Below are 48574 nucleotides of genomic sequence, written 5' to 3' on the forward strand. Positions count from 1 at the left end.
CACAGGTGAACCGGCCCGCCGAGCCGCTCTCCCCCGAGCAGTCCGGCCGGCCCGGGCCGCCGCCGTCGTTCCAGCAGGGGCCGCCGCCTCCGCCGTCCTTCCAGCAGCAGTCACCGTCACCGTTCGAACGGCAGGGACAGCAGTCCCCGTCGCCGTTCGACGGGCAGCAGAGTGGCCGGGGTGCCGGCTCGCAGACTCCCTCCGGCCCTGCGTCCCCCTTCGAGCCGCACCGCCAGGGACCGCCGTCCCCGCCGTCCTTCCAGCAGCAGTCGGCGCCACCCGCTCCCGCGCAGCCGCAGGCTCCGCAGCCCGGTGGGGACGACGACTGGATGCTGCCGCCGCCCTCGCGGCAGCAGGCGCCGCAGGGCTTCCAGCAGAGCCCGCAGGGCCCTCAGTCACCTCGGCCGCCGCAGGTTCCGCAGCAGCAGTTCCCCGGTCAGGGCCCCGCACAGGGGAGCCCTGAGCAGCGACCGGGCACCTGGACGGCGGTCATCGCCCCGGACCGTGACTACTTCCTGGCGATGATGCAGCGCAGCGGCCCCGAGGCGACCGGGCTCAACCTGCCCGCGTACTCCCCCGAACAGCATCTTCCGCTCACCGGCAGCCAGATCACCATCGGCCGCCGTCGGCACAGCACCGGGGAGTCACCCGACATCGACCTGGCCGTACCGCCGGAGGACCCGGGCGTCTCGCACCAGCACGCCGTGCTGGTGCAGCAGCCGGACGGCACCTGGGCCGTCGTCGACCAGAACTCCACCAACGGCACCACGCTGAACGGCGCCGAGGACCCGATCCAGCCCTATGTCCCCGTCCCCCTCCAGGACGGCGACCAGGTGCACGTCGGGGCGTGGACGACCATCACGGTCCGCCGCGACTGATCCGGCGGCCCGGGCGCGTGACGCCCGCCGGCGAAGGACCGGGGTCCTAGGACCCCGGTCACCGGCCGACGGGCGCGCGCGTCTGCGACGATGGACGGGTGACAGAGATTCCGCGCGACACGCTTCAGGAGCAGACCTTCTACGAGCAGGTCGGCGGCGAGGACACCTTCCGGCGCCTGGTGCACCGCTTCTACCAGGGCGTCGCGGTCGACCCGCTGCTGCGCCCGATGTACCCGGAGGCCGATCTCGGTCCCGCCGAGGAGCGCTTCACGCTGTTCCTCATGCAGTACTGGGGCGGCCCGCGCACCTACAGCGACGAGCGGGGCCATCCCCGGCTGCGCATGCGGCACGCCCCCTTCCGCGTGGACAGGGCGGCGCACGACGCCTGGCTCTCCCACATGCGCGTGGCGCTCGACGAACTCGGCCTCGCGCCCGAGCATGAGCGTCAGTTGTGGGACTACCTCACCTATGCCGCCGCCTCGATGATCAATACGGCGGACTGACCGGCAGGCCGGCGGCCCGCACAGCGGACCGGTCTACAGCATTCCGGCGAGTCATGTGCGGAATCCGGTGCTCAGTAGCCGCATAACGGTCACGATCCCATCAAGTTGCGACCACAAGCGGTTTCCAGGAACCGTGCACTCTGAAAGCATCCGAGGGACGCCGGGGGGCGTGAGAGGCGTACGGCTGCTGAAGGTGCGGGGGAACAGGTGACGGGGTTCGTCTTTCTGCGGGTGCGCGCGCACCGGCTCCTGCTCGCCGCAGCCTTCTTGGCGGTCCTGCTCACCACCTGTGTACTGGCCTCACTCACCGCGTTCTCCGGTTCCATAGGCGACGCCGCCCTGCGGCACACGCTCTCGCACCGCTCCGCGGAGCGGGCCTCCCTCTTCGTCTCCGCCGATGTGGACCCTGAGCGGCGCGACGAAGCCGACGCGTTGGTGCGCCGGGCGGCCGACGACACGTTCGACGGACTGCCGGTGACCGTGCGGAAGCTGGAGAGTTCTGGCACGTACGCGCTGCCCCGGGGTCTTCGGACGGCTGCCGAGCAGCGGGGTGAGCCCGACCTGACGCATCTCGCCTCACTGGACCGCAGCCGTGTGCGCCTCACAGCGGGACGCATGCCCGATGCCGGGGCCGGTGCGGCGGACGCCCCTGTGCAGGTGGCGCTGCCGCGTGCCGCCGGCGAGGCCCTGAAGCTGAAGCCGGGCTCCACGCTCACTCTCACCGACCGGGTGGGTGAGACGCCGCTGAGGGTCGAGATCACCGGGCTCTACGAGGCGTCCGACCTGGCCGACCCGTACTGGCGGCTGGACACGCTGGGCGGGCGGGGTGTCCGCGAGGTCGTCTTCACCACCTACGGCCCGCTGCTGGCGGACCCGGCCGTGGTCGGCTCCGGCCGCGTCAGTGCCGGTCCGGTGTCGTGGCTGGCCGCCGCCGATTTCGCCGCGGTGACCACCGGCCGGACAGCGGCCCTGCGCAGGGCCGCGGCCGACGGGCCCAAGTCCCTCGCCGCCTCCAGGGTGTTCGGGGACGGGCCGGTGGTGCGGACCTCGCTGCCGACCGTCATCGACCAGATCGAGCGGGCACTGCTGGTGTCCCGCTCCACGATCATGATCGTGGCCGTCCAGCTCGTCCTGCTCGCCGGCTACGCGCTGCTGCTCGTGGCCAGGCTGCTGAGCGTTGAGCGCGCCGGCGAGACGGAACTCCTGCGGGCCAGGGGCGGTTCGCGGGGCCGTATCGCTTTCCTCGCCGCCATCGAGGCACTCCTTCTGGCGGTGCCCGCCGCCGCCGTCGCACCGCTGCTCGCCGGACCGCTGACCCGTCTGCTGGCGCAGCGCAGCGAGCTCGGCCGGATCGGGCTGCGGCTCGGCGGCGGGGTGGACACCACGGTCTGGCTGGTGGCCGGGGCCGTGGCGCTGATGTGCGCGCTCGCGGTGGTCGCACCCGCGCTGGCGGCCGGCGGGGGCGGCCGCCGGAGCGGCCGCGGCTCCGCGCTGCCCACTCCCGTGCGGGCCGGCGCCGACATCGGGCTGCTGCTGATCGCCGGGGTTGCGTACTGGCAGCTGGACCGGCAGACCGGGGCCTCCGGCAGTGGTGCGCTCAGCGGCGACCGTGGCGGCGAGCTCGGTATCGACCCGCTGCTCGTCGCCGCTCCCGCCCTGGCCCTGCTCGCCGGCACCGTGCTGACGCTGCGGCTGCTGCCGCCCGCCGCCAGGATCGCGGAGCGTCGTGCCGCGAGTGGCCGGGGGCTGTCCGCCGCCCTGGCCGGCTGGCAGTTCAGCCGTCGTCCGCTCCGTGGCGCGGGACCGGTGCTGCTGCTGGTCCTCTCGGTCGCGATGGGCATGCTGGCCGTCGGACAGAGCGCGTCGTGGGGCCGGTCGCAGGACGACCAGGCGGACTTCAGGTCGGGTGCGTCGGTGCGCATGGTGGGCGGGCTCTCCGGCGATCCGGCGCACGCGGCTCCCTATTCGGAGGTGCCGGGGGTGCGGCGGGCGGCACCGGCCTTCCGTACGACGGCCGATCTGTCCGGTGGCCGGACGGCCGAGATACTCGCCCTGGACACCGCGCACGCGGACGAGGGGTTGCTGATGCGCGAGGACCTCTCGGGGACCTCGCCGCAGAAGCTGTTCGACGCGGTGGCACCGCCGAGGGCCGCGCGGACCGGGGTCGTCCTGCCCCCGGGCAGCACGCGGGCGCTGTTCGACCTGCGGATCGGCGACACCTCGGCGTCCGGCGGGAAGTCCCCGTCCGCTTCGGCGCCACTGGTGAGCGTGCTCCTGGAGGACCGTTACGGGATCGGCTACCGCGTGGGTGCGGGGACCGTCCCCGTCGACGGGCGTAGGCACGCGGTGTCCTTCCCCGTGTCCGCGTCGGGCGGGCTGGCGGTGACGGGCTTCGAGGTGGACAGCCAGGTGCCCGAAGAGCCTGAAGAGCGCCTGGTCTCCGTGACAGAACTGCGCACGCTCACCGCCGAGGGCGGCGAGCGGCCGGTGCCGGCCTCGGACGGGGTGCGCTGGCGCGCTGCCGCGACCGAGTCCGTGGCCGGTGAGACCAGCCCCGGCGAGAAGGCCGAGGCGGTCAACGGCTCGGGCTCCGCCCCGGCCTTCCGTTACAGCACCGAGACCGAGACGGGCGAGCCCGTCGGCACGCTGCGCATCACCGCGGAGCGTCCGGCGGCCCCCGCGTTGAAGGCGGTGGCCACGGAGGCGTACCTGAAGTACGCGGGGGCCGAGCTGGGCCAGGACGTCGACCTCACGCTGGCGGGCAACACGGTCCGCGTGACCCTGGTGAAGTCGGTGCGGCAGCTGCCGACCACCGGCCCCGGCGCGGCCGCCGGTATCGCCGAGGGCGCCGTGACCGACCCGTCGGCCAAGCCGGGTGGGGCTCTGCTGCTGGACCTCAGGGCCGTGTCCGAGGTGCTCGCCCATCGGTCGGGGGCCACGCTCGCCCCCACCGAGTGGTGGCTGAGCACCGCACCCGGCGGCGGACCTGCCGTGGCGGCGGAGCTGCGCGCGCTGCCGGGCACCGACCCGGCGCAGGTGCGCGTGCGGGACGAGGTGGCGCGGGACCTCGCGGACGATCCCCTGGGGGCGGGCCCGCAGTCCGCGCTGCTGGCGGCCGCAGTCGTGGCCGCCGCCCTGGCGGCGGTCGGATTCGCCGTGGGTCTCGTGGGTTCGCAGCGCGAGCGGTCCGCCGAGTTCGCCGTACTGCGGGCGCTGGGCGCACCCCGGCGCCGTCTGGCCCGGATGATGGCCGCCGAGCAGGGGGTCCTCATCGCCCTGGCCCTGCTGATCGGGCTCGCCCTCGGAGCCGTGCTGACCAGGGCCGTCGTACCTCTCGTCGTACTCACCGGGCAGGCGGCCAGGCCGGTGCCCGATGTGCTGGTGCTGCTGCCCGCCGGTCAGGTCGCCGTCCTGCTGGCCTCGGTCGCCGCACTGCCGCTGCTCTTCGTCGCGGCGATCACACGGCGCCGCACCGATCCTGCGGTGTCGCTGCGCCACCAGGGGGACAACTGACATGAACGCCGCCAAGAGTCCGGCCGCCTGCGCGCCCTGGGTGCGTACGCGGCTGCGTAACGCCCCGGGTATATCCGCCGCTCTGGCGGTCCTGGTCCTGCTGACGGCCTTCCTCGCCGCCGCGTTCCCGCGCGCTGTGGACGCGTACGAGACGAAGGCGCTGCGCCACGACATCACGACCGCCCGTCCCGGGCAGAGCGTGCTGGAGGTGACGACACCACCCCCGGCGCTCGGCCAGGCGCCGTCGGTGCGGGAGCGCGCGATGCGCGAGGACGCGCTGTCCGAGGCAGACAAGGCGCTGACGAAGACGCTGCCCGCACCCCTGCGGGCCGACGTGCCGCGCTCCTCGTACGGGGTGCACACGACGACCCCCGTCGTGGCGGACGAACCCTGGCTGCCGCGCCCGAACGCGATGCCGCCCCAGCTCAACTACGCGGCCCCCTCGGCGCTCGCCGAGCACAGCACCCTGCGGTCAGGGCGCTGGCCGGCGGTACGCGGCCAGGTGACCCAGGACACCCTCGAGGTCGAGGCCGCCGTCACGGAGGAGACCGCGGCGGAGCTGAGGATGAAGCCGGGCTCCACGATCTCGGTGCCCACCACGAGCGGGGAGCCGCTCACCGTACGGATCACCGGGATCGTCACGCCGCTGCGGCCGGAGAGCGGCTACTGGGCGGTCGAACCGCTGTTCCGCTCCCCCTCCCTGGTCAGTGACCCCGGATCCCCGACGCCGGTCTTCTACTGGAGGGCCGCGCTGCTGCTGCCGTCCGACGCCGCGCCCGCGCTGCTGGCGACCATGAGCGATCCCGAGCTCTACTGGCGCCTCGCCCCGGGCGCCTCGGACCTCACCGCTGCCGACGCGTCCCGACTGGCGACCTCGGTCGCCGTGGTGGAGAACGGCCCCGGGCTCCTGAAGCTGCGCGACATCGCGGGGCCGAACACCACGCTCACCACCGACCTGGACGCCATCGTCGACGCCCACCTGGCGATGCGGGCCGCGATCGACTCCGTCGTCACGGTCGCCGCGATGGGGATCGGCGCGGTGGCCGCCGTAGTCCTCCTGATGACCGGTGGGCTGATCGGTGCCCGCCGCCACCACGAACTCGCCCTGCTGCGCTCGCGCGGCGGCTCGCTGCGGGGCATCGGCGGGCGGCTGCTCGCCGAGACCGCGGTGGCCGTGCTGCCGGCGGCGGCGCTGGGGCTGCTCCTGGCCGTGCTGCTCGTCCCGGAGGCACGGTTCCTGCCCGCAGCGGCGGGAGCCGGCGCCGTGGCCGCGCTGGTCTGTGCGGTGCTGCCGCTCCGTACGACGCTGCACCACCGCATGCCGCTGCTGCACGGGGCGCGGGACGACATGGTGAACGCCCGGCCCTCGCGCCGGCGTACGGTCGCCGAACTCACCCTGCTCGTGCTGGCGGTGGGCGCGGTCGCCGCGCTGCGCCGGCGGGGCACCTCGACGGCGGCGGGGACCGACCTCCTCATCAGTGCCGCCCCGGTCCTGGTGGGCCTGATCGCGGCGCTCGTGCTGGTACGCCTGTACCCCCTGCCGCTGCGGCTCGCGTCGCGCCCCGTGGCCCGGCTGCGCGGGGCGGTCGGCTTCCTCTCGCTGGCCCGCGCGGGCCGTGCCTCGTCGAGCGGCACCCTGCCCCTGCTGGCACTGCTCGTCGCGCTGACCACGGCGGCGTTCGGCGGCTCGGTCCTCGCCGGCGTCGCCGACGCACGCGACGAAGCCGCACTGCGGGCCGTCGGCGCGGACGCCCGGATCAGCGCTGAGGGCGCGCTGAGCCCGGTCCCGGACGACGTCGCACGCCGGGTGCGGGCGATGGGCGGCGCCGAGGACGTCGCGGCCGTGCGCATCGAGTACGGGACTCCGCTGGCGGCCTCCGGGGACGTCATGTCGGACACGAAGCGGGCGACCCTGATCGGGGTCGAGCCCGGGTCCTACGCACGGCTGGCCCGAGGCACCGGGCTGCCCGCCTTCCCCACGGACGCACTGGCGGGCGGTGGCGACAAGGACGAGGCGCTGCCCGCGGTGGCCTCGCCCGCACTCGCCAAGCGGCTCGGGGACCGGCCGCACACCGTCCGGTCGCAGGCCGGGGACATCACCGTGCGGGTGGCCGCCGTCCTCCCGCGGACGTCCGCGGTGAGCGACTCCGAGTTCCTGATCGTCGACTCGGCGGCGCTCGCCGTGCACGGTCCCACCACGCTGCTGGTGACCGGGTCCTCTCTCGATCAGGCAGAGCTACGGGCGGCGGCGCGCGAGGCGGGCCCGGGGTACGTGGTGCGGATACGGGCGGTCGAGCGCAGGGCGTTCGTGGACACCCCGTTGCAGGCGGGCGCCGAACAGATCTACCGGGCGGCTGTCGCGGCGGGCGCCGGATACGCGCTGCTCGCCGTGCTTCTCTCCCTGCTGCAGACCGCGCCGGAGCGGACCACGCTCCTCGCCCGGCTGCGCACCATGGGGCTCACCACCCGACAGGGCCGACGGCTCCTCGCGTTCGAGGCGATGCCGCAGGCGCTGCTGGCCGCGTTCGGCGGGCTCCTCGTCGGCTGGGCGACCGTAGCCCTGCTGGCACCGGGCATCGACCTGGCAGCGCTGGCCCTGGCCGGCGGGGACCCCGGGACGACGGCCACCGTCTTGATGCGGGCGGACCTCCGCTCACTGGCACTCCCGGCGCTGGGCGTGGTCGTCCTCGCCGGCGTCGTGGCGGGCGTGCAGGCGTGGTGGGCTAGCCGCCGCGGATCGATCAAGGAACTCAGGGCAGGAGACACCCGGTGACATCGTCGACAGAGACCACCCTGGCGGAACTGGAACAGCGGGCGACAGCACGCCGCGACCGGCCGTCCTACGGACACGACGCCCTGATCGCCTGCGACCGGCTGGTGCGCGTCTTCTCCGCGGACGGCGTGGAGGTGCAGGCACTCCAGGGACTCGATCTGCTGGTCACCAAGGGCGAGTTGATGGCGCTGGTCGGGGCCTCGGGGAGCGGCAAGTCGACCCTGATGAACATCCTGGCCGGACTGGACGTCCCCACCGCCGGCTCGGCGAAGGTGGCGGGCTGCGACCTGCTCGCGATGGGACCGAAGGAACGGCTGCGCTACCGGCGCGACGTCGTCGGCTTCGTCTGGCAGCAGACCTCCCGCAACCTGCTGTCGTATCTGACGGCCGCCCAGAACATCACGCTCCCGATGCAGCTGCGCGGCGGCGGCGGGAACCGCGAACGGGCCGCGCGCGCCGAGTCGTTGCTGGAGATGCTGGAGATCGCGGACTGCCGGGACCGCCGCCCCGCCCAGATGTCCGGCGGACAGCAGCAGCGGGTGGCGATCGCGGTGGCGCTGGCCAACAACCCCTCGGTGCTGCTCGCCGACGAACCGACGGGCGAGCTGGACTCGGCGACGGGCGAGCAGGTGTTCGCGGCGTTTCGCCGGGCCAACGAGGAACTCGGTACGACGATCGTGATCGTCACCCACGACCAGGCGGTGGCGAGCGAGGTACGCCGCACGGTCGCGATCCGGGACGGCCGCACATCGTCCGAGGTCCTCAGGCGCACCGAGGTGGACGCCGCGACGGGGCAGGAGTCCCAGGTGGCACGGGAGTACGCGATGCTCGACCGGGCGGGCCGGCTGCAGCTCCCGGCGGACTACACCGAGGCGCTGGGGATGGAGCACCGGGTGATGCTCGAACTGGAGCAGGACCACATCGGGGTGTGGCCGGACGCGCCGAAGGAGTAGGCCCGGGGGCGGGAGGGGGGCTCAGACCGTCCCGACGGTCACGGCGAGGGTGCCGAGGCCGCCGCCCGTGCCCCGCAGGGCGATCGAACCGTACGGTGTGCGCAGCCGCATCCAGGAACCGGTGGTGAGCAGCGCGACGGGGAAGCCGGCCGCCGGGCGCAGGAAACCGAGCGACTGGGCCGCGTGCACGGCACGCAGCGGGAGCTCGGTCTCCCCGACCGTCCGGGACCAGATGTCGCGGCCGATCAGGTCACGCTCCGTCCTGGTGCGCCGGTCCTCCGGAAGCGCCGCGTCGCGTGACCGGAACTCCGCCACCGCGTCGGCGAGCACGGTGCACAGGTCGACCGGCCCGGGAAGCCCGGTGCGCTCCCGCCAGCCGCCGCGCGGCGGCAGCACCCCGGTCCACGGAGGCCCGGTCACGGATACCGGCAGCGCGCCGACCCCGGCCGCCTCGTCCGTCCCGTCCGTGTCCAGGGCCTCGAGGAGCTCCCCGGCCGACACGGTGACGTCGAAGTCGTGCGTCGCGGACAGCCGGACCGTGCGGATCGCGAGGACCTCGAACGACGGCGGCCGGCCGAAGACCGCGAGGGCGCCGCCGCCCGCCTGGAGGCGGACGGCGGCGGCCCGGTCGTAGTGCAGCAGCCTGCCGAGGAAGGCGGCGAGGTCCGCCGCCTCCCTCGCGTCGGCGAACCGCAGCGACCGTACAGGCACAGTCATACGACGGCGGGCTCCTGGTCGAGGTACTCCTGCAGGAAGAGTTTCTCCTCGGCCGTGATCCGCCGGGGCCGCTCCTCCGCCAGGTTGTAGGGCACGACGACCGTCGACGCCCGTACGTAGACCTGCTCGGGGTCCTTCACCTCGTAGGCGATGGTGAGCGACGCTGCCGTTATCTTCGTGACCCAGGACTCGATGGTCACCGGCGCGTGCCGGTGGACCAGCGGGCGCACGTAGTCGATCTCGTGCCGGGCCACGACGGAGCCGCCCGAGAAGGACGGCGAACCGTCCCCCGGCGCCAGCCGGAACATGAAGTCGATGCGCGCCTCCTCCAGGTAGCGGAGGAAGACCACGTTGTTCACGTGGCCGAAGGCATCCATGTCCGACCAGCGCAGCGGGCAGCTGTAGATGTGACGGGCCAAGTCGATCAGCCTCGCGTGAGCTTCTTGTACGTGGCACGGTGCGGACGGGCCGCGTCCGCGCCCAGGCGCTCGACCTTGTTCTTCTCGTACGACTCGAAGTTGCCCTCGAACCAGTACCACTTGGAGTCGCCCTCGTACGCCAGGATGTGCGTGGCGACGCGGTCCAGGAACCAGCGGTCGTGGGAGATGACCACAGCGGCTCCGGGGAACTCCAGGAGCGCGTCCTCGAGCGAGGACAGGGTCTCCACGTCGAGGTCGTTGGTGGGCTCGTCGAGGAGCAGCAGGTTGCCGCCCTCCTTGAGCGTCAGCGCCAGGTTCAGGCGGTTGCGCTCACCACCGGAGAGGACACCGGCCGGCTTCTGCTGGTCCGGGCCCTTGAAGCCGAACGCGGAGACGTACGCCCGCGAGGGCATCTCGACGTTGCCGACGTTGATGTAGTCCAGCTCGTCCGACACGACGGCCCAGAGGGTCTTCTTCGGGTCGATGTTGGCGCGGGACTGGTCGACGTAGGAGATCTTGACCGTGTCGCCGACCTTGATGGCGCCGGAGTCCGGCGTCTCCAGGCCCTGGATCATCTTGAACAGCGTGGTCTTGCCCGCGCCGTTCGGACCGATGATGCCGACGATGCCGTTGCGCGGCAGCGTGAACGACAGGTCGTCGATGAGGACCTTGTCACCGAAGGCCTTCGAGAGGTTCTCGACCTCGACGACGATGGAACCGAGCCGCGGACCCGGCGGGATCTGGATCTCCTCGAAGTCCAGCTTCCGCATCTTGTCCGCCTCGGCCGCCATCTCCTCGTAACGGGCGAGACGTGCCTTGGACTTGGTCTGGCGGCCCTTGGCGTTCGAGCGGACCCACTCGAGCTCTTCCTTGAGCCGCTTCTGACGCTTCTCGTCCTTGCGGCCCTCCACCTTGAGGCGGGTGGCCTTCTTCTCCAGGTACGTGGAGTAGTTGCCCTCGTATGCCAGCGCGCGGCCGCGGTCGAGCTCGAGGATCCACTCGGCGACGTTGTTCAGGAAGTACCGGTCGTGCGTCACGGCGACGACGGCGCCCGCGTACTTCGAGAGGTGCTGCTCCAGCCAGTTCACCGACTCGGCGTCGAGGTGGTTGGTGGGCTCGTCGAGGAGGAGCAGGTCCGGCGCCTCGATGAGGAGCTTGCAGAGCGCCACACGGCGCTTCTCACCACCGGAGAGGTTGTTGACGGGCCAGTCGCCGGGCGGGCAGCCCAGGGCGTCCATGGCCTGCTCCAGCTGGGCGTCCAGATCCCACGCGTTGGCGTGGTCCAGGTCCTCCTGGAGCTTGCCCATCTCGTCCATGAGCGCGTCGGAGTAGTCGGTCGCCATGAGCTCAGCGACCTCGTTGAAGCGCTTGAGCTTGCCCATGATCTCGGCGGCGCCGTCCTGGACGTTCTCCAGGACGGTCTTGGACTCGTCGAGCTTCGGCTCCTGCATGAGGATGCCGACGCTGAAACCGGGCGAGAGGTAGGCCTCGCCGTTGGACGGCTGCTCCAGGCCCGCCATGATCTTCAGCACCGTGGACTTACCGGCGCCGTTGGGCCCTACGACACCGATCTTCGCGCCGGGCAGGAAGTTCAGGGTGACGTCGTCGAGAATCACCTTGTCGCCGTGCGCCTTGCGCGTCTTGCGCATGGTGTAGATGAACTCAGCCAAGAGAAACCGTCCGGCAGCAATAGAGGTGTGGGCAGATACAACCATCTTGCCTGACGTCCGCACCCGGACGGAAACCCGTCCGGTCCCCGGTACCCGTCCGGCGCCCGCGGCCGGAGCGCCGGGAAGCCGGAGAGCCCGGTACGGATGTCCGTACCGGGCTCTCCACCGGCGCTTTCGCGCCGTACCGCTACACGTCACTCACCGCTGCTCTGCGTCTTCTTCCTGCGGAGGAAGAAGACGGCGCCGCCGCCGAGGACGACGAGGGCGATCGCGACACCCGCGATGACGGGGGTGGCGCTGGATCCGCCGGTCTCGGCGAGGCCGCCCTCGGCGCCGGTGGAGCTGGTGCCGGTCTGGGCGGGCACCGGCTCGGAGCCACTCTGCGTCTCGGTGTCGTCACCCGGTGCGGGGGTGCCGGCCGTCTTGCAGTCCAGGACGCCCTTGAAGTTCTTGCTGAAGCCGTTGGGGCCGGTGACCGTGAAGTCGTACGCCTGGTCCTCGGCGACCGGGACCGTCACCGTGCGGGTCTCACCGGCGGGGATGGTGTGCTCGGCACCGGCCAGGGTGAAGGTGAACGGCTCGTCGCCACTGTTGGCCGCGGTGATGTCCACGCCGCCCTTGGCGCAGTTCTTCTCAGCGGTCACGGCCGGGACGGCGCCCTTCTCGGCCCAGGTGGCGGTCGCCGTCGCGGAGACGGTGGACTCGCTGGAGCCGGCGAGGATCATCGTCTGGCTCTTGATCAGCCCTGCGAAGACCCGGCCCACGGGCACGGAGGTCGAGGCCTGGACGGAGAACGAGGCGGAGCCGTCGGTGGCGTCCTCGGGGACGGAGAAGTACAGGTCGGTACCGTCTGCAGCCTCAGTGACGGGCTTGCCTGCCTTGTCGGTGACCTGGACCCCGCTGGCGGCGGCGTCGGCGGGCGGTGCCACCGAGACCTGCCCGGCGTCGGTGTGGACGGTGATCGGACCCAGCTTCTCACCGGCCTTGCCGGAGACCGCGGCCGGAGACAGCCCCACGGATGCCTTGGGCTCCGCGACGTTCTGTGCGTTCTCCTCCAGCCAGTCGGCGAGCTTCTCGGCGTTCGCGTCCTTGGCCGTCACGTCGGCCTTGTCCGAGAAGCGCCAGATGGCGACCTGGGTGCCGGCGGCGGCGGTCTTCTCGTCGAGCGGGCCGGTACCGGCCTTCTCGGCGAGCGCCGCGAAGTCGTTGACCTGCGGGTAGGAGTGCTGCAGGATCCAGCGCACCTTGCCGGCGTCCTCGTTGGCGCCGAGCGAGGACTGGTCCCAGGGGGTCTCCGAGTACTTCGCGCCGTCCTTGGTGGGCGTGTGGAAGTCGATGCAGTACGTCTGGATGGTGCCGCCGCCGTCGACCTTCATCTCGAACAGGCCGGCGGGCAACTCCTGGGGCTTCTTGCCCTCACCGGTGTCGAGCTCGGCGAAGCCGTAGGTCTTCAGACCGTCCAGCACGGCGACCGCACCGCCCGGATGCTGGCCCGTCTCGTCCGCCGGCGCGGCCGTGGCGGCCGTCGCCGCGGCGATCATTCCCGCAGCGACCAGCCCGGTGGCCAGCATCGCAGCAGCCGTCCTGACGAGACCGCGACCCTGGCCCTTGCTCCGACCCCCTGGGGAGCCCTCCATCTCCGCCGTCGACGACGGGGTGGAAGCTGAAGACACAGAAAACACAGAATTCCCCTCCGGGCGAGACCTTCACGCATGAGCCGCGTGTGGGAGGTGCCTCGCCAGCAAACTCAAGTGCCGCATGAGTACTGGGGAATCGTAAGGATCGAACGAAGAGCAGTCCCCCATCATGCGGTCAGATAAGCATTCCGACTCGTAATCGTTACAGCTTCCAACGGCGCGCCCCCGTTGTTCAGGACATCGATGCCAGTTCTGTGGCCTGTTTCTGACGATGCGTAGGCGCCACGAGAGTGGGATCGGCTCTGACCACTCGCCGGAACGCGGCCGTTCCCCTGGTCAGGTCGTGCCCCACCGCCACCGCCTCGATGTCCACGGAGGTCTTCCACACCCCGTCGCGTTCCTCCTCCCGCACCTTCAGACGCCCGTGCACGACGAGCGGTTCGCCCACGGAGACCGAACCGGACAGATTCGCCGCGAGCGCCCGCCGGGCCCACACCGTGTAGAAGCTGGTGCGGCCGTCCGCCCAGCTCTGCCGCTCGCGATCCCATCGCCGGGGCGTCACCGCCAGACGGAACCGTGCCGTCGCCCCTGCCTCCGTCTCCCGGAAGTCCACGGCGGTCGCACTGTTTCCCACCAGCGTCACCAAGGTCTCGTTCATTTCCGTCCCCCGTTTCCATGGCGCCTTCCGCCGCGTCTTCCACCGCGCAACGGGCCGCGCCCCTCAGCACTTTCCGTCCGGATGTCCGGCGCACCGTCCGGCCCGCACCTGTGCGGTGCGAAGACGTCCGGTCCGGTGCGTCTGTCCGGTCCGTGCGCACCATCCTGGGCGGAAACGGGAAATCCCGCAGAGGCTGTGGATTACCGGCCGGTTGTGGAGAACTCCGTCACCGTCACGTACCGTTCCCGCACCTCGCGATAGCGCGCCAGCTCCGCTGCCACCGGGTCGAGGACCCTGGCCCGGCCGCAGCCCGCGGCGGCCTCGCGCAGTCGCCGCTCCGCCTCCTGCCCGTAGCGCCGCGCGGGGCCCCGCGCGGCTGCCGCGCACGACCACTCGACGAGCGGCCCGCCCATCACTCCGGCCAGCATGAACAGGGCCGGGGCGATCAGCCCGGGTTCGAGGAAGCCCACGATCTGACCCAGCAGCCACAGCCCGCCGAAGATCTGGAGCAGGGTCATGGATGCCTGGGCCAGCACCGCCGCGGGCCACCACGCGGGGCGCGGCGGCCTCGCAGCCCGAGCCCCGGGCGCGCCCGTGAGGGGCACCGCGGCCCCGGCCGCCGGAGCAGGGCCGCGCCCGGCCGGGTCCGCCGTCTTGCGTGCCAGGCTCGGACCGCCGACGCCCGTGGAGGCCGAAGCGGTGTCCGCGCTCCTGCCCCGGCTCCGGCTCCGGCCGGCCGCTCCCGCTTGCGCGTTCCGCGACAGTTCGTCCAGCGCCTCGGGCAGGCCCCTGGCGCCGTTCACCGCCGCCTCGCGCACGGCCTGTGCCCAGGGCGTCGGCAGACCGTCCACCGCGTCGTCCGCCAGCGTCCGCACGGCCTGCTCCACGCGCTGCCGGGCGGTGAGCTCCTCCTCGGGCGGTGCGAGGGCCTGTGCCATCAGGTCCAGGCCCCCGAGCTGCCGGGTGGACTCGTACCAGCGCCACAGGCGCAGCCACGGCGTTCCGCACGCCCGTCCCGCGTTCCTGCGCCACTCGCGCTCCGCCGCCTGTCCCGCCGCCGCCGCGCCCACGGCTTCGGCCAGCCGGTCGGTGAACTGCTCGCGGGCCCGTTCGCCGAGTCCGGGGCGTCCCTCCGCGACGTACACCTGACGGAGCCGGGCCGCGGCCGCGTCCACGTCCGCGGAGAGCCTGCGGGCCGCCGCCGTGCGCTCCTGGACGAACCTGCCGAGGAGTTCGCGCAGGTCGCTCACCCCGGCTCCGGTGAGGGCGGACAGGGACATGACGGTGGCACCCGGCTCGCCGTGCTCCCCCACCGCCATCCCGTCCTCGTCCAGCAGCCTGCGCAGGTCGTCGAGGACGAGGTCCGCGGCGTCACCCGGAAGCCGGTCGATCTGGTTGAGGACGACGAAGGAGATCTCGGCGTGCCCGGCGAGCGGCCGCAGGTAGCGCTCGTGCAGGGCCGCGTCGGCGTACTTCTCCGGGTCGACGACCCAGATCACCGCGTCGACCAGGGCCAGCACCCGGTCGACCTGGGCCCGGTGGCCGGTCGCCGCCGAGTCGTGGTCGGGCAGATCCACCAGGACGAGTCCTTGAAGCGCCTCGTCGGCGGGCGTAGTGCCCTGGACGGGCCTGCGCCGCAGCCGGCCGGGGATGGCCAGCCGGTCGAGCAGCCCGGCGGCGCCGTCGGTCCAGCTGCACGCGATCGGCGCGGACGTGGTCGGCCTGCGCAGCCCTGTGTCGGAGATCTGGACCCCGGCGAGTGCGTTGAAGAGCGTGGACTTGCCGCTGCCGGTGGCTCCGGCCACGGCGACGACGGTGTGCCGGGCGGAGAGCCGCTGACGGGCCGAGGCCTCGTCGAGCACACGCCCCGCCTCGGCGAGCGTGTCCACGTCCAGCCGGGCACGGGAGAGCCCGACCAGTTCGCGCAGGGCGTCGAGCCGGGGCCGCAGGGGGCTGCCCGGCAGCCCGTACGCCTCTACCTGGGGCCCCGCCTCGTCCTGAGTCGCACGCCCTCCCCCGGCCCATTCCTTCGACGCCTCCGCGGCCCGGCGCGCGATGAGCCCGTCGTCCCAGCGTCGTTCGTCGCTCCCGTCTGACTCCTCGGGGGTCCCGGGTGTCCCTGGCGTCCCGGGCTTCTGGAGGATGCCGGGCGCCTCGGGGTTCTGGGGCGTCTCGGCGTTCCCGCTCCCCGGTCCCTGTCCGTGGTCCTGGTCGGTGACGGCAGTCATCGCTGCTTCCTCTCCTTCTGCAGTACGGACAGCGCGGCGATGAGTTCGGCCTGTGGCTCCGGAGCCACTTCGAGCGCGTCGAGCGGCGCGAGGCGCCGGTCGCGTTCGCCGTGCAGGACCTGCTCCAGGCAGGTGGTGAGCAGCGCCCCTCCCTTGTCGCGAAGGCGCAGCGCACCCTGGGCACCGATGCGTTCGGCGAGCTGCTCGCCGGCGCCCCTGGCCCGGCGCCCCCCGAGCAGGGCCGCCGCCAGCAGCGCCGCCACCGTCTCGGCGTCCGGCGCCGCGTTGCGTTCGAGCAGCCGGGCCTCCTCCTCGGCCAGCTCCTCCAGGACCCTCCGCCAGCGCCGCACCGCCATGCCGACCCTGCCCTGGATGTCCTCGGCCGGACCCCAGCCGCCGGCCTCCCGGCCCGCGTCCTCGAACCGGAAGATCGCGGCGGCGGGTTCGCGCTGCCAGGTCGTGCGGATCTGTTCGTCCGCCGCGGCCACCGCGCACTGCAGCAGGGCCGTGAGGCTCTCCACGAGTGCGTCCAGCAGCTCGCCCGCCGTGCTGTAGAGCGGGTAGCCGCGCCACCGGGTGCGGGCACCGCCCGCGAGCACGGCGCCGTCCGTCAGCCGCCGCCTGACGCGCGACAGCTCCTTCCCGTACGCCTCCTCGACGACGCCGGTCAGCCGGACGGCCGCCGCGTACTGCGCGGCAACCGCCGCGGCCAGCTCGGGCATCCGTACGTTCAGCGAGTCGATGACCCCGGACGCCGTACGCCCCACTGCCTGCTGACGGGCCGCCGGGTCCTGCGCCCGGTGGGTGAGCCAGGCCCTCAGCGGCGCCACGGCGGTGGTGGGCAACAGCCCGCTGCCGCCGCCCGCCGACTCGGGCAGCTCCGGGATCGTGAACCGGGGCACGTCGCCCAGGCCGGCCCGGGTGAGCAGGGCGGCGTACTGACGGGACACCTCGCCGATCACCTGGTGCGGCACCCGGTCCAGGACCGTGACCAGCGACGCGTCGTACTCCTTCGCCGTACGCAGGAGGTGCCAGGGCACGGCGTCGGCGTACCGGGACGCGGTGGTCACCATGATCCACACATCGGCGGCGCAGATGAGTTCGGCGGCGAGGACCCTGTTCCGCACGACGAGCGAGTCGATGTCGGGGGCGTCCAGGAGGGCGAGCCCGCGCGGCAGCGTCGCCGCCGTCTCCACGCGCAGCACGGACTCGTCGTGCTCACCCTCGGCACCGAGGTGGTCGAGGCCGTCGGGGTCCTGTGCCTGCCCCGGAGGCAGCCACACCCGGGTCAGCTGCGGCAGTACGCGCACCCCGGCGAACCAGTGGTGATCGTCCGGGTGGCAGACGAGCACGGGAGTCCTCGTGGTCGGGCGCAGCACCCCGGCCTCACTGACCCGGCATCCCACCAGCGAGTTGACGAGAGTGGACTTGCCCGCGCCGGTGGACCCGCCGATCACCGCAAGCAGCGGCGCCTCGGGATCCTTGAGGCGTGGTACGAGGTAGTCGTCGAGCTGGGCGAGCAGTTCGGTCCGCGTCTGCCGGGAGCGCGGGGCTCCGGGCAGCGGGAGTGGAAGACGCACGGCAGCGACACGGTCGCGCAGGGCGGAAAGTGCGTCGATGAGCTGGGGCCGTACATCCATGGTTACCACATGTGAAGAATGCCCAATTTTGACGGCTTTTTGAAGCGTATAGACCCCCCTGCGCGGCGAATCCATTCCGGGGGACAGAGCGGACGAGTGGGGCACAGGCATAACGAGTGCACAACACCCGGGGCGTGAGGCGCGAAAAGCGATGCACGAATCGCACCTACCTGCGATTATCGGTTCGCTTCACTGAACCTCCACATGGTGCCACGCAGGTGAAGCAACCGGGACGAGGCGATCTGAGCCCTATCCTTGTCCCGGCACCGTCGCGGATGGCTTGAACCCACGCCCTCCGGGACACAGGCCCACACCCGGCCCCCGTAGCTCAGTGGATAGAGCAGGCGCCTTCTAAGCGCTTGGCCGCAGGTTCGAGTCCTGCCGGGGGCACACAGTCCGCACCACCTTCAGGCCCTCCTCCCGGAGGGCCTTTTCGCTGGTCGAAGGCGCACCGGAGGGTGCCTCGCAGCGCACGAAGGCGCGGACCCGGCCGGGCCGCGACGGTGCGCGGGAAGGGCGGGCCACCCCCGGAGGAATGACCCGCCCCTGTCTCATGTGCGCTCGCGCTACTGCTTCCTGAGGGTGAAGTTACTGATCACCGTGCCGCCCTTGACGAGCTTGACCGTCACCGCGGTCGGCGCATAGCCGTCCTTGGCAGCGATGACGGAGAGCGGGTTGTTGCGGGTGTCCAGCCACAGCGCGTAGGTGCCGTCGGCGGCCGTCCGCAGCGTGTACGCGGACGTCCAGCTGTCGATCTCGACGGTCGCCCCCGCGATCGGGGCCGTGGTCCCGTTCGATGCCTTGCCGAGCACCGTGCCCGTGATCTTGCCCCACGTCCTCGGCGGGTTCACCGTCAGCGACACGGGGAGCTTCCGGCCGCCGTACGGCGTGTCGGTGCTGAACGCCAGCGACGCGCGGTACGTACCCGGCTGGGTGATCTCGGGTACCGAGGCGTCGAGCGAGACGGTGAACGTCGCGCTGGCACCCGGCTGGACGGTCAGTTCCTTGGTGCTCTCGCTCAGCCACGAGACGTCACCGGTCCCGTCCTGGTCGTACCCCGCGAGGTACTCGGCCTGGGTGGAGGGCGTGTTCGGCGCGTCACCGCCACCCAGCTTGTAGAAGCCGAGGGCGCCGGCGCCGCGGTAGGTGGCGACGTTGGCGTTCGGCAGGGCAGTCCACGCGCCGGAGCTCGCGTCGAAGGCGAAGCTCTGGTTGATCAGCGCGTTGTCGCTGACACCGCCGGTGGAGACGAGCTGCCCGTTGGCCGCGGCGTACGACGCACCCCACGCCGCGATCGGCATGTCCGCGACCTGGCTCCAGCTGTCGGAGTCCGGGTCGTAGGAGTAGGCGTGCTTGAGCACGCTCTGGCCCGAGGTGCCACCGGCGCAGTACAGCTTGCCGCCGATGCCGCCGCAGGACTCCCACGCCACGGTCTCGGGGTAGTCCGCGATCTGCGACCAGCTGTCGTTGCCCGGGTCGTACACACTGCCGTTCTTGCTGCCACAGACGTCGGTGCAGCCTCCGATCACGTACAGCTTGCCGTCGAGGACCGCCGTGCCGGCGCCCGCGAACGCGTGCGTGGTGGCAGCTCCGGTCGTCCAGCTGTCTGCCTCGGGGTCGTACACCTCCAGCTTCGTGTCAGGGGTTCCCGTCTGGAGCCAGCCGCCCACGACGTAGAGCTTGCCGTCGATGAATCCGGCCGAGGGGCCCTCTCGTCCGTCGGTCGCGGACGCCTTCTTCGACCACGCTCCGGTTTCCGTGTTCAAGCCGTACAGATCGCTCGAGACACCGGAGCCGCTGTACCCGAATCCGGTGTAGACGATGCCGTCGTGCACGGCGCCGATGTTGCTCATGGTCGCCTGCGGCAGGTTGGGAGCCGTCTGCCAGGTGCCGTCCGCCGGGGCGGCGGCGGGGCTCGCCGCGGGACCGGCCTTCTTGGAGGCGGCCCCCGTCCGTGCCTTGCTCGGTCCGGTCGGGTACGTGCCCTTGATCTTCTGGAGCGGCGCACCCTGCTTCTGGTCCTGAGGCTGGTACTTGCCCGCCTGCTCGGACATCTTCAGTGTGGCGGCCGCGCCACCGGTGTTCTTGACGGTGACCTTCCGGGTGGCCTGCGCGCCCCATGCGACGGTCTTGGTCACGGTCTCCGGGGTCACGCTCAACCGGCCGGCCGCGAGGACGAAGCCGGTGGACACCGCACCGTCGGCTGCCGTCTTCACGGTCTTCGACTGCTTCTTATAGCGGCTCTTCGACGCGGTCATGCCGTGGTTGCCCAGGTCGGGCGTGAAGACCGAGTAGAAGCCCTCCGACACGTCCGGGTCGTCCGGCGTGGCGACGGTCGTGGTGGTCACCGCCGGCGTGTCGTCGCTGGCCACGGTGGCGCCCACCACACCCTGTCCGGTGTTGGCGTCCGTCACGTCACCGACGAGCAGACCTCCGGGGGTCGCCTTCAGCGTGCGCTCTCCGATGAAAACGTTGTCGATCTTCCACCACCAGCCGAAGAATCCGACGAAGTGGAATCGCAGGGTGACGTTCTCGACACCCGCGTACTCGTCCAGCGGGACGGTGATCTTCGAGGCGCCGTTGGTCGAGGAGCCGGCGGACCACACGGTCTTCCAGGTCTCCCCGCCGTCGTCGGACGCGTCGACGGTGGCCTCCTGGTCGCCATACGCCAGGTAGTCGGTGGCGAAGGACGCCACCGGGTGGCTGTCGGCAGAGAAGCTGTAGCGGGGGCTGATCAGCTGGGTGTCCGTGGTCGAGCCGGGACCCGCGTTGTCGCTGTCGGCGATGGCGAAGGCGCCGTCGCCGCCGGTCGTGTTGCCACGCGCGCCCGGGTCGTCGAACTGCCAGCCGGAATCGGTCGAGTTGACGACCTTCCAGCCCTCCGGCGGCATGGTGGAGTCGAACTGCTCCGTCTTGCCCGTGTCCTTGACCTCGTAGCCGGGTGCCGTGTCACCGAACGCGTTCGCCTTCACCGCGATGTTCGTGGTGACCGGCGCCTCGTCGACCGTGATCTTCTCGCTCACGGCGGCGTAGCCCCGGGTGGCCGAGGCGATGTTCAGGGTGTAGCCGTGGTTCTCGGGCAGCGACAGGTTGTAGGAACCTGTGACCGGGTCCGTCCAGACCGGGGCACCGGGGACGCCCTCGACGGTGATCCGCGCGTACAGCGGCCAGCCGTGGCCGCTGCCGTCCGTCACCTTGCCCGAGACCGTCTGGCTCGGGATCCCGGTGAGGGCGAAGTCCTTCGTCAGCGCCGCGCCGTCGGTGACCTCCACCGACGAGGCCGCCGCCGACTTGTAGCCGTACGCGTCGACAGCGATGTCGTACGTACCCGCCGGAACGGTCAGCTTGTAGGAACCGTCCGAGCCCGACTTCGCGATGTTGTCGCCGACCGTGACCGTCGCGCCGGAGAGCGCCTTGCCGGTGGCTGCGTCCGTGACCGTGCCGGACACGGCACCGTGCGGACCGCTGCGGAACGCGTCCACGCCGTTCGGCGTGCCGAGCCCGGTCGGGCCGTCGTAGCCGGTGGCGCCTTCACACAGGTAGCTCGGGGTGCAGGACCCGTTGCTGCCGCTCGTCACGTCGTTGAGCCCCGCACCGTTACCCGCGTACGGGTACGCGTTGGGGTACGTGCCGGCGACGGGCGTGCCCGCGACCGCGTACGTCGCGGCGATCAGGGGCGACGCGGCGCTGGTACCGCCGTAGACCGCCCAGCCTCCACCGCCGTACGTCTGGTAGACCGATACACCGGTCGCCGGGTCGGAGACCGCGGAGACGTCGGACAGGGCGCGGTTGGCGCACCCCGTGTCCTTCTGGAACGCCGGCTTCGGCTCGTAGAGTGAGCAGCCCGAACCGGCGCCGTCCCAGGCGCTCTCGGTCCAGCCGCGCTCCGTGTCCGCGTCCCGGTGCAGCGCTGTGCCACCGGCCGCCGTGACGTACTGCGACGCGGCCGGGTAACTGACCCCGTAGCCGAAGTCGCCTGTCGAGGCCACGACCGCCACGCCCGGGTGGTTGTAGTACGCGTCGTACTCGGTCGTCTCGGCCGGGTCCTCGCCGCCGCCACCGCGGTAGTCGGTGCCGTAGGAGTTGGACACGAACTTGGCACCGAGCGCGACGGCCTGGTTGACTGCCGCGCCCAGGCTCTCGAAGCTCGCGTCGTCCGCCTCCACGAGCAGGATGTGGGCGTTCGGGGCCGCGGCCGACACCATGTCGAGGTCGAGGGAGATCTCTCCCGCCCAACCCGGGTCGGGCGCCGGGTAGTTCGTACCGCCGCGCTGATCCACCTTGGTGAAGCAGCCGTTCGCCGTGGTGCACTCCGGCAGGCCGAACTGCTCGCGGTACACCGCGAGGTCGCTCTCCGCGGTCGGACTGTCGTACGCGTCGACGACGGCGATGGTCTGCCCCGCACCGCCGTTGGCCGGCAGGTTGTACGCGCTGCGCAGGTCCGTCGCACCGAATCCGGCGGGAGCGTCCGAGGCCGGCCGCAGGCCCTTGGTCTCCTTGACGTCCGTACGCCGCAGCGAATAGCAGGTGGCGTCACCGGGCTTCGCTATGCCACAGCTCGCTTCGTACGCCACGCGTGCGTCGGCCGCGGACGCAGCGCCCGAGGCGCCTGCGGCCGGGACCTGCAGGCCCAGGACGGTCATGGCGGCCGCACTCAGAACCGCGAGCCCCCCGCCGATTCTTCGTCGCGCCTGCCGGCGCCCCCTCGGTACCTCTGATCTGCCGGACCCGTGTGATCTGTTCGATCTTGCTGCTTTACGCAAGGCGAAACTCCATGCTGCGAGCAGGGGTCAGCCCGTGACGATCCCGGGTGACGGCGAATGAACGCATTCGCCGGGAGACATTTAGTGAGGTGCACGTGACCGCGGTCAATACACGATGCGTTACCTCTTGATGACGCGAGGTCACCAAACGCACGAAGATTGTGGAAAAGCTGTGAGAACGGCGTGAGCGGGCCGGAGGAGCTCTATCAGGCACTAAGTCGTCACTTGTCCGCCACGTAATTCAGGCCTATACCGGAGAGCTGCGGGACAGACGACGACCACCTGGCTGCGCGCGTAGATGTCCGTGTTGCGGATCCTGCCTCCACCACCCGGGTCGTCACCTCGCACACCGCACTCCGGCCACATCCGTGCTGCCACCTGCGTCAGTCCGCCCGGGCCCGGGCGGGCATCTCCGCCACCGGCCCAGTGGGCACGGATGTGCGCGAGGAGCCATGCCGGACTTGCGCGTCACGGCGGAATGGCTGGCTGTCTTTCCTCTGCCCGGAAAGCAGGATTCCGGGCCGGCCGCGAATCTTCCGCCGCGCCCGCCGGGCCGGCACGGAAACGGCCCTGCCGGTAGCCCTGAGTTTCCCTCTCGGAGCATCCAGGACGCGAAGAGCCACCGACTCCGTCGGCGGCTCTTCGAACCGCCCGTCCCCGACTTGCCGAACCAGCTCAAATGGGTTTGTTTCGAAGGACAGGGCAAACGCGTGCGCGTGCAGTGCCGCTGTCCCCTTCTGTTGGAGGTGAACCACTGTGCTGTTCACCGACCGCACGGACGCCGGGCGACGACTGGCACTGGCCCTGCGGCACCTGAAGCGGCGTGACCCCGTCATCCTGGGGCTGCCCCGCGGCGGGGTGCCCGTGGCGTACGAGGTGGCACAGGCCCTCGGCGCGCCGCTCGACGTGATCGTGGTCCGCAAGCTCGGTGTGCCGCGCCACCCGGAGCTGGGTTTCGGCGCCATCGGCGAGGGCGGGGTGCGGGTGATCAGCGACGAGATCGTCCGGCGTGCCGGCGTCCGGGACGCGGACGTCCGGTCCGTCGAGCTCGCCGAGGAGGCGGAGCTCGTCCGCCGGGCGGAGGCGTACCGGGCGGGCAGGACGCGTCTGCCGCTGGAGGGCCGCGCGGTGGTGGTGGTGGACGACGGGGTCGCCACCGGCGCAACGGCCAGGGCGGCCTGCCAGGTGGTCCGGGCCCAGGGGGCCGCGTATGTCGCACTGGCCGTCCCCGTGGCGGCTGGGGACGTGGCCTCGCGCCTCGGTGATGACGTGGACGAGATCGTGTGCCTGTCCACGCCGGACCTCTTCTCCGCGGTGGGCGAGTGGTACCGGGACTTCTCCCAGACCTCCGACGAGGAGGTCGTGGCCCTGCTGGCCCGTGCGCCCGCGGACGGCGCCACGGCCGAGAGCGTCGAGGTGGACGCGGGCGGGGTTCCGCTCGCGGGCGATCTGGTGCTCCCGGCGAGTGCCGGCGCCGTCGTGGTGTTCGCCCACGGTTCCGGAAGCAGCCGCCTGAGCCCGCGCAACCGGGCGGTGGCCACGGTCCTGAACCGCGCCGGCCTGGGCACGCTGCTCTTCGACCTGCTCACCCCGGGCGAGGAGGTGTACCGGGCCAACGTGTTCGACATCGGGCTGCTCTCCACGCGGCTGTCGGACACGACTCGCTGGCTCAGGAACCGGGTGAGCGTGCCGATCGGTTCGTTCGGCGCGAGCACCGGGGCGGCGGCGGCGCTGCGGGCCGCCGCCGCCCCCGACTCGGGTATCGGAGCGGTGGTCTCACGCGGCGGCCGTCCCGACCTGGCCGGGGTGGACCTCTCCGGGGTACGGGCGCCGACCCTGCTGATCGTCGGCGGCGATGACACCACGGTGATCGACCTCAACCGGCAGGCCCTGGCGGCGCTGTACTGCGAGAAGCGACTGGAGATCGTCCCGGGCGCCACCCACCTTTTCGAGGAGCCGGGCGCCCTGGAGCGCGTCGCCGACCTCGCGCGGGACTGGTTCACCACCCATCTCCTCCAGCCGGGCTGAACCACTGCCGTGTACGGCCGGGGCGAGCCACTCCCGCGCCAGGCCGGGCCGAGGCGGCCGCACGGCCGGCCACCGGATCGCGCCGGCCACGGCGCCGGTGCGGCGTCCTATTCTTTCCGCAGCGGTTCCGGCGCCCAGGACCGGTCCGGAGCGGAAGGAACGGCGGCATGCGGGTCCGGCAGATGACCGGCGAGGCCCTTCCGGCGTACGCCGACGGGATCCGTCGGGTCTACGCCGACGCGTTCTCGGCTCCGCCGTGGAACGAGGACCCCTCGGCCGCCGCGCTCTACGTCAAGCGCATGAACACCGACGCCCTGCGCCCCGGTTTCACCGCGGCGCTGGCGCTGGAGCACGGCGCCGGCTCGCCTCCCTCGGGGCCGCGGGGTACGGGCGCCCGCGCCGAGGTGGCCGGCTTCGCCACCGCGTGGACCACCCCCGCGGAGTTCCCCACCGACCGCAGTTACGGCCATGTCCGCCGGGCGCTGGGACCCGAGCGCGTCTCCCGTTGGCTGTGCGGGGCCCTGGAGGTCGACGAGCTGGCGGTCTCCCCGGCGGCCCGCGGTGCCGGGCTGGGAGCGGCCCTGCTGACGGCCGTCACCGAGTCGGCCCCGGACGGGCGCTGCTGGCTGCTCACCTCCCTGCACGCGGAGGCGACGCTGCGCTTCTACCGGCGCGCGGGATGGTGCCGGGTCCCGGTACCCGTGCCCGGAAGAGCAGGCCTCACCGTCCTGGTCGGGCCCGGGCACCCGGCGGCCGCCGCACTGGCTCACCGGTAAGGCTCCCGGACACCTGATGCGCACGGGCGAGTGGAGCGATGCGCATCCGCGACATGAACTCGATTCAAAGAGCCGGAAGGTAGTGGTCCGCCTCGAAGCCTGTCACTCGCCATCAACCCATTGACTGCGCCCGCAATCCCCGTTTAGCTTCCGAGCGGCCTCATTGAAACCTTTCACGACGCGTGGAGCGACCCGGCCGGCGAGTGCCTCCAGGTGTTTCTCCCAGCCGCCACCGACAGGACGGACCCGGCGGGGGTGATCCCCCGCCGGGCCCGGTCGGCCGTGTCAGCCGACTTCGCCTTCGCCCTCTTCGGCCGGCGGTTCGTCGCCGCCGTTCCTGAGCCGGTCGGCCTGCTCGATCATCGCCGCGAGCTTCTCCACCGAACTGTCCTCGGTGGAGGAGGCCAGCTTCCGCGCACGCGTGGCCAGTTCACCGAGCGCGGGCGTCCCCGGCAGGTCGCCGCCGCGCAGCGTGTCCGCGAAGTAGGCGGCCACCGCCGTCACCTGGAGCCGCGCGCCGGCCTCGCCCCAGAGCTTTCCGCCGACCGCGCCGGTGTCCACCGATCCGGTCGCCTCGTGCGCCTTCCTCGTCTTCGGGTCGAGCCAGCGCACCGTCGCCGTCGCCACGTGTCCGGAAGCGCCCTCACGGAGCCGTACGGCGTAGAGCGCGGTCACGGTGTGGCCGGGACCCACCTCGCCGCCGTCGACGCTGTCGTCGCGGAAGTCGTCGTCGGCGACCTTGCGGCTCTCGTAGCCGATCAGCTTGAACCGCTGGACGGTCTTGCGGTCGAACGCCACCTGGGCCTTGGCGTCCCGGGCGCGGAGTTCGACGTGGGCGGGCAGCTGCTCGACGAAGACCTTCCTGGCCTGGGACTCGTCGGCGATGTAGGTGGTGTTTCCGTCACCCTTGTTGGTGAGGCGTTCCATCAGTTCGTCGCCGTAGTCGCTGCCGACTCCGACGCCGAACAGCGTGATGCCGTACTCCTCGCGCGCGTCGCCGATCCGCTCCAGGATCGCGTCGGCGTCGGTCTCGCCGGTGTTCGCGAGGGCGTCGGAGAGCAGGACCACCCGGTTGGTGGCGTCCTTGCGGTGGCCTTCGACCGCCTCCTCGTAGCCGCGTTCGACGCCCGCCGCGACGTTGGTGGAGTCCTCCGGCCGCATCTCCTCGACGGCGTCCCTCACCTTGGTGCGGTTGCCCCGCAGCCTGGTCATGGGCAGCCGGGTCTCGGCCTCGTCGCTGAAGGTGACTAGGGAGACGGAGTCGTCGTCCCGCAGTTCGTCGGCGAGGATGCCCAGCGAGGTCTTCGCCAGGTCGAGCCGTCCGGGCTCGGCCATCGATCCGGAGATGTCGACGACGAAGGTCAGTGCGACGGGCGGGCGTTCACCGGTGGGGGTGGCCGGCCTGGTGGCCAGTCCCACACGTACGAGCGACCAGTCGGCGGCCCCGGCACCGGGACGGGCGCCGTCGACGGAGACGGAGAAGCCGTCACCCCTCGGCGTCCTGTAGCCCTGGCGGAAGCTGTTGACGAACTCCTCCGGACGTACCGTGTCCGCCGCGGGCAGCTGCCCGTCGCCGAGGGTGCGGCGCGCGTACCCGTAACTGGCGGTGTCCACGTCGAGTGCGAACGTCGACAGGTAGTCGGGCGCCACGCTTTCGCGCGCACCGCTGTCCTTCGCCGCCCCGTCCGCGTCCTCCTGCTGCTCCGGCACGGCGGGCGGGGGCTGCTTGCCGCCGGCCGGCCCGCCGCTGCCGGTCGAGCGGTCCACGGACGACTTGGCTCCGTCCGAGTCCGACGCGCCGCAGCCGGTGATCAGAACCGCCCCCAGGATCAGGGCCAGCGCTCCCCTGTACGTCCTCGTCCCGCGTTCCATGCGTGCCCCCCACGTCGTCGACATCTGTGAATGTGACGTACGGGGCGGCCCGGCGGAGTCGTCGAAAACGTTGCGGAACAGTCTCGATGGCGCAACGGCCGGCGCCGGCGCGGCGGAACATCAACGTCAGGACACGATGTCCTTACGACTGAACCCCCGGAAGGCGAGAGCGAACAGGATCAGGGCATAGGTGACGGACACGGCGGCGCCCTTCACCATCCCGCCCCACTCGAGATCGGGCTGGAGCGCGTCCGCCCAGGCGAACTGCCAGTGCGCGGGCAGGAATTCACGCCAGGAGCCGAGAGCGGTGACGGCGTCCAGGACATTGCCGACGATCGTCAGCCCGACCGCGCCGCCCACCGCACCCAGGGGTGCGTCCGTCTTCGTCGACAGCCAGAACGCCAGCCCCGCGGTGACGAGCTGGGAGACGAAGATGAAGGCGACGACGAGTGCGAGCCTCGGCACGGTGTCCGCCGTGCCGAGCGCTCCGCCGGTGGGCAGCTTCAGCGGCCCCCATCCGTACGCCGCCGCCCCGACGCCGAGGGCGACGAGCGGCAGCAGCACCATCGCGGCCAGGCTGAAGCCGAGTGCGACGACGAGCTTGCTCCACAGCAGCCTGGAGCGGGGCACCGGCGCCGCGAGGAGGTAGCGCAGCGAGGACCAGCTCGCCTCGGAGGCCACGGTGTCCCCGCAGAAGAGGGCGACCGGTACCACCAGCAGGAAGCCTGCGGAGACGAAGAGGCAGGTCGCCGCGAAGTTCGCCCCCGACTCCGTGGCGACGTCCATCAGGTTGATCCGGGAGCCGCCCCCGCCCCCTTCGCCGCCCGGGGTTCCCCCGATCGCGAAGGCGGTGACGAGGATGAACGGCAGGGCGGCCAGCACCCCGCCCATGAGCAGGGTGCGGCGCCTTCGCAGCTGCCTCATCGCCTCCACGCGCAACGGCAGCGTGCGGCGGGCGCGGTAGCCGGGGGCCTCCGGGAGCGCCGGGACCTTCGTTGCGGAGCTCATGCGGATCCTTGGGAGATGAGGGTGAGGAAGGCGTCCTCCAGGCGGCGGTGCGGCCCGACGCCCGTCACCGGCACGTCGAGGCGCACCAGGTCGGCGACCAACTGGGCGGAGGTAGCGCCGTCGAGGCGGACGAGGAGACCGCGGCCGTCGTCCACGCGCACGGCGGAACCGATGCCCGGCAACGCGGCCACCTTGTCCACGAGTGGCTCGGCGACCTCGGCCCCGGTGGTGACGAGCAGCATGTCGCCGGATCCGGTGATCTCGGCGACCGGTCCTGCCTGGACCAGCCGGCCGCGGTCCATGACGACGAGGTGGGTGCAGGACTGCTCGACCTCGGACAGGAGGTGGCTGGAGACGATCACGGTGCGGCCCCCGGCCGCGTAACGGATCATGACGTCCCGCATCTCGCGGATCTGCGGCGGGTCGAGACCGTTGGTCGGTTCGTCGAGGATGAGGAGGTCCGGCATACCGAGCATCGCCTGCGCGATGGCGAGCCGCTGCCGCATGCCCTGGGAGTAGGTGCGCACGGCGCGGGCCAGGGCGTCGCCGAGTCCGGCGATCTCCAGGGCCGCGTCGATGTGCGCGTCCCCGGCGGGCCGGCCGGTGGCCTGCCAGTACAGCTCCAGGTTGGAACGGCCCGACAGGTGGGGCAGGAAGCCCGCGCCCTCGACGAAGGACCCCACGCGGGACAGCACGGGAGCCCCGGGCCGGATGGCGTGGCCGAAGACGCGGATCTCGCCGGAGTCGGGGGTGATGAGTCCCATCAGCATGCGCAGGGTGGTGGTCTTCCCTGCGCCGTTGGGCCCGAGGAGTCCGACGACCTGCCCCTTCCCGACGCGGAAGCCCAGGTCGCGGACGGCGTACCGGTCCACGGACTTGGCGTACTTCTTGGACAGGTCCGTGATCTGCAGCGGTACGTCCGCGAGCGCGGGGTCCGGTGCGGGTGTCGTGGTGCGACGGCGTGCGGTGAGCAGGAGGGCGGCGGCGATGACGACCGCCGCGGCCGGGAGCCCCCAGGTCCACCAGGGCAGGACGGCCGAGGCGGTCTTCACGGCGGGTGCCGTGGGGACGGTCAGCGGTCCGTCAAGGGAGACGGTGTAGGTGGCGGGCTCGGCGGGTGAGGCGTAGCCGAGGTCGGTGGCGGAGAGCACGAGCCGCAGCCGGTGTCCGGCGTCCACCTCGTGGTCGACGGCGGGCAGGGTCAGCTCGAGCGGCTTGCCCTGCTGGTCCGGGGTGATCCGGTAGGGAGTGACGAGCTGGGAGGGCAGCACCTGCTGCTTCCCGTCCGGTGAGACGTCGTACACCTTGCCGAACAGCACCGCGTCGCCCCGGTCCGCCTTGACGTTCACGCGGACGGTGGGCGAGCCGGTGACGCGGAGGGCGCCGTCCAGCGGGGCGGACTCGTAACGGGCGTACTGTCCGGGGAAGTCGGCCGAGAGCCCGACGCCCAGTGACGACAGCTGGGAGAGCCCGCCGCCGATGCCGGGAACGGCGGAGACGGAGGGCGGGCTCCCACCGGCCGGGTTGCGGAACGTCTGCGTCCCGCCGCCCGTCGCGGCGCTCCGCCCGCCCCCGGTCGTGGCACCCGGGCCGCCGCCACGCTGAGCGTCCTGTCCGCCGGTGGCCGGGCCGCCGCCGGCGCCGGGCACCTGTGCGGCGCCGGTCAGGGGGATTTCTCGGCCTCCGCCGGTCAGTCCGGGGTACGTGGCGCTGCTCGCGCCGCGCTTGAGGGCGGCGCCGTCGGTGGAGTCGACGCCCCCGGTCCGGGTCACGCGGAATCCGGGGCCGGTGTCGGCGCTCCTGTCCTTCTTCAGGTAACGGTCGAACCAGTCACCGACCCGGCTCTGTACGCGGTCGCCCTCGTCGTCACCGCCGTCGTGGCCGCCGGCGATCCAGTCGACCGAGACGGGAGCGCCGTTGGAGCTGATGGCCTTGGACATCGCGTCCGACTGGGCGAGCGGGAAGAGCGAGTCGCTCTGCCCCTGGACGATGAGCGAGGGTACGTCGATGCGGTCGGCGACCGCGACGGGGGAACGTTCCGTCAGCAGTTCTCGCGCCGCCGCGTCGGGCTTGCCGCTGACGGCGACGCGCTCGTACATGTCGCACAACTGCTTCTGGAACTTCTGGCAGCCGCCGCCGGACGAGACGAAGATCCCCGCCCAGAGCTTCTTGAACACACCGTCCGGGAAGAGCGCGTCGGCGAGGTTCCAGTAGCTGATCACGGGCGCGATGGCGTCGACCCGCTTGTCGTACCCGGCGGCGAGCAGTGACACCGCCCCTCCGTACGAGGCGCCGGTGACACCGACCCGGGGGTCGCCCTTCCCGTCCAGCTCGACCTCGGGCCGGCCGGCCAGCCAGTCGATGAGGCCGGAGACGTCCCTGACCTCGCCGTCGGGCGCGTTGAGCGTGATCTCACCGCTGGTCCTCCCGAAGCCCCGGGCGGACCAGGTCATGACGGCGTACCCGTCGGCGGCCAGCTTCTCGGCCTGGGCGCGCACATCGTTCTTGCTGCCGCCGAAGCCGTGGCCGATGAGGACGGCGGGCCGGCGCTGCGAGCCGCCGGACGTGAAGTACGAGGTGTCGACGGACACCCCGTTCATCTTCATCATCCGGTCCTGTCGGTGCACGGACGACTTGCTGTCGTCGTCGGCCGCGGCGGTCCAGGTACCGGCACCCACGAGTACGGCGAGGGCGGCGACGACCGCGGCCCACCGGCCTGGGGTGCGGGGCAGCCGGTGCCGCCACCGGGAGGTCGGGTTGTCCATGACTCGACCCTAAACGCAGTGCGCGGCACCCCGGGAAGCCGCGAGGGTGAGGTGACCGGCCTCCCTGAGAGGTACGCCACGCAGGCCCGTACTCCATACGCGGTACACCGTGCTCAGGAAAGGCGCCGTTGGGCGGGTGCGCGCGACGACGGGGTGTTCGCCTTGCCGGCCTGAGAGTTCGTGAGCCCGGCCGGCAAGGCGCAGCCCGGGTCGTAGGGCAGTTCCCGGGGAAGCAGGGCGGCGGCCTCGTCGTGCCGGCCGGCCTTGACGAGACCGTGGATGTCGTGCGCGAGCGGCGTGACGTCGCGCACGGAGACCAGCCACCCGTCCGCGTACCGCCGTGCCGCCTCGCCGCCGAGGCCGAGCTGGAGGGAACGGTGCGGCAGCGGGTTCAGGTGGAGGTCGCGCTCGGGGTCCCACTGCACCCGGGTGGGGCTGCGGCGCAGAGCGCGCTGCCAGGCGGCCCGGTCGGGGTGCACTCCCCTGACGTAGTGGGAGAGTTCGGCGTTCTCCAGTGCCCAGGCGAAGCCGTCGCGGAGAATCTCCACGGCGAGCACGGTCTCCTGTCCCTCCTTCGTGCCCCAGCCGCAGCGATACATCATCCAGAGGAAGCTCGGCTTGATCCAGGTCATGCGGTCGCGCTTCCAGGCCGCCGGGAACCGTCCTTCGCGGGCCGCCGGCACACCTATGGCAGGCGGGTACGCCTGGTAGACGGTGAGTGTCTCGGCGGTGTGCTGGGCGCGGATCTCCTGGTGCGGTGCGGTCATGGCCCCAGGATGGGCCGGACGCCGTGCCCCGGGCCACGGGTTTTCGGCCACGGCTGCCGGGCCCGGGAGGCGGTCAGTGGTTGCGGGGGAAACCGAGGTCCACACCGGCGGGGGCGTCGGCCGGGTCGGGCCAGCGGGTGGTGACGACCTTGCCGCGCGTGTAGAAGTGCACGCCGTCGTTGCCGTAGATGTGGTGGTCGCCGAAGAGGGAGTCCTTCCAGCCGCCGAAGGAGTGGTAGCCGACCGGCACCGGGATCGGCACGTTGACGCCGACCATGCCCGCCTCGATCTCCAGCTGGAAGCGGCGGGCCGCACCGCCGTCCCGGGTGAAGATGGCGGTTCCGTTGCCGAACGGCGACGCGTTCATCAGGGCCACGCCGTCCTCGTAGGTGTCGACGCGCAGGACGCACAGGACGGGGCCGAAGATCTCGTCGCGGTAGGCGTCGGAGTCGGTGGAGACGTTGTCCAGGAGGGACAGGCCGATCCAGTGGCCGTCCTCGAAGCCCTCGACGGTGTGCCCGGTGCCGTCCAGGACGACGTCGGCGCCCTGCGCGGCCGCCCCGGTGACGTACGAGGCGACCTTGTCGCGGTGGGCGGCGGTGATCAGCGGGCCCATCTCGGACGTCGGGTCGGCGCCGGGACCGATCTTGATCTTCTCGGCGCGCTCACGGATCCTGGCCACCAGCTCGTCCGCGATCGAACTCACCGCGACGACGGCCGAGATGGCCATGCAGCGCTCGCCGGCGGAGCCGTACGCGGCGGACACGGCGGCGTCGGCCGCGGCGTCGAGGTCGGCGTCGGGCAGGACCAGCATGTGGTTCTTCGCACCGCCGAGCGCCTGGACGCGCTTGCCGTTGGCGGAGGCGGTGGCGTGGATGTACCGGGCGACGGGGGTGGAACCGACGAAGGAGACGGCCGCGACGTCCGGGTGGTTCAGGAGGCCGTCCACGGCGACCTTGTCACCGTGCAGGACGTTGAGCACGCCGTCGGGCAGGCCCGCCTCGGCGGCCAGTTCGGCCAGCAGGTTGGCGGCCGACGGGTCCTTCTCGCTGGGCTTCAGGACGAAGGTGTTGCCGCAGGCGATGGCCAGCGGGAACATCCACATCGGCACCATGGCGGGGAAGTTGAACGGTGTGATGCCCGCGACCACTCCGAGCGGCTGGCGGATCGAGGAGACGTCGACCTTGCTGGACACCTGGGTGGACAGCTCACCCTTGAGCTGCGTGGTGATTCCGCAGGCCAGCTCGACGATCTCCAGGCCCCTGGCGACCTCGCCGAGGGCGTCCGAGCGCACCTTGCCGTGCTCGGCGGTGATCAGCGCGGCGATGTCGTCACGCCGGGCGTCGAGCAGGGCGCGGTAGCGGAAGAGGACGGCGGTGCGTGCGGAGAGCGAGGAGGTGCCCCAGCTCTCGTACGCGGTCTTCGCGGCGGACACCGCGGCGTCGACCTCGTCCGGGGAGGCGAGGGCCACCCGGGTGGTGACGGCGCCGGTCGCGGGGTCGGTCACAGGTCCGTGGTTGCCCGACGTGCCCTCGACGGTCTTGCCACCGATCCAGTGGTTGACGGTCTTCATGACGGGGGTCTCCTTCACAGGTGGCGGCGTCGGGCTGAGATCTGCCGGTCGTACTCTTTCCTGGCCTCGACCGCCGACGGGCGGGTCGCGGTTTCGGCTACGGGAACATCCCACCACGCCTGTGCCGGAGGGGGCCCCGACACTGTGTCTGCCGTTTCGGTCTCGACGTAGACACAAGTGGGGCGGTCCGCGGCGCGCGCCTCGGCGAGGGCTTCGCGCAGCTCCGCGACCGACCCCGCCTTCAGGACGTGCATGCCGAGCGACGCCGCGTTGGCCGCGAGGTCCACGGGCAGGGGGCTGCCGGTGAACGCGCCCTCGGCTGTGCGGTGCCGGTAGGCGGTGCCGAAGCGTTCGGCGCCGACGGACTCGGAGAGGCCGCCGATGGACGCGTAGCCGTTGTTCTGCAGGATGACGAGCTTGATGGGGAGCCCCTCCTGCACGGCGGTGACGATCTCGGTGGGGTTCATCAGATACGTGCCGTCGCCGACGAGGGCCCAGACGGGGCGGTCGGGGGCGGCGAGCTGCACCCCGATGGCGGCCGGGATCTCGTACCCCATGCAGGAGTAGCCGTACTCGACGTGGTACTGGCGTGGGGAACGGGTCCGCCACAGCTTGTGCAGGTCCCCGGGCAGCGAACCGGCCGCGTTGATGAGGATGTCGTCCTCGGTGGCCAGTTCGTCGAGCAGACCGAGGACCTGGGCCTGGGTGGGGCGGGCGTCCGGGTCGTCGGCGGCGTACGCGGCGTCGACGCGCCGTTCCCAGTCGTCCTTGGCGTCGGTGTAGCCGGTCTCGTAGGCGGGGTCGACGTGGTAGCCGCGGGCCCCGAGGGCTTCGCCGAGCGCTTCGAGGGCGGTCCGGGCATCCGCGACGAGGGGGAGGGCGGCGAGCTTGTGGGCGTCGAAGCCGGTGATGTTGAGGTTGAGGAAGCGGACCGCCCGGTCGGCGAAGAGGGTGCAAGATGCGGTTGTGAAGTCCGTGTAGCGGGTGCCGATCCCGATCACCAGATCGGCCTCGCGGGCGAGCGCGTCGGCCGTGGCGGTGCCGGTGTGGCCGATGCCGCCCACGTCCGCGGGGTGGTCGCTGCGCAGGGCCCCCTTGCCGGCCTGGGTGCAGGCGACGGGGATGCGGGTGGCGGCGGCGAACGCGGCGAGCGTCTCCTCGGCCGCGCTGTGGTGGACACCGCCGCCCGCGATGATCAGCGGGCGGCGTGCGGTGCGCACCGCGCGGACGGCCTGTTCGAGCTCGTACGGATCGGGCGCGGGCCTGCGGACGTGCCAGACGCGTGGCGCGAAGAACTCCGCCGGCCAGTCGTACGCCTCGGCCTGCACGTCCTGCGGCAGCGCGAGGGTGACCGCTCCCGTGGCCGCCGGGTCGGCGAGCGTGCGCATGGCCTGGAGGGCGGCGGGGATCAGCGCCTCGGGGCGGGTGATCCGGTCGAAGTAGCGGGAGACGGGGCGCAGGCAGTCGTTGACCGACACGTCACCGCTGTGCGGCACTTCGAGCTGCTGGAGCACGGGGTCGGCGGGCCGGGCCGCGAAGGTGTCCCCGGGCAGGAGCAGCACGGGCAGGTGGTTGACGGTCGCCAGGGCCGCGCCCGTGACGAGGTTCGTGGCGCCGGGGCCGATGGAGGTGGTGACGGCGTGGGCGGAGAGCCGGCCGGACTGGCGGGCGTATCCGACGGCGGCGTGCACCATGGCCTGTTCGCTGCGGCCCTGGAGGTAGGGCATCGCGGGCCCGGACTCGACGAGGGCCTGTCCGATGCCGGCGACGTTGCCGTGGCCGAAGATGCCCCATGTGGCGTCGATCAGGCGGCGTCGCCGGCCGTCCCGCTCGGTGAACTGCTGGGCGAGGAAGGCGATCAGGGCCTGCGCGGTGGTGAGTCTGCGGGTGGGCGCGGCCGGGTCGGACAAGCGGCGTGGAGTGGTCACCGGGCGGCCTCCGGACCGTGGAACGGCAGTCGTGGGTCGACGGGCTGCCCGGGCCAGGTGTCCCGGATCCAGCGGTGATCCGGGTGGTCGCGGATGAGCCACTCGCGCTGCTCCCCCGGGCCGGCCATCACGTTGAGGTAGTAAAGGGTCCGGCCGGGCGGGGCGATGGACGGACCGTGCCAGCCGTCGGGGATGAGGACGGCGTCGCCGGTGGAGACCTCGGCGAGCACGTCCGTGCCGCCCGTGCGGGAGGGCGAGACCCGGTGGTAGCCGAGGCCGTCGCCCTCGACCTCGAAGTAGTAGATCTCCTCGAGCTCCGCCTCGGTACCGGGCAGGTGCTCGTCGTGCTTGTGCGGAGGGTACGAGGACCAGTTGCCGCCCGGGGTCAGCACCTCGACGGCGATGAGGCGGTCGCAGTCGAAGGTGTCGGCGGCGGCGAAGTTGTTGACCTGGCGCGAGCAAGCTCCCGCACCGCGCAGTTCGACCGGTACCTCCGGCGCGGGGCGGTAGCGAGCGGGGAGTCGTCGCTCGCACTTCGCTCCTGCCAGGGCGAAGCGGCCTCCTGCGCCGGAGGCGATCTGGGCGCGTGCGTCGCGTGGGACATAGGCGAAATCACTCACTGCACTGAACACGTCTTCCCTGCCCAGCAGTTCAAAGATCTCACCTGCCGCCTGCACCGTACAGCCACCGGACAACGGCAGAACGATCCATTCGCTCTCCCCGGTTACCAGGGTGTGAACACCACCCGGCTCGAGTTCCAGCACACGCAGACTCGACCGGTCCCACCCGGCGCGCTCCGGGTCGATGTCGAGGGCGTACGGACCACTCGCGGCGTGGCCGGATCTGAGGTGGTACCTGTACTGCTCGTCGGGCGTCGTCATGACTCCATCCCTACCCATCGTCAGGCCTCGTTCAAAGAAGTCCCACGGCCGTGTCGACCGCGCCCGCCACGTCGCCGTCGGCGGGATAGAGCAGCGACCGTCCGACGACCAGCCCCTGGACGGTCGGCAGCCGCAACGCGGCCCGCCATCGCTCGTACGCCGTGTCCGGATCCTCCGCGACCTCGCCGCCGAGCAGGACGGCTGGGAGGGTGGAGGCCCTCATCACCCGCTCCATGTCGCCGGGTTCCTCCGTGACGGGGACCTTGAGCCAGGTGTACGCCGACGTGCCGCCCAGCCCCGAGGCGATGGCGATCGACGTCGTGACGGCCGTGGCCCCCAGGTCGGTGCGGATGCCCCCGGGGGTGCGGCGGCAGAGGAACGGTTCGATGAAGACGGGCAGCCGGTGGGCGGCCATGGTGTCCACCGTGCGGGCGGCGGTGTGCAGGGTGTCCAGGGAGCCGGGGTCGTCGTGGTCGATCCGCAGGAGCAGCTTGCCCGCGTCGAAGCCCCGCCGGGAGAGGTCGGCGGCGCGCAGGCCGGTGAAACGGTCGTCGAGTTCGAAGGCTGCGCCGGCGAGTCCCCCGCGGTTCATGGAACCGATGACCACCCGGTCCTCCAGGGCGCCCAGGAGCAGCAGGTCCTCCAGGACGTCGGCACCCGCGAGCACGCCGTCGACCCCTGGGCGGGAGAGCGCGACGCAGAGGCGTTCGAGCAGGTCGAACCGGTCCGCCATGGCGAGTTCGTCGTCGCCCACGGCGAGGGCGCCGCGGGCGGGGTGGTCCGCGGCAATGATCATCAGACGGCCGGTGGGTCCCAGGAGCGGGCGCCGGCGGCGGGCTTCGGCGGCCTCCGTGACGGCTTCGGGATGTCGTGCGCGCAGCCGGACGAGATCCGCCACGCCGGTGGCGGCCGGCGACGGCGGGGGCTGGGACGAGGAGGACAGCGGGGGCGACGGCGGCGGGGTCACTGTGTGTCTCCTGCGGCTCCTGCGGTCCGGGAGTCCGCGGTGGCCCCCAGCGGCATCGCGGCTCCCGCCGGTCCCGTCCGCGTGGGGTCCGGTGCGCCCACGGCACCGGCGGACAGTGCCGCCTCGACCTCGCCGGGACACGGCATTGCCGACGAACAGGCGAGGCGCGAGGCGACGATGGCCCCTGCGGCATTGGCGTACCGCATCACGCGTTCCGTGTCCCAGCCGGAGAGGAGCCCGTGGCAGAGGGCGCCGCCGAACGCGTCGCCGGCTCCCAGCCCGTTCACGACGTCGACCGGGAGGGGCGGGATCTCGGCGGTCGTGCCGTCGCGGTGTACGGCGAGAACCCCGTCCGGCCCCTGTTTGACCACGGCCAGTTCGGGGCCGGCGGCGAGCAGGGCGCGGGCGGCCGCGTGCGGTTCACGCTCACCGGTGGCGATCTCGCACTCGTCGATGTTCCCGACGGCGACCGTGGCGTGGGCGAGCGCCTCCCGGTAGCGGGCGGGTGCGGCGGAGTCGTGCTCCGCCGCGTCCCAGAACATGGGGCGCCAGTCGAGGTCGAAGACGGTGGTACGGGCACGGCCCGGCGGGTCGTCCGACGCGGCCGCCGCGCTGCGGGCCCGCAGGGCGGTGAGGGTCGCGGTCCGGCTGGGCTCGGCGCAGAGACCGGTGCCGGTCATCCAGAACACGCGGGCGTCCCGCACGGCGTCCAGGTCGAGTTCGTCGGCGTTGATCTCCAGGTCGGGTGCCTTCGGCTGCCGGTAGAAGTAGAGCGGGAAGCGGTCCGGCGGAAAGATCTCGCAGAAGGTCACCGGGGTCGGGTACTCCGCCACGCCGCTCACCCACCGGTCGTCCACCCCGAACTCCCGGAGTGCCTGGTGCAGATAGTCGCCGAAGGCGTCGTGGCCGGTCCTCGTGATGACAGCCACCCGGCGCCCCAGCCGTGCCGCGGCCACCGCCACGTTGGCCGGCGAGCCGCCCAGGAACTTGCCGAAGGTCTCGACGTCGGCCAGTGGTACGCCGGTCTGCAACGGGTAGATGTCCACCCCGATCCGCCCCATGGTGATCACGTCGTACGGCTCAGGCATACGCATCCCTTCGACGCGGTACTCCGGCCCGGTGTTCATCCCGGGAAGGCCCCGCACTCGTCCCCGGGGCTGGCCGCACTCGCCCCGGGAGCCGGCCACCGGCCGGGCTGCGGACTCCCAGGTCTAACCCTGACCCGACGCCCTGTCAACACTTTGTCCGGACATAAGGACGAAGCCTTGACACTCCCTTCCAAGGACTGGAGGGTGGGCGATATGACCTCCTCCGTACCCTCTCCGACCCGCATCCGCATCGGCTCGGCTCCCGATTCGTGGGGGGTGTGGTTCCCCGACGATCCGCTGCAGGTGCCCTGGGAGCGTTTCCTCGACGAGGTCTCCGAGGCCGGTTACGAGTGGATCGAACTCGGCCCGTACGGCTACCTGCCGACCGATCCAGCCAGGCTCGCGGACGAGACCGGCAGGCGCGGCCTCTCGGTATCCGCGGGCACCGTCTTCACCGGATTGCACCACGGCCCCGAGGTGTGGGAGCGGACCTGGGAGCATGTCGCGGACATCGCCGCACTCACCCGGGCGATGGGCGCCGAGCACCTGGTCGTCATCCCCTCGTTCTGGCGGGACGACAAGACGGGAGAGGTCCTGGAGGACCGTACGCTCACCGCAGGGCAGTGGCGCGACCTCACCACCCAGACCGAACGCCTGGCCCGCGAGGTGCGGGAACGCTACGGGCTGCGGATCGCGGTGCACCCGCACGCCGACACGCACGTCGACACCGAGGAGAACGTCAGCCGCTTCCTCGACGCCACGGACCCCGCCCTGGTCTCCCTCTGTCTGGACACCGGCCACTACGCCTACTGCGGCGGCGACAGCGTGAAGCTCATCGAGACCTACGGCGAGCGGATCGGCTATCTGCATCTCAAGCAGGTCGATCCGGTGGTGCTCGCCGACGTCGTCGCGAACGAGGTGCCCTTCGGTCCGGCTGTCGCACGCGGGGTGATGTGCGAACCCCCTGGCGGGGTACCCCCGCTGGAGCCGGTACTGGACGCGGCTCGCGCCCTGGGCACCGACCTGTTCGCCATCGTCGAGCAGGACATGTATCCCTGCCCGCCCGACAAGCCGCTGCCCGTCGCCCGCCGGACCCGCGACTTCCTCCGGAACTGCGGACCTGCCCGGCCTTGGAGCCTTTGAGCCCTCTGCGCCCCCCGGCCCGCTCTGGCCCCAGCAGTCACTCCTCTGTCACGTATGTCCGCGTTCTGCTGGTCCTGTGTCACGGACCTGCGACGTCCCCTGCCCGGTACGAAGCGCTCTCGTTCACGGAACAGAGGCCACCGAGGTACAGAGAGGTGTCATTCATGACGGACAGAACGCTGTGGTCGTACAAGGACATCGCGGCGCACATCCAGGTCCAGCCGGACACGGTCCGCTCGTACCGCAAACACGGCCTTCTCCCGCCTCCCGACGACGTACGGAACGGGAAGCCCTACTGGTACGTCGACACGGTCCTCGCATGGATCGCGTCCCGCCCCAGCAACCGGGGCCGCTGAGGCCGGCCCGAGCGCAGCGACCGGCAGGCCTCGGCCCTCGGAGGCCGGGCGGCGGCGAGCCGTCGTCATCCCCCGGAACCGGCGAGAAGCCCTCAGATCTCCTCGGCCGGTACGGCGGTCCCGCCCCGCGTCGAAAGCGATGGTGGAGGTAACCAGCAGATCCGGCCGCAGGACCCCCGGCCCGCACCATGTCCATCATCGGCGGATAGTCGTGCGCCGCCATGCCGTGGCTGCCCAGGATCTCCAGCTCCAGGCCGATCACCCGCGCCATGGGCACCACGGGGTCACCGGCCGCCGGCGCGCCCCGGCACGTGCGGCAGGACGATGTCGGGGTCGTGGGCCATCCAGCCGTGCCAGTCGCTCCTGCACAGCCCCGTGGCCCCGACGCGCACCACGACACCCCCGTCCGGGGCCATCGGGTCGGGGAGGTCCCGGATGCGTGCCTCCTGCCCGAACTCCTCGAACACCACTGCCCGCATCCGCCCCGCCTCCCGTGGTCCGGCTCGCGCCGTCCGGATCGTCGATCCGGGGAATCTACGCCCCGGCCGTGATCCTGTCCCCCTCCGGCGATGATCCCGGGAGCGCGGCGGTCTTCTTCCGGTCGCCGGCAGGAGCCCCTGGCGTGCGACACGCCCGATGGAGTGACCAGCAGAGCTCGAAATACCCCCTAGGGGTATACTCGGCTGCACAGGTGGGCACATCGCGCCCCCCGGCGCCCCCTCGCGCCCCACCTGCTGCGTCCAGTGTGCCTGCGAAGAGGAGAACGTCATGACCGCCGAGACCGAGACCCCCCGGGCCGCCGGCTCCTGCTGCTCGTCCACCGGCTCATGCCAGGACGGTGCGGCCGAAGTCCGGACGGGCGGCGTCACCGCGGTGTACGAGGTGAAGGGCATGACCTGCGGCCACTGCGAAGGAGCCGTGTCCGAGGAGATCTCCGGGATCGACGGGGTCACCTCGGTGAAGGCTGAGGCCGCCAGCGGCCGGGTCACGGTCGCCTCCGCCGCCCCGCTCGCCGAGGACGCGGTACGCGCCGCGGTCGACGAAGCGGGCTACGAACTACTCGGCCGCGCCTGAAGACGCCGGGACGACCCGGGCGCCCCGCACCCAGGCGCGCGCACACGCGCGGGGCGCCCCCCACACACGCACCTCCGTCGCGCCGTCACTCCACCCGGGAAGCAGATACTGGTGGGGTAGCGGCACGACCGTTCGACCCAGGAGTCCGCACATGGCCGGCACCACGGCATCCGAGGCCCCCGCGGAGGAGACCTCCGAGACCGAGTTCACGATCGGCGGGATGACCTGCGCCTCGTGCGCGGCCCGCGTCGAGAAGAAGCTCAACCGGATGGACGGGGTCACCGCCACCGTCAACTACGCGACCGAGAAGGCCCGCGTCTCCTTCGGCGCCGGAACCGCGCTCGAAGACCTCGTCTCGACCGTCGAGAAGACGGGCTACACGGCCCAGCCGGTGGTCCGCCCAGCCCCCGCGCCTCCACCCCCGGCAGGCGGGGAGGATGCGGCACCAGGAGCCTCCTCCACCCGCCAGGACGGCGAAGGCGGCGCGTCCGGGGACCCGGCCGCCGTCCGGCCCGAGGACACCTCCGACACCTCCGACGGGGCGGCCGACGGGGCGCTCGCCGCACTCCGGCAGCGACTTCTGGTCTCGGCGACGCTCGCCGTACCGGTCGTCCTGATGGCCATGGTCCCCGCCCTGCAGTTCGACAACTGGCAGTGGCTCTCCCTCACCCTCGCCTCCCCGGTGGTCGTCTGGGGCGGACTGCCCTTCCACCGCGCCGCGTGGGCCAATCTGCGGCACGGCGCCGCGACCATGGACACGCTGGTGTCCCTCGGTACGCTCGCCGCCTTCGGCTGGTCCCTCTGGGCCCTGTTCCTGGGTGACGCCGGCATGCCGGGCATGCGGCACGGGTTCGACCTCACCGTCTCCCGGTCCGATCCCTCGGCCACCATCTACCTGGAGGTGGCGGCCGGAGTCACCGCTTTCCTCCTCCTGGGGCGCTACCTGGAGGCGCGGTCGAAGCGGAAGGCGGGCGCCGCTCTGCGCGCCCTGCTGCACCTGGGAGCCAAGGACGTGACGGTCCTGCGCCCCCGGACGGGAGGGAGCCCCGGAACGGGCCGTCAGCCCGAGGCAGAAGCGCCCCCCGGCGCCACGGGGCAGGCGGCATCCCTCACCGACGCCTCCGCCCAGGACTTCACGGAGGTACGCGTCCCCGTGGGCGCGCTCCTCGTGGGCGACCGGTTCGTCGTACGGCCAGGCGAGACGATCGCCACCGACGGCACCGTCGTCGAGGGCTTCTCCGCGGTCGACGTATCCATGCTCACCGGCGAATCGCTTCCCGTGGACACCTCCCCGGGCGACTCCGTCGCGGGCGGCACGCTCAACGCGTCGGGGCGGCTGGTGGTCGAGGCCACCCGGATCGGCTCCGACACTCAGCTGGCCCGCATGGCCCGGCTCGTCGAGGACGCCCAGAACGGCAAGGCCTCCGCCCAGCGCCTGGCGGACCGCATCTCGGCCGTCTTCGTCCCCGTGGTGCTGCTGCTCGCCCTGGCGACCCTGGTCGCCCAGCTCCTCGCCACGGACGACGTCACGGCGTCGTTCACCGCCGCGGTGGCCGTCCTGATCGTGGCGTGCCCCTGCGCCCTGGGACTCGCCACTCCCACCGCCCTCATGGCGGGTACCGGACGCGGCGCCCAGCTCGGCATCCTCATCAAGGGGCCCGAGGTGCTGGAGACCGCGCGCAGGGTCGACACCATCGTGCTCGACAAGACCGGCACGGTCACCACCGGCCGGATGACCCTGGGGCGCGTCCACACCGATCCCGGCACCACCGAGGCCGAAGTGCTCCGGCTCGCGGGCGCGCTCGAGCACGCGTCCGAGCACCCAGTGGCCCGCGCCGTCGCCGCCGGTGCGGCCGCCCGGAACGGCGGGGCGTTCCCCGCTCCCGTGGACTTCACCAACGTGCCCGGTCTCGGCGTGCGCGGCACCGTCGAAGGCCACCGCGTGCTGGCCGGCCGGCCGCGGCTCCTGGCCGACGAGGGAATCACCCTGTCGCCGCTGCTGGCCGAGGCACTGGCGGAGGCGGCCGGTCAGGGCCGGACAACGGTCGCCGTGGCCTGGGACGGCCGGGCGCGAGGGGTGCTGGAGGTCGCCGACACGGTGAAGGAGGGCAGCGCCGAGGCGGTCGCGGAGCTACGCGCACTGGGGCTGAGGCCGATCCTGCTGACCGGCGACAACCGGGCGGCCGCGGAAGCCGTGGCCCGCGCGGTCGGCATCGACGAGGTCCACGCGGAGGTGCTGCCCGAGGACAAGGCCGAGGTCGTACGGCGCCTCCAGACGGAAGGCCGGTCCGTCGCGATGGTCGGTGACGGGGTGAACGACGCCGTCGCCCTGGCGGTCGCCGACCTGGGCCTTTCGATGGGCACGGGGACCGACGCGGCGATCGAGGCGGGCGACCTCACGCTCGTTCGTGGAGATCTCAAGGTGACCACTGCCGCCATCCGGCTGTCACGGCGTACTCTGTCGACTATCAGAAGTAACCTCTTCTGGGCCTTCGGCTACAACGTGGCCGCACTGCCTTTGGCTGCGTTCGGGCTGCTCAGCCCCATGATCGCGGGTGCGGCGATGGCGTTTTCGTCGGTGTTCGTCGTGACGAACAGTCTGAGGTTGCGCTCCTTCACATAATTTCTACAAAGAGACTTAGATCACACCGATTCGAGGGTAACCATCTGATGAGTTGGTGAGTCTAAGAGTGCGATGCCATGGATGTCTTGGGGGACGTCCGATGGAGTGTCTTGGGGGACGCTCCTGGCTATCGCCGGCCGGGGCACGTGCACCGGGGAGCTTTGAGCGGCCCTCCCGTACGTACCCCGGCAGCCGCACAGCAGGACCGAACTGAATACGCGCCACCGCACAGCAGAGGAGTTCAGGCTCCCCTCTCAGACGCCCGGCCGGATCCCGTGGGGGGAATCCGCTCCGGGACATGGAGAACGCCCCGTCCGTCGACCCGTGGGGGGATCGGCAGGCGGGGCGTTTTTCCACATGTGGGCGCACGCCGCACCGCACTCGCCGTACCCCGTGCCACCCCGGACCGGGAGCCGGGGGTGTCACCCTCCGGGCCCCGGAACGCCGAATCGCCCCGACACCGCGCCCCGAACGGTCGGGCGCGGTACGCGGGACGAAGGATGCCGGCCGGATCAGCCGGGTACAGCAGCGGCTCGGGCGAGCGTGGTTCAGCGACCCTCGACCGGGACGAAGTCGCGCAGGACCTCGCCGGTGTAGATCTGGCGCGGGCGCCCGATGCGGGATCCCGGCTCCTTGATCATCTCGTGCCACTGGGCGATCCAGCCGGGAAGGCGGCCGAGCGCGAAGAGCACGGTGAACATCTCGGTCGGGAAGCCCATGGCGCGGTAGATCAGGCCCGTGTAGAAGTCCACGTTGGGGTAGAGGTTGCGCGAGACGAAGTACTCGTCGGAGAGCGCGTGCTCCTCCAGCTTGAGCGCGATGTCGAGCAGCTCGTCGGACTTGCCGAGCGAGGACAGCACGTCGTGGGCGGCAGCCTTGATGATCTTGGCGCGAGGGTCGAAGGACTTGTACACCCGGTGGCCGAAGCCCATCAGGCGGACACCGTCCTCCTTGTTCTTCACCTTCTGGATGAAGGAGTCGACGTCGCCGCCGTTGGCCTGGATGCCCTCGAGCATCTCCAGGACCGACTGGTTGGCGCCGCCGTGCAGCGGGCCCCACAGCGCGGAGATGCCCGCGGAGATCGAGGCGAACATGTTCGCCTGCGAGGAGCCGACCAGACGCACGGTGGACGTCGAACAGTTCTGCTCGTGGTCCGCGTGCAGGATGAGCAGCTTCTCGAGCGCCGAGACGACGACCGGGTCCGGCACGTACTCCTGGGCCGGGACCGAGAACGTCATGCGCAGGAAGTTCTCGACGTAGCCGAGGTCGTTGCGCGGGTAGACGAACGGGTGACCGATCGACTTCTTGTACGCGTACGCCGCGATCGTCGGGAGCTTGGCCAGCAGCCGGATCGTCGAGAGGTGACGCTGCTCCTCGTCGAACGGGTTGTGGCTGTCCTGGTAGAAGGTGGACAGCGCACTGACGACCGAGGACAGCATGGCCATCGGGTGGGCATCGCGGGGGAAGCCGTCGAAGAAGCGCTTGACGTCCTCGTGCAGCAGCGTGTGCTGGGTGATCTCGTTCTTGAAGGCCGACAGCTCGTCGGCCTTGGGAAGGTCACCGTTGATCAGCGTGTACGCGACCTCGAGGAACGTCGAGCTCTCCGCGAGCTGCTCGATCGGGTAGCCGCGGTACCGCAGGATGCCCTGCTCGCCGTCGAGGTAGGTGATGGCGGATTTATAGGCGGCGGTGTTGCCGTATCCGCTGTCCAGCGTGACCAGGCCCGTGTTGGCCCGGAGCTTCCCGATGTCGAAGCCCTCGTCGCCGACGGTGCTGTTGATCACCGGGTAGGTGTACTCGTCATCGCCGTACCGCAGTACTACAGCGTTGTTGGTGTGCTCGCTCACGTCATCCCTCACCGACGTAGTGCCTCTTCTTCGAGGTGCCCTGACTGTCTCCACCCTCCCCCATTTGGCTCAGGAGAGTGCACTCGGGGTCGTCCATTGGACCTACTGGCGGCACTGAGTGCCGTCAACTTTCTCATCCTGCCCCCTGGACCCCGGTTCCGGAAGAGCTCAGTGATGTTTCCCACCGTTTTGATCGATCATTTTCCCGGGAAGTCTCCGGCCGCACCGCCCCGGAGCCGGAAATCCAGTGCCGTACAGCGCCTGCCTGCGGAAACGGTGCGGACGGCCTGCCCGATGGCCTTGCGTGAACCGACCAGCACGACAAGCTTCTTGGCCCTGGTCACAGCGGTGTACAGCAGGTTCCGCTGCAGCATCATCCAGGCACTGGTGGTGACCGGGATGACGACCGCCGGGTACTCACTGCCCTGCGAGCGGTGGATGGTCATCGCGTAGGCGTGGGCCAGTTCGTCCAGCTCGTCGAAGTCGTACGCGATCTCCTCCTCCTCGTCCGTGAGGACGGTCAGCTTCTGCTCGTCCGCGTCGAGAGCGGTCACGACACCGACCGTGCCGTTGAAGACCCCGTTCTCCCCCTTGTCATAGTTGTTCCTGATCTGTGTCACCTTGTCGCCTACCCGGAAGACCCGGCCTCCGAACCGCTTCTCGGGCAGTCCCGGGCGTCCGGGGGTGATGGCCTGCTGGAGCAGCCCGTTGAGATGGCCGGCGCCTGCCGGACCGCGGTGCATCGGGGCGAGGACCTGCACGTCACGGCGTGGGTTCAGGCCGAACTTGGCGGGGATGCGGCGGGCGGCGACATCGACGGCGAGCACCCCGGCGTCCTCCGTCTCGTCCTCGACGAACAGGAAGAAGTCGTCCATACCCTGGGTCAGCGGCGGCACCCCCGAGTTGATGCGGTGGGCGTTGGTGACGACGCCGGACTTCTGGGCCTGGCGGAAGATGGTGGTCAGCCGGACCGCGGGAACGGGGCCGCCCTCGGCCAGCAGGTCGCGCAGCACCTCCCCGGCGCCGACCGAGGGCAACTGGTCCACATCGCCGACCAGAAGGAGATGGGCACCCGGTGCCACGGCCTTGACCAGCTTGTTGGCGAGCAGCAGATCGAGCATCGACGCCTCGTCGACGACGACCAGATCGGCGTCCAGCGGCCGTTCGCGGTCGTACGCCGCGTCCCCGCCGGGCCTCAGCTCCAGCAGCCGGTGCACAGTGGACGCCTCGGCTCCGGTCAGCTCCGAGAGCCGCTTCGCCGCCCGCCCGGTAGGGGCGGCCAGCACGACCTTGGCGTTCCGGGCACGGGCCAGTTCGACCACTGAGCGGACGGTGAACGACTTCCCGCAGCCGGGTCCACCGGTGAGCACGGCCACCTTCCTGCTGAGCGCGAGCCGGACGGCCGCCTCCTGCTCGGGAGCGAGCTCGGCCCCCGTGCGCCCCGCGAGCCAGGAGAGCGCCTTGTCCCAGTCCACGTCCTGGAACGCCGGCATCCGGTCCTCCGGCGTCCGCAGCAGGCGCTGTACCTGGGCGGCGAGGGAGATCTCGGCGCGGTGGAAGGGCACCAGGTACACGGCGGTGACGGGCTGCCCGTCCTCGGGTCCCGGCACCTTCTCGCGTACGACGCCCTCCGGGTCCTCGGCGAGTTCGGCCAGGCAGTCGATGACGAGCCCGGTGTCCACCTGGAGGAGCTTCACCCCGTCCGCGATCAGCCGCTCCTCGGGCAGGAAGCAGTGGCCCTGGTCGGTGGACTGCGACAACGCGTACTGCAGCCCCGCCTTGACCCGCTCCGGGCTGTCGTGCGGGATGCCGACGGCCTGGGCGATGCGGTCGGCGGTGAGGAAGCCGATGCCCCAGACGTCGGCGGCCAGCCGGTAGGGCTGGTTCTTCACGACGGAGATCGAGGCGTCCTCGTACTTCTTGTAGATGCGGACCGCGATGGAGGTGGACACGCCGACGGTCTGGAGGAAGACCATGACCTCCTTGATCGCCTTCTGCTCCTCCCACGCCGCGGCGATCATCTTCGTGCGCTTCGGGCCGAGGCCCGGCACCTCGACCAGGCGCTTCGGCTGCTGCTCGATGATGTCGAGGGTGTCCACTCCGAAGTGGGTGGTGATGCGGTCGGCCATGACGGGGCCGATGCCCTTGATCAGCCCGGAGCCGAGATAACGGCGGATGCCCTGGATGGTCGCCGGGAGGATCGTCGTGTAGTTGTCGACCTGGAACTGCTTGCCGAACTGCGGGTGGGACCCCCAACGCCCCTCCATCCGCAGGGACTCACCGGGCTGGGCGCCGAGCAGCGATCCGACGACGGTGAGCAGGTCGCCGGCCCCGCGGCCGGTGTCGACGCGGGCGACGGTGTATCCGTTCTCCTCGTTGGTGTAGGTGATGCGCTCCAGGACGCCTTCGAGCACGGCCATGTTGGACATGCGACGACGCTACCGGTCGCCGCCGACAGTCCGCCCCGGGCCCACCCCCGCAGACGCGCCACAGCACCCCTGCCGGGCCGTCCCGAAATCCGGTCGACCCGCAGACCGGTCGGCGCCGATGATGTGGCCATGGCACAGACCGACACCCTGGCGCGCGTCGACGCCGACCTCGCCGCCGGGCGCGTACCCATGGCACGACAGCGGTTGCGCGGGCTGGTCTCCTCCTTCCCGCACGACCAGGCGCTGCGCCGTCGCCTGGCCGAGGTGTACCGGCTGTACGGCGACCCCGCGGAGGCCGGACGCTGGATATACCTGGAGGAGGACCGCTCCGCCGAGGAGACCGCCGCTTTCGAGACGCGGTACGCCGATCCCGTACGCCGGATGAGGGCCCTGGCCTGGCGTGGTCCGAAGACGGCCGCGGGTTCCGCCTTCGCGGCGCGGGAGCTGGCGTCCGTACGGCTCTCGGCGAGCGCGTCCGCGGGCCGGGATCTCGACTGGGACACCCTCCGGGACGCCGGGAACGGCACCACGGACGACGGCTCGTTCGGCCGGTCCCTGGCCGCTCTGGGGTGCCTGGCCGTCACGCTCGCGTTCCTCGCGGTGTGGGTGAACGGACTGGTCGACCTCTTCGGCTGACCCCCGGCGGCCTCCAGGACACACTGTTGCCCACGCCCGCCGGCGGTATCCCGGCGCGCTGTGGGGTACGGCTTGTGAAGTCGCGGAGAAAGACTGCTGGGCAGCGCCCTGGAACACCCCGCAGGGACCACCGAAGGGCTCCTCCAAGGGCGTTCACCCTCCCGTTCACCCCCGCCCTCGTCCCGGCGCCCGTCGCGGGGCACACCGGCGCTCAGGCCTCCCCCGGGCCACCCCAAACACCCTCCGACCTGGGCTTATACCTCCATCCCGACTAAACTTCAGCTGTCTGGAAGGGGGTGGGCAGCTGTGCGCCCCTATGGTCGATTGAGTGAGTGTTAGAACACTCGAGCAATGTTACGATCTTGTTTATGAATCTTACGGAGTGGGCGGAAGCGAACGGTGTGCATCGACAGACCGCGTATCGCTGGTTCCGTGAGGGCACGTTGCCGGTCCCTGCTGAG

General features: G+C 71.6%; 31 protein-coding genes, 1 tRNA gene and 2 pseudogenes (1 of these 34 only partly in view). 14 read left to right on the forward strand and 20 right to left on the reverse strand.

Going from position 1 to position 48574, the window contains the following annotated elements:
* From ACFU5K_RS02225 to ACFU5K_RS02245, 5 genes are all read left to right on the forward strand, one after another.
* Positions 1 to 878, forward strand: the 3' portion of a protein-coding gene (locus ACFU5K_RS02225) for an FHA domain-containing protein (protein WP_384055566.1). It extends 406 nt beyond the left edge of the window; the window shows 878 of its 1284 coding nt (coding positions 407-1284); its start codon lies off the left edge, out of view; its stop codon occupies positions 876 to 878.
* 98 nt (positions 879 to 976) lie between these two features.
* Complete coding sequence (locus ACFU5K_RS02230; protein WP_384055569.1) at positions 977 to 1381, forward strand: globin; 405 nt, start codon at positions 977 to 979, stop codon at positions 1379 to 1381.
* Between the two features lie 207 nt (positions 1382 to 1588).
* Complete coding sequence (locus ACFU5K_RS02235; RefSeq protein WP_384055572.1) at positions 1589 to 4894, forward strand: FtsX-like permease family protein; 3306 nt, start codon at positions 1589 to 1591, stop codon at positions 4892 to 4894.
* Between the two features lies 1 nt (position 4895).
* Positions 4896 to 7667, forward strand: a complete 2772-nt coding sequence (locus tag ACFU5K_RS02240; protein WP_384055575.1) for an ABC transporter permease — start codon at positions 4896 to 4898, stop codon at positions 7665 to 7667.
* Positions 7664 to 8620, forward strand: coding sequence for an ABC transporter ATP-binding protein (locus ACFU5K_RS02245; protein ID WP_384055578.1), 957 nt, complete (start codon positions 7664 to 7666; stop codon positions 8618 to 8620). Before ACFU5K_RS02240 ends, ACFU5K_RS02245 begins: the two co-directional genes overlap by 4 nt.
* A gap of 21 nt (positions 8621 to 8641) precedes the next feature.
* On the opposite strand, the gene ACFU5K_RS02250 is transcribed toward ACFU5K_RS02245, so the two are convergent.
* The 7 genes from ACFU5K_RS02250 to ACFU5K_RS02280 form a co-directional block, all read right to left on the reverse strand.
* The gene (locus ACFU5K_RS02250) at positions 8642 to 9337 is read right to left on the reverse strand and encodes a hypothetical protein (RefSeq protein ID WP_384055581.1); all 696 of its coding nucleotides are present in this window, start codon (positions 9335 to 9337) and stop codon (positions 8642 to 8644) included.
* Positions 9334 to 9756, reverse strand: a complete 423-nt coding sequence (locus ACFU5K_RS02255) for a thioesterase family protein (RefSeq protein ID WP_073746812.1) — start codon at positions 9754 to 9756, stop codon at positions 9334 to 9336. The genes ACFU5K_RS02250 and ACFU5K_RS02255 overlap by 4 nt, the downstream gene beginning before the upstream one ends.
* A gap of 5 nt (positions 9757 to 9761) precedes the next feature.
* The gene (gene ettA, locus ACFU5K_RS02260; protein ID WP_384055584.1) at positions 9762 to 11426 is read right to left on the reverse strand and encodes an energy-dependent translational throttle protein EttA; all 1665 of its coding nucleotides are present in this window, start codon (positions 11424 to 11426) and stop codon (positions 9762 to 9764) included.
* 194 nt (positions 11427 to 11620) lie between these two features.
* Complete coding sequence (locus ACFU5K_RS02265; protein ID WP_384055660.1) at positions 11621 to 13063, reverse strand: Cys-Gln thioester bond-forming surface protein; 1443 nt, start codon at positions 13061 to 13063, stop codon at positions 11621 to 11623.
* A gap of 232 nt (positions 13064 to 13295) precedes the next feature.
* Entirely contained in the window at positions 13296 to 13721 is a 426-nt protein-coding gene (locus ACFU5K_RS02270) for a single-stranded DNA-binding protein (protein WP_384055587.1), read from the reverse strand.
* A 200-nt stretch (positions 13722 to 13921) separates the two neighbouring features.
* The gene (locus ACFU5K_RS02275; protein WP_384055590.1) at positions 13922 to 15949 is read right to left on the reverse strand and encodes a GTPase; all 2028 of its coding nucleotides are present in this window, start codon (positions 15947 to 15949) and stop codon (positions 13922 to 13924) included.
* Positions 15946 to 17589, reverse strand: coding sequence for a dynamin family protein (locus ACFU5K_RS02280; protein WP_384055593.1), 1644 nt, complete (start codon positions 17587 to 17589; stop codon positions 15946 to 15948). Before ACFU5K_RS02280 ends, ACFU5K_RS02275 begins: the two co-directional genes overlap by 4 nt.
* Positions 17590 to 17906: 317 nt before the next feature.
* On the opposite strand from ACFU5K_RS02280, the gene ACFU5K_RS02285 reads away from it, so the two are divergent.
* A tRNA-Arg gene (locus ACFU5K_RS02285) sits at positions 17907 to 17979 on the forward strand.
* 176 nt (positions 17980 to 18155) lie between these two features.
* Here ACFU5K_RS02285 and ACFU5K_RS02290 read toward each other — a convergent pair.
* Positions 18156 to 22232 (reverse strand): carboxypeptidase regulatory-like domain-containing protein, encoded by a 4077-nt coding sequence (locus ACFU5K_RS02290; protein ID WP_384055596.1) that lies wholly within the window; start codon positions 22230 to 22232, stop codon positions 18156 to 18158.
* 876 nt (positions 22233 to 23108) lie between these two features.
* Between ACFU5K_RS02290 and ACFU5K_RS02295 the strand changes: the two genes are divergently transcribed.
* Both ACFU5K_RS02295 and ACFU5K_RS02300 read left to right on the forward strand, forming a co-directional pair.
* Entirely contained in the window at positions 23109 to 24380 is a 1272-nt protein-coding gene (locus ACFU5K_RS02295; protein ID WP_384055599.1) for a phosphoribosyltransferase family protein, read from the forward strand.
* Between the two features lie 167 nt (positions 24381 to 24547).
* The gene (locus ACFU5K_RS02300; RefSeq protein ID WP_384055602.1) at positions 24548 to 25156 is read left to right on the forward strand and encodes a GNAT family N-acetyltransferase; all 609 of its coding nucleotides are present in this window, start codon (positions 24548 to 24550) and stop codon (positions 25154 to 25156) included.
* 285 nt (positions 25157 to 25441) lie between these two features.
* Here ACFU5K_RS02300 and ACFU5K_RS02305 read toward each other — a convergent pair whose 3' ends face one another.
* From ACFU5K_RS02305 to iolC, 9 genes are all read right to left on the reverse strand, one after another.
* The gene (locus ACFU5K_RS02305; protein ID WP_384055663.1) at positions 25442 to 27028 is read right to left on the reverse strand and encodes a von Willebrand factor type A domain-containing protein; all 1587 of its coding nucleotides are present in this window, start codon (positions 27026 to 27028) and stop codon (positions 25442 to 25444) included.
* A gap of 126 nt (positions 27029 to 27154) precedes the next feature.
* On the reverse strand, positions 27155 to 28036 hold the full coding sequence (locus ACFU5K_RS02310; protein ID WP_384055605.1) for an ABC transporter permease: 882 nt from the start codon (positions 28034 to 28036) through the stop codon (positions 27155 to 27157).
* A complete protein-coding gene (locus tag ACFU5K_RS02315; protein ID WP_384055608.1) occupies positions 28033 to 30801 on the reverse strand; it encodes an alpha/beta fold hydrolase in 2769 nt (922 codons plus the stop codon). Before ACFU5K_RS02315 ends, ACFU5K_RS02310 begins: the two co-directional genes overlap by 4 nt.
* Positions 30802 to 30914: 113 nt before the next feature.
* Positions 30915 to 31568 (reverse strand): DUF4291 domain-containing protein, encoded by a 654-nt coding sequence (locus tag ACFU5K_RS02320; protein ID WP_384055611.1) that lies wholly within the window; start codon positions 31566 to 31568, stop codon positions 30915 to 30917.
* A 73-nt stretch (positions 31569 to 31641) separates the two neighbouring features.
* Positions 31642 to 33141 (reverse strand): CoA-acylating methylmalonate-semialdehyde dehydrogenase, encoded by a 1500-nt coding sequence (locus ACFU5K_RS02325; RefSeq protein ID WP_384055614.1) that lies wholly within the window; start codon positions 33139 to 33141, stop codon positions 31642 to 31644.
* A 14-nt stretch (positions 33142 to 33155) separates the two neighbouring features.
* The gene (gene iolD / locus ACFU5K_RS02330) at positions 33156 to 35069 is read right to left on the reverse strand and encodes a 3D-(3,5/4)-trihydroxycyclohexane-1,2-dione acylhydrolase (decyclizing) (protein WP_384055617.1); all 1914 of its coding nucleotides are present in this window, start codon (positions 35067 to 35069) and stop codon (positions 33156 to 33158) included.
* Positions 35066 to 35950: a 5-deoxy-glucuronate isomerase gene (iolB, locus tag ACFU5K_RS02335; RefSeq protein WP_384055620.1), complete on the reverse strand. Its 885-nt coding sequence runs from the start codon at positions 35948 to 35950 to the stop codon at positions 35066 to 35068. The genes iolD and iolB overlap by 4 nt, the downstream gene beginning before the upstream one ends.
* Positions 35951 to 35981: 31 nt before the next feature.
* Positions 35982 to 36893: a deoxyribose-phosphate aldolase gene (locus ACFU5K_RS02340; protein ID WP_384055666.1), complete on the reverse strand. Its 912-nt coding sequence runs from the start codon at positions 36891 to 36893 to the stop codon at positions 35982 to 35984.
* Positions 36894 to 36913: 20 nt separating this feature from the next.
* Positions 36914 to 38005, reverse strand: coding sequence for a 5-dehydro-2-deoxygluconokinase (gene iolC / locus ACFU5K_RS02345; protein ID WP_384055623.1), 1092 nt, complete (start codon positions 38003 to 38005; stop codon positions 36914 to 36916).
* A 213-nt stretch (positions 38006 to 38218) separates the two neighbouring features.
* Between iolC and ACFU5K_RS02350 the strand changes: the two genes are divergently transcribed.
* Together ACFU5K_RS02350 and ACFU5K_RS02355 are read left to right on the forward strand one after the other, a co-directional pair.
* Positions 38219 to 39148, forward strand: coding sequence for a sugar phosphate isomerase/epimerase family protein (locus ACFU5K_RS02350; protein WP_384055626.1), 930 nt, complete (start codon positions 38219 to 38221; stop codon positions 39146 to 39148).
* Positions 39149 to 39312: 164 nt separating this feature from the next.
* Complete coding sequence (locus ACFU5K_RS02355; RefSeq protein WP_384055628.1) at positions 39313 to 39504, forward strand: helix-turn-helix transcriptional regulator; 192 nt, start codon at positions 39313 to 39315, stop codon at positions 39502 to 39504.
* Between the two features lie 302 nt (positions 39505 to 39806).
* On the opposite strand, the pseudogene ACFU5K_RS02360 reads toward ACFU5K_RS02355, so the two are convergent.
* Positions 39807 to 39983: pseudogene (locus ACFU5K_RS02360) on the reverse strand (alcohol dehydrogenase); the annotation flags it as partial.
* 289 nt (positions 39984 to 40272) lie between these two features.
* Between ACFU5K_RS02360 and ACFU5K_RS02365 the strand changes: the two are divergent.
* A complete protein-coding gene (locus tag ACFU5K_RS02365; protein WP_384055631.1) occupies positions 40273 to 40578 on the forward strand; it encodes a heavy-metal-associated domain-containing protein in 306 nt (101 codons plus the stop codon).
* Positions 40579 to 40729: 151 nt separating this feature from the next.
* Positions 40730 to 43201 (forward strand): heavy metal translocating P-type ATPase, encoded by a 2472-nt coding sequence (locus ACFU5K_RS02370; RefSeq protein ID WP_384055634.1) that lies wholly within the window; start codon positions 40730 to 40732, stop codon positions 43199 to 43201.
* A gap of 548 nt (positions 43202 to 43749) precedes the next feature.
* Here the strand turns inward: ACFU5K_RS02370 and ACFU5K_RS02375 are convergent.
* Both ACFU5K_RS02375 and ACFU5K_RS02380 read right to left on the reverse strand, forming a co-directional pair.
* Positions 43750 to 45048 (reverse strand): citrate synthase, encoded by a 1299-nt coding sequence (locus ACFU5K_RS02375; protein ID WP_384055637.1) that lies wholly within the window; start codon positions 45046 to 45048, stop codon positions 43750 to 43752.
* 197 nt (positions 45049 to 45245) lie between these two features.
* Positions 45246 to 47477 carry an ATP-dependent RecD-like DNA helicase gene (locus ACFU5K_RS02380; RefSeq protein WP_384055640.1) on the reverse strand — a complete coding sequence of 744 codons (2232 nt, stop codon included), beginning with the start codon at positions 47475 to 47477 and terminating at the stop codon, positions 45246 to 45248.
* A gap of 129 nt (positions 47478 to 47606) precedes the next feature.
* Here ACFU5K_RS02380 and ACFU5K_RS02385 point away from each other — a divergent pair, with 129 nt between their 5' ends.
* Both ACFU5K_RS02385 and ACFU5K_RS02390 read left to right on the forward strand, forming a co-directional pair.
* The gene (locus tag ACFU5K_RS02385; RefSeq protein ID WP_384055643.1) at positions 47607 to 48113 is read left to right on the forward strand and encodes a DUF6584 family protein; all 507 of its coding nucleotides are present in this window, start codon (positions 47607 to 47609) and stop codon (positions 48111 to 48113) included.
* Positions 48114 to 48481: 368 nt separating this feature from the next.
* Positions 48482 to 48574: pseudogene (locus tag ACFU5K_RS02390) on the forward strand (IS607 family transposase); the annotation flags it as partial.

This window comes from Streptomyces sp. NPDC057428 (genome assembly GCF_042803195.1).
Taxonomy (GTDB): Bacteria; Actinomycetota; Actinomycetes; order Streptomycetales; family Streptomycetaceae; genus Streptomyces.

Bases quoted from the DNA above. Each gene is read 5' to 3' on its own strand.
- ACFU5K_RS02240 (WP_384055575.1), top strand. From the start codon at position 4,896: ATGAACGCCGCCAAGAGTCCGGCCGCCTGCGCGCCCTGGGTGCGTACG.
- iolC (WP_384055623.1), bottom strand. From the start codon at position 38,005: ATGCCTGAGCCGTACGACGTGATCACCATGGGGCGGATCGGGGTGGAC.
- ACFU5K_RS02300 (WP_384055602.1), top strand. From the start codon at position 24,548: ATGCGGGTCCGGCAGATGACCGGCGAGGCCCTTCCGGCGTACGCCGAC.
- ACFU5K_RS02310 (WP_384055605.1), bottom strand. From the start codon at position 28,036: ATGAGCTCCGCAACGAAGGTCCCGGCGCTCCCGGAGGCCCCCGGCTAC.
- ACFU5K_RS02370 (WP_384055634.1), top strand. From the start codon at position 40,730: ATGGCCGGCACCACGGCATCCGAGGCCCCCGCGGAGGAGACCTCCGAG.
- ACFU5K_RS02350 (WP_384055626.1), top strand. From the start codon at position 38,219: ATGACCTCCTCCGTACCCTCTCCGACCCGCATCCGCATCGGCTCGGCT.
- ACFU5K_RS02270 (WP_384055587.1), bottom strand. From the start codon at position 13,721: ATGAACGAGACCTTGGTGACGCTGGTGGGAAACAGTGCGACCGCCGTG.
- ACFU5K_RS02275 (WP_384055590.1), bottom strand. From the start codon at position 15,949: ATGACTGCCGTCACCGACCAGGACCACGGACAGGGACCGGGGAGCGGG.
- ACFU5K_RS02305 (WP_384055663.1), bottom strand. From the start codon at position 27,028: ATGGAACGCGGGACGAGGACGTACAGGGGAGCGCTGGCCCTGATCCTG.
- ACFU5K_RS02265 (WP_384055660.1), bottom strand. From the start codon at position 13,063: ATGGAGGGCTCCCCAGGGGGTCGGAGCAAGGGCCAGGGTCGCGGTCTC.
- ACFU5K_RS02290 (WP_384055596.1), bottom strand. From the start codon at position 22,232: ATGACCGTCCTGGGCCTGCAGGTCCCGGCCGCAGGCGCCTCGGGCGCT.
- ACFU5K_RS02250 (WP_384055581.1), bottom strand. From the start codon at position 9,337: ATGACTGTGCCTGTACGGTCGCTGCGGTTCGCCGACGCGAGGGAGGCG.
- ACFU5K_RS02355 (WP_384055628.1), top strand. From the start codon at position 39,313: ATGACGGACAGAACGCTGTGGTCGTACAAGGACATCGCGGCGCACATC.
- ACFU5K_RS02320 (WP_384055611.1), bottom strand. From the start codon at position 31,568: ATGACCGCACCGCACCAGGAGATCCGCGCCCAGCACACCGCCGAGACA.
- ACFU5K_RS02365 (WP_384055631.1), top strand. From the start codon at position 40,273: ATGACCGCCGAGACCGAGACCCCCCGGGCCGCCGGCTCCTGCTGCTCG.
- ACFU5K_RS02280 (WP_384055593.1), bottom strand. From the start codon at position 17,589: ATGGATGTACGGCCCCAGCTCATCGACGCACTTTCCGCCCTGCGCGAC.
- ACFU5K_RS02385 (WP_384055643.1), top strand. From the start codon at position 47,607: ATGGCACAGACCGACACCCTGGCGCGCGTCGACGCCGACCTCGCCGCC.
- ACFU5K_RS02325 (WP_384055614.1), bottom strand. From the start codon at position 33,141: ATGAAGACCGTCAACCACTGGATCGGTGGCAAGACCGTCGAGGGCACG.
- iolB (WP_384055620.1), bottom strand. From the start codon at position 35,950: ATGACGACGCCCGACGAGCAGTACAGGTACCACCTCAGATCCGGCCAC.
- ACFU5K_RS02315 (WP_384055608.1), bottom strand. From the start codon at position 30,801: ATGGACAACCCGACCTCCCGGTGGCGGCACCGGCTGCCCCGCACCCCA.
- ACFU5K_RS02380 (WP_384055640.1), bottom strand. From the start codon at position 47,477: ATGTCCAACATGGCCGTGCTCGAAGGCGTCCTGGAGCGCATCACCTAC.